Origin of the sequence: Pedococcus sp., from assembly GCF_036000045.1 — a bacterium.
GTDB lineage: Bacteria > Actinomycetota > Actinomycetes > Actinomycetales > Dermatophilaceae > Pedococcus.
Map to the genome: position 1 here is coordinate 1 of NZ_DASYGF010000016.1, position 54,773 is coordinate 54,773.

The following is a 54,773-nucleotide window of genomic DNA, read 5'->3' on the forward strand; positions in this document are numbered from 1 at the left end:
GCGCTCGGGCGATTTCTTGAGCGGTCACCGGCTCGGGTACTCTGCTCGGCGGTGGCGTGTCCGAGCGGCCTAAGGAGCACGCCTCGAAAGCGTGTGAGGGTGAAAGCCCTCCGTGGGTTCAAATCCCACCGCCACCGCCAATTCAGCCAGCCAATTCAGCTGCTGAGACGCCGGTCGGTCCCCCGTGGGCCGGCCGGCGTTCCGGCGTCTGGGGTGCGTCTTCGAACCTGTCTGTGACGGACTGATTCGTATGGCGCGCGCTCGGGGTGTCGCACAGGCGTGGTGGCGGATGGAGCTGGCACGTCCTGCGTGGGTGGCCTACCTGGGCGTCTTGGCAGTCATGCTCGTCCCAGTGGGGCGCTGGTCGGACGCGCACGGCCGCAAGCTGCTCTGTGTCTATGTCTATGGGTTCGGCCTCTTCACGCTGAACAGGCTCGTGGTGGTGCTGGACGAGCACACCGACCATCCCGAGCGCAGCACGGGCTCCTAGGGCCGCCGGACAGGTCGGGGCTACCAGCCCAGATGTACGGGGTGGGTTACCCCGTCCTGGGCAAACGCGCGACGGAAGGGAGACGCGATTCGGGAATGCCGGGGCCATCCCCTAGGGTTGAACCGTTCGGTATGCACCGCGTACCGCAGGTCGTCTGCTCCGCGCCCCAACTCTGGTTGGCGCCGTCAGCTCACAGATGTGAGTGGTTCAGCAACTTCGGCCACTCCCTACTGCTGATGAGAGTTTCTCTGTGTCCAACGCTTCTACCGCCGTTCCCTTCTCCGAGCTCGGAGTCCCCGCCAAGCTCGTGACCGCGCTCACCGAGCGTGGCCTCACGACCGCGTTCCCCATCCAGGCCGCCACGCTGCCCGACTCGCTGGCTGGTCGGGACGTCCTTGGCCGGGGCCGCACCGGCAGTGGCAAGACGGTCGCCTTCGCCCTCCCGACCCTGGCGACGCTCGCGAAGTCCGGTCGCCGTCGCAACCCCGGAGCGCCCCGTGCGCTCGTCCTCGTGCCGACCCGTGAGCTGGCCACCCAGGTCGCCGAGACCATGACACCTTTGGCGACCGCCCTCGAGCTGCGCACGATGGTGATCTTCGGCGGTGTCGGTCAGGGTCCGCAGGTGAACACGCTGCGCCGCGGTGTGGATGTCGTCATCGCCACGCCGGGGCGCCTCGAGGACCTCATCGGGCAGCGGCACGTGCGCCTCGACGAGGTCGAGGTCACGGTGCTCGACGAGGCCGACCACATGGCTGACCTCGGGTTCCTGCCCGCTGTGAAGCGACTGCTCGACGCCACACCGAAGAACGCCCAGCGCCTGCTGTTCTCCGCAACACTCGACAACGCGATCGACCAGCTGGTGCGTCGCTACCTGCACTCGCCGGTCACCCACTCGGTGGACAGTGCCGCGTCGCCCGTCCCCGCGATGACCCACCACGTGTTCCACGTCTCGCGCGACAACAAGCCTGCCGTCGTCCGCGAGCTGGTCGCCGGCCAGGGCCGCACGCTCGCGTTCACCCGGACCAAGCACGCGGCCAAGAAGCTGGCCAAGCAGCTCACGGCATCAGGCATCCCCGCCGTCGACCTGCACGGCAACCTGTCCCAGAGTGCACGTCAGCGCAACCTCGCCGCGTTCGGCGAGGGCACCACCCGGGTGCTGGTCGCCACGGACATCGCCGCTCGCGGGATCCACGTCGACGACGTCACCCTGGTGGTCCACGTCGACCCGCCAGCCGAGCACAAGGCCTACCTGCACCGCTCGGGGCGCACGGCTCGCGCGGGCGCCGAGGGCGTCGTCGTCACCGTCAGCACCCCCGACGAGCGTGGCGACACTCGAACCCTCATGCGCCAGGCCGGGATCCGGCCCACGGCGACCGATGTGGCTCCTGGTCATCCGGCCATTGCCGAGCTCACCGGCCCGGCCGCCGAGCTCGTGACTCCGGCACCCGTCGCTGAGCCCGTCGACCGCCCCCGCGGTGGGTCGGGATCGCGCGACGGGTCTGGATCACGCACTGGGTCCGGCTCGCGTGGCGGGTCCGGGCCGCGGGGTGCGGGCAGAGGCCAGTCCAGCGCCCGCGCGGGCGGCGGCGCCCGTGGCGGGTCTTCAGGCGGATCCAGGAACGGCGGGTCGCGGAGCTCCGGTGGCGGCAGCGCTGTGGTGTACCAGTCGAGCTCGTCCCGTTCGGGCGGACTCGCGGACTTCTCCTCCGGTCGTCGGGGGCGCTGAGCCTCGCGGCATACGGCAGCGGCTCAGCCCACTCGCGAAGAGTGGGAATCTGCAGCCTAGGCCTCGCGCGAGACGGCAGATTGCCACCCTTCGCGCGCCTACGGTGACAGGGGCCCGTCGTCCGCGACCTCCTCGGCCGAGATGACCTTGAGCACCGCGTTGATCAGGCCCAGGTGGGTGAACGCCTGCGGGAAGTTGCCGAGGTGCCGCCCGCTCGTCGCGTCGATCTCCTCGGCATAGAGGCCGAGCGGCGTGGCGAGGTTGAGCAGCCGTTCGCACAGGTGGCGCGCCCGGCGCTTCTCGCCCACGATGGCCAGGCATGAGACGAGCCAGAACGAGCAGATGGTGAACGTGCCCTCCTCGCCGGACAGACCGTCGTCGGTCTCCTCGACGCGGTAGCGCAGTACCAGGCCGTCCTTGGTCAGCTCGTCGGCGATCGCCATGACCGTCGCGTGCAGGCGGGGGTCGTCGGCAGGCAGGAAGCCCACGAGTGGCATCAGCAGGTTGGAGGCGTCCAGCGCTGTGGTGTCGTAGTGCTGGGTGAACACCCCGCGCTCGTCCACGCCTCGAGCGCAGATGTCAGCGTGGATCTCGTCGGCTGCCTGCTGCCAGCGGTCGGCCAGCTCCAACGCCTCGCGGACGCGGGCCAGCTTGGCGCCGCGGTCGGCCGCGACCCAGCACATGACCTTGGACGAGGTGAAGTGCTTGGGCTCGCCACGCACCTCCCAGATGCCGCGGTCGGGCTCCTGCCAGTGCTCGATGGCGGCCTCGACGAACCCCGACAGGATGGGCCAGAGCCGCTCGTCCAAGGTGTCGCGCGAGGTGGTGTGGATCCACACCGAGTCCAGGATCGCGCCCCACACGTCGTGCTGCTTCTGGTCGAACGCGCCGTTGCCGACACGCACCGGGCGGGCGCCTTCGTATCCGGTGAGGTGGTCGAGCACGCGCTCCGACAGGTCCTTCTCCCCGTCGAGCCCGTACATGATCTGCAGACCGTCCGAGGCCTCGGCCAGGTCGGCGATGAACCAGAAGAAGTCGCTGGCCTCCCAGTCGAAGCCGAGGGTGGCCAGCGCCCACAGCGCCAGCGTCGAGTCGCGGATCCACGTGAACCGGTAGTCCCAGTTGCGTTCACCCTTGGGCGTCTCCGGCAACGACGTCGTCGATGCGGCGACCAGCGCCCCGGTGGGGGCATAGGTCAGACCCTTGAGGGTCAGGGCGCTGCGCTCGAGGTGGGTCCGCCAGGGGTGGTCCGGGAAGTTGCCGCGCGCCAGCCAGTGCTGCCAGTGGTGGGCGGTCCAGACCTGGCGGCGATAGGCGTCCTCGAAGCTCTGTGGTGCCTCGTGCTCGGTCCATGACAGTGCGACGTAGTGGGTGTCGCCCTCCTTGACGAGGGTGCGGGCGGTGGCCTGCGGCCCCTCGATGCCGAGACGCAGGTCGGTGGTCAGGGTGACCTTGAGGTCGTCCTCGACGGCTTCCGCCGTAACGCAGTGGTATCCCGAGCCCTGGTAGCTCCATTGCACCTGACGCTGTCCGTAGTCGAAGACGGGTGTGCAGTTCAGCGTCAGCTGCACCTCGCCGTTGACGCAACGGATCGTCCGCAGCAGGACATGCTCCGCGTCGTAGTCGGTAGGTGCGCGCCGGTACCGGTAGGCCCGCTCCGACTCGTGGTGCCAGGGGCCGATGAGCAACGCGTCGCGGACGATGATCCAGCCACTCGGTGTGCCCCACGAGGTCTCGAGGATCATGGTGCCCGGCAGGTAGCGACGAGCCGTCGGCACCATCATGTCGGCCGGCCCGAGCCGGAACCCACCGGCGTCGCGGTCGAGCATGGCGCCGAAGACGCTGGGCGAGTCCATGCGCGGCAGGCACATCCACTCGACGTTGCCGCTAGGAGCGATGAGCGCCGTGACCTGGCAGTCGGAGATGAACGCGTAGTCGCCGATCCGCGGGAACGGTGACCGCACGATGCGCTGCTGTGGCGCCGCCTGGTTGTCGGCCCGCTGCTCCGCCGACTGGCTGGCTGCGTCGTGTGTGCTGTCGGTCGACGTCATGCGGCACCTCCTGGATGCACCTTCGCTTCTTCGAGAGTGCCGCAGATCCCGCCTCCGCGCTATCGCCTCCTCGGGCTACTCCCTGGGGCGTATGCCGGTGTGACCTTCGCGAGGGACGGCCGCCGATGGCTACGGTGCCTAGGCTGAGACGCATGCGCGAGGCCGAGCTGTACCCATCGATCCGATGGGGGCCGCCGTGGCAGGGAGGCCGGGAGGAATGGCGGCGCCACGGCCCCCCTCCGCCGGTGCGGCTGGTTGGTGTAGGCGTTCTCGCTCTCGTCCAAGTGGCCGGGACCTTCGGTGCCGCCCACGCACAGCCCCACAGCCGCCCGGTCGACGCGGTTGCTGTCACCCTGCTGCTCGCCGCACCGGTCAGCCTGCTCCTGGTCCGCCGCAGCCCGGTGGTGGCGCCGCTGCTCACGGGCGCGGCGACTGCCCTGTTCATCGCGTTGGGGTACCCGTTCGGACCGGTCTTCCTAGGCTTCGCGGTGGTCATGGTGGTCACGGTGCTGCGTGGCCTGCGACCGCTGGCGTGGGCCGTGGTTCTGGGGGTGGTCGTCGTCGCGACGCTCACCCGTTTCGTGGGCCATGGCTCGGTCGACTGGCAGGGCATCGGGGGGCTGCTGGCCTGGACCGGCATCGTGGTGGCGCTCGGGGAGCTGGTGCGCGTCCGCCGCGACCGGGCCGTCTCCTACCGGGAGGCAGCCCAGGAGCGCCGCCGCCGACAGGCCGGCGAGGAGCGGCTGCGGATCGCACAGGAGCTGCACGACGTGGTGGCTCACCACATGTCCCTGATCAACGTGCAAGCGGGCGTCGCCCTGCACCTGGCCGACCGTCGGCCGGAGACGGTGGAGCCCGCACTGCAGGCGATCAAGGACGCGAGCAAGGAAGCGCTGGGTGAGCTGCGTTCGCTCATCGACCTGTTGCGTGACGACGACAACCCCGCCCCACGCTCTCCCGCGCCCACGCTGGAAGCGGTCGGCGACATCGTCGAGCGCAGCGCACACGCGGGACTCGCGGTGACGAAAATCGTTGAAGGGCAACAGCGCCCGCTCCCTGCGGCGCTGGAGCTCGCGGCATACCGGATCGTCCAGGAAGCCATCACCAATGTCGTCCGGCATGCCCGCGCGTCCCGTGCCGAGGTGGTCATCAGCTATACCGCCGACACGCTCACCGTGCGCGTCGACGACGACGGAGTGGGCGGCGCTCGAGCCGGTCGGCTCGATGCCGGGAACGGGCTCCGCGGCATGCACGAACGCGCCGCCTCCCTCGGGGGCGCGCTCCAGGTGTCGGCGTCGCCCATGGGCGGCCTCCGCGTCGAGGCGACCCTCCCCGCCGAAGGGCTCCGATGATCCGCGTCGTCCTGGCTGACGACCAGGCCTTGCTGCGCGCGGGAATTCGCGCCCTGCTCGATGCCGAGGACGACATCGAGGTTGTCGGTGAGGCGGCGAGCGGCGGGGAGGCTGTGCGGGTCGTGAGCGAGTCGGTGCCCGACGTGGTCCTCATGGATATCCGTATGCCGGGTGGCGACGGCCTCGAGGCTACGCGCCTCATCGTGGCCGACCCGGCGCTCGCCGCCACGCGCGTGGTGGTGCTCACGACGTTCGACCTCGACGAGTACGTCTTCGAGGCGGTGCGGATCGGAGCGAGCGGGTTCCTCGTGAAGGACACCGAGCCCGCCGAGCTGCTGCGCGGTGTGCGGGCCGTGGCCTCGGGGGATGCCCTGCTCAGCCCGGGCGTCACCCGACGCCTGATCGGTGAGTTCGCAACGCGGTCACGTCCCACCGCGGCGCCGGCGGCGGGCCGCCTCGGCGTGCTCACCGAGCGTGAGCGAGAGGTGGTCGCGCTCGTCGGTGAGGGGCTGAGCAACGACGAGATCGCCAGCCGCCTCTTCCTCAGCCCCGCCACGGCCAAGACCCATGTCAGCCGAGCCATGGTCAAGATGCATCTGCGAGACCGGGCGCAGCTCGTGGTGCTGGCCTACGAGAGCGGCCTCGTGCGGCCCGGGTGGTCACAGGACTGAGGCCGTCGCAGTGCGTCGTCGCCACGGCCTACGACCTAGGGAGCAGTGCAGGTGCCCCCTGCCGGAGGATTCGCCGACACGGCCCGCGGCGAAGGATCGGAGCATCTGCACAACCCGAACCAAGGAGCCGTCATGACCGCCGCACTGGCAACTCACTCGCTCACGGCCGCCGCCGCCACCCAGGACCACTGGAACGGGCCAGGGGCATGGTGGCCGATCTTCCCGATCCTCTGGCTGCTGTTCCTCTTCGCGCTGTTCTCCTTCGGCTTTGCCGGCAGGCGCCGCTGGGGCCGGCTGCACGCCATGTCCGGCCAGCGGGCCGGCGAGGCCAGACTGGCGGAGAGGTACGCGGCAGGGGAGATCGACGAGCAGGAGTACGAGCGTCGCCTCGCCACCTTGCGGCGGTTGGGCAGCTCCTGACGCCGGCCGTTGTCAAATGCCTTGAGCAAGCAGAGAATTGTGGTGTCAGGCCCGCCATCGGATCGACGGACCGCTTCTCAAGAGAGGTGGCTGTTCACGCATGAAGCGATGGACTCATCCACAGGATTTCATTGCTCTGATCGTCGGCGTCTATGCACTCCTTTCCCCGTTGTGGACCACCACGACGAGCAAGGCCACCACCACCATGGTCGTGCTGGGCGCAGTGACCGCTGTCCTGTCCGTGATCGAGCTGGTCAGGCCGGACATGCTGTCGATCGAGGGCCTCACCGCCGCTATGGGCGTGCTCTTCTTCATCTCGCCATGGGTCATGAGCTTCACCGACCTGCGTGGCATGGCGTGGACGGCCTGGGCTGCCGGCGTCATCACGTTCGTCGTCGGCGCTGCGGACCTTCAGGTCACCCGCTCGCACCGAGGGGATGTGGTGGCCAGCCACTGACGCTTGGGACCGAGCCGGCGTGCGGCGGCGCTCAGGTGAAGCTGAGCAGGGCCTGCGCGTAGGCGCACTCGGTATCGGGGTCGCGGAACTCTCCGCGGCCCCGATCGTCATGCACCTCGAGGACCCAGTCCTCGCCGTCCTTGCGGAGGCTGTCGAACCGGTCGCCGATCAGGACGCGTAGCTGGTCCTCCCGAGGAAGCCACAGTGCGGTGTCGAGGGTGACCGAGTCGAGAGCCCATTCGGTCGTGCCGTTGAAGCCGATCAGGGGTTGGCCGTGGAACGTATGGACGTCGATCGTGAGATGGCTGATCCAGAAGACCTCGCCCGCGACGTTCGGCTGGTCGATGGTGAAACGGTCACCCGGCGCAGGCTCCCACAGGACGCCAGCTGCGCCCAGACGCCGTGCGAGCTCCATCGTGATCATGGCTCCAGCCTAGGTCGCCGGGGGGCGACCTGCCCCACCTCGTGATGCGCGCAGGCATGCCGGTGACCTTGCACGTGGCTGCGTTGTAGCCTGCACTCACCTAGGCCCTCTGTGGCGAGAATGGGGGACGGATGACGCAGCAGAACTTCCAGATGCAGGTGCCCGAGGCGCTGGTCGGGGGAGTGCTGGCCGACTTCGTCGGTGTTGGGCACAACGCCCAGTACTTCACCCTCGACTTTGCCGCCGTGTCGCGCACGGAGCAGCACGGCCCGGACACCGTCGACGTGTTCGCTCAGGTCGTCTCGCGCGTCAAGATCCTGCCGGCTCAGGTCTTCGAGATCATGAAGGCGCTGGAGCAGCAGCTGAGCCAATGGGAGGCCGAGACCGGGAGTCGCCCAGGCGGCCCAGAGGCTCCCGGACCACAGTGAGCCAGACACGCAACTGAGGGCGAGCCGTCACGGCATGGCCCGGCATGCAGCTCCATGCCAAGGCGTCCCGCTGGTCGAGAGCCGCGGACGGACCGACGGGGTCAGCACCCTGTGGGTCGGGTGGTTGTCTTGGCCGGCGGGACGGGCTTGGGCGGCGGCGCGAGGGCGGAGAACGCGTTGCCGAGGACCAGGTCCACGGAGTCGTCCAGCCTGGCGTCGGGCGCGGCCTTGGCACCCTTGACCAGGGCCAGCACGAGACGGCCTCGGCTCGCCCCGCTCCGGCCGAAGCGGACCTCGGCGGGCCCGGTCACCGTCTTCTGAAGGGGGTCGTTGGAGACTGTCGAGACAAGGAAGCCGCGCTTGCGAACCTGGGTGGCGGTGGCCGCCGCGAGGCCAGCCCGCTGCGTGGCGTTGTAGACGTTGACCGTCGTGGTGCCCGGGGTGGGCGCACTCGGCTGGCCGGTGCAGGTGGTCGTCGGCCCGGCCCCCGCGGCCTTCGGTGCGGAGGAGGACTCGAAGTACGAGTAGGCGTACCAGAACGCGGAGAACAGCAGGACGACGACGACCAGGAGGGTGATCGCGGCACGGCGTCGGCGGGCACGACGGGAGCTCGACGCACCCGCCTCGACCATGTAGCTCATCCGCGCACCTCCGCCCCGACCGACCGCCTCGTCTCCTGCCGCGCGGTCTCCTCAGGGCTCAGTCAAGCACGAGGACGCGGGCATGGAGGGTTGGTCGCTGCTGCAACGCCGCGCGAAGAGCCCGGTGGAGGCCGTCCTCGAGATAGAGGCTGCCGTTCCACTCGACGACGTGCGCGAACAGGTCCCCGTAGAACGTCGAGTCCTCGGCCAGGAGAAGCCCGAGATCGAGGTTGCGCTTGGTCGTGACCAGCTCGTCGAGCCGGACCATCCGCGGCGGGACGTCGGCCCAGTCTCGGGGAGTCTCCTTGCCGTGGTCCGGGTACGGCCGGCCCTCGCCTACCTTCTTGAAGATCACCCCGTCACTGTAGGGGTTGGCGAGGCGTATGCCGTGGGCGAGTGGCGGAGGATAGGGGATTCGAACCCCTGAGAGCTTTCACTCAACACGCTTTCCAAGCGTGCGCACTAGGCCACTATGCGAATCCTCCGCCGAGGAGGCTACCTGAGCACCGGCCCGGCCCTGAAATCGCACTGGCGTCAGACCCGGACGGGCGTCCGTTAGACTCGCTTTCGGCACCCCGCGTGGTGGTACCTCCCCGAACTCCCCCAGGGCAGGAATGCAGCAAGGGTAGGAGAGCTCTTCCAGGTACGCGGGGTGTCCCTGTGCCCGCCTCCACCTCCGGGCCCTCCCTCACGGAACCAGTCGCGGTGCTGCCTCTCGAGCCCCAGCCCTGGCGAACGACCGGCGCCTTTTACACCGCTGACCGCCTCAGAAGCAAGCGGCCATTCAGGATTCCTATAGCCGGTTGCTGTCGCACCCACGAAGGCCCCTAGGTTCCGGGAAAGGCGCGGAGGGGAATTGGCGCCCCGGTGGGACATCTGCTCCACCGACCATCGAGGGGATCGAGGGGATCGATATGCGCAGGAAGTTCGCATTGGCTTCGACGGCTTGTGTGGCTGCGACGGCTTTGGCGCTGGGGAGCGCCGGGTCCGCCCAGGCACTGGCCTGCTCGAGGTGGCAGTTCAGAGTGGGCGGCGGCAGCACCACGTACTACTACTACGGAGTCGACAGCCTGAGTGGGGGCATGGCAACGGCGACGACCGGCATCGGCGGGACCCCTTGTCTGCTCTACACCCGATCCGTCAGCACGGTGATCCAGCTCCCGAACGGCAGCCGGGCATCGCAGTCGTCGCTGTTGGGCACATGCACGTCCGGCATCAGCATCGTGGCCGGCAGCTACAACGTCTTCCAGATCAAGTCGACGCACACGCTGAACCTCTGGAACGGCCAGTCCTGGAGCTATGTCGACTAGGTGCGCCACGACGGGGGTGATGGCAGCCGTCATCGCGGCGGCTGCCATCACTCTTCCGGGCTGCTCGGCAGCGCCAGCGCCCTCGCCGGCGCCCGGCGTGAGCGGAGGAGCGGTCGACTACCAGGCTCCGAGTGCCCACCGGCTCGATGCGCAGAAGCTGGCCCGCATCGTCCAGGAGCTGCCCCCTTCGTCGCCCCAGCGCTCGCTCCTGCGGGACGGCACGGTGAGCCGCGCAGACCTCGACCTGTCGTGGACCCGGCTGAGGTCCTGCATCGAGGCCGGCGGGCTGACCGTCAAGGGACCGATCGTCAACCCGATCACCAGCACCGAGTACCTCTACACCTATAAGCGACAGGGCGGCGCCAGTCTGCCAACGACCACAGCACCAACGACCACGACATCCACCACCGAGGAGGGCGGCGGGGCGGACGACGCGATCGTCAAGGGCTGTGAGGAGAAGTTCTGGATCCCGTTGTCCTCGGTCTACTCCGCGAACACGCCACAGCATATGAACAGCAGGCTGGCAGGGTTCATGACGGAGTGCATGACGAGGGCGCACTACCCGGCGGCCGGGGCGGCGACGTTCGACCAGATCGTGCGCGACGCCTCCGGCACGGTGACCACTGCTCGCCTGCGTGAAGCCAACGACTGTCTCGACCGAGGCGTCCTCGCGCTCTTTCCGGACCTTCCGTATTTCCCCAGACCCTGACGAGACGAGGAGCCTGACATGAGTACCGACGTGGTGCGCCCCCAGGGCGCGGTCCCCGAGCACCAGCGATCGCACTGGTCGACCGTCGCCCTCGCGGCCGCGCTCCTGGTGTGGGTGGGCGGCGTGCTGCTCCATGTCCTCGGTGTGCTCGCGCCAGGGGTCGCGGTCGTCGGGCTCGTGGCTGGAGTGGCGGCGGCCGCGCGCGAGCGCAGGCCGATCTGGCGCGTGGCCGCGGTGGGCGCGACGCTGGCCAGCGCAGTGGCGCTCAGTCTCTACGCGCTCGTCCTCACCGGGACCGTGAGCTGGCCGCCGACGGGCTGACGGCCCCCCTGGGCCAACCTGTCGAGTGTCATGGGACGCGACTAGGGTTCCCGAGGTGAGCACCGCCCTGTACCGCCGCTACCGGCCCGAGTCCTTTGCCGATGTGATCGGCCAGGACCACGTGACCGAGCCGCTGATGCAAGCGCTGCGCACCGGCCGGGTCAACCATGCCTACCTGTTCTCCGGGCCTCGCGGTTGTGGCAAGACGACCAGCGCCCGCATCCTCGCTCGTTGTCTCAACTGCGAGCAGGGCCCGACGCCCACGCCCTGCGGCAGCTGTGACTCGTGTGTGGCGCTGGCCCGTGGTGGGCCGGGCTCGGTCGACGTCATCGAGATCGACGCCGCGAGCCACGGTGGCGTCGACGATGCCCGTGACCTGCGCGAACGCGCGTCCTATGGCCCGGCTCAGAGCCGGTTCAAGATCTACATCATCGATGAGGCGCATATGGTGACGCCGCAGGGCTTCAATGCTCTGCTCAAGATCGTCGAGGAGCCGCCCGAGCACGTGAAGTTCGTCTTCGCGACGACCGAGCCCGAGAAGGTCATCGGCACGATCCGCTCACGCACCCATCACTACCCGTTCAGGCTGGTGCCGCCGGGCCAGCTCAGCGACTACATGCAGCGGCTCTGCGACTCAGAGGGCGTGTCGGTGGCGCCCGGTGTCCTGTCGTTCGTCACGCGCGCCGGGGGTGGCTCGGTGCGGGACTCCCTCTCGGTGCTGGACCAGCTGATCGCGGGTTCGGGTGACGAGGGACTGACCTATGAGGGTGCGGCCGCGCTGCTGGGGTTCACCGACGGGGAGCTGCTCGACGCCATCGTCGACGCCTTCGCCGCCGGCGACGCTGCAGGCGTGTTCCACCAGATCGACCGGGTCATCGAGACCGGTCTCGACCCGCGTCGCTTCGTGGAGGACCTGCTCGAGCGCCTGCGTGACCTCATCGTCGTCGCGGCCGTGCCGGACGGCGCGTCCTCGGTGTTGCGCGGGGTGCCCGAGGACCAGCTCGAGAGGATGCGCCAGCAGTCGACCGCCTTCGGCTCGGGTGCGCTCTCGCGGGCGGCCGACATCGTCAACGCCGGGCTCACCGAGATGACCGGAGCAACGGCCCCGAGGCTGCAGCTCGAGCTCATCTGCGCGCGCGTCCTTCTCCCGGGTGCCTCCGGCGAGAGCGGTTATGCCGCGCGTCTCGACCGGCTCGAACGTCGCCTCGACGTCGAGGGGGTGCCGTCGGTGACGGCGCGGCGAGCGCCCGCACCGTCGCAGCCCGCACCTCCTGCGCAGGTCACGCCTGTACCAGCCACGCCCCAGACCGCCACGCCCGAGCCAGCCACGCCCCAGACCGCCACGCCCGAGCCAGCCACGCCCGAGCCCGCTACTGCGCCAGTCACTCCCGCGACCACACGATCCGCGCCGGCAGGGCCGCCGGCGCCCGAGCAGCAGGCCTCCGGTGCCGAGACCACCGAGCCGTCCCCTACCCCGGCTCCCGCCGCGACGCCTGCCGCCACCCCAGCAGCGGCGCCCCCTGAGCCCTCACGCACGACGGGCGGCATCGACACCGCAGCCATCCGCCGGGCCTGGCCCGACATCCTCGGCTGGATCTTCAAGCACAAGCGCACGACGTGGACCCTGCTGTCAGAGCACGCCACCGTCCACGAGTTCGACGGGTCGAAGGTCGTCCTGGGCATCTCGACCGTGGGCATCGCCAACACGTTCCGTCACGGGCCCCACGCCGACCTGGTGCGTCAGGCCCTGATCGACGTCCTGGGGGTCGACGCCCGAGTGGAGGGCATCCCGACCCCAGGCGCGCAGGCCCCCACTGCCCCAGCCCCTGGCGCTGCGGGCTCCACCCCCGACTGGTCGGCTCACGAGGAACCCTCAGCCGACGAGCAGGCGTCCGGCCCGGCTCCGTCCAACCGCCCGGCCGCCCAGGCGGACCGGTCTGCTCACTCGGCGCCGCCGTCATTCCGGGCGCCGGAGTCCGGCGCCGACGGGTGGGCCTCGGCCGCCTCCAGCCCCGACAGCGGTCCGTCATGGGCCGCCGCGCCCGGTGCCGAGGAGGCCGTCGCGCCGTCCGCCCGTCCGGCGGCGACCACCTCGGCGTCCACCACGTCGGCGACCACCATCTCGGGGTCGCCCCTCCAACGGGCCCGCGCCGAGGTGGCCGCTGAGGCTCCGGCTGGCTCGGCCGAGCTCCACGTCGCCGACGACAGTGTCGCCAGTGCGGACGACGAGGACATCGAGGCGCTCGGCGAGGTCGGACGTCCCGTCATCGAGCGCCTGCTCGGCGGCCGGGTGATCGACGAGGGCCCCTGAGGCGCGCCAGACGCCCGTGGGCCCCGCCGCGGTGACGAGGGCATAGGCTCACGATGTGTACGAAGGCGTGGTCCAGGACCTGATCGACGAGCTCGGGCGGTTGCCCGGGGTCGGCCCCAAGAGCGCCCAGCGCATCGCCTTCTATCTGCTGCAGGCCGACGCCGTGGACGTCCGACGGCTCGTGGACGCGCTGACCGAGGTCAAGGCGAAGGTGCGGTTCTGCGAGACGTGCGGCAACGTCGCCGAGGGCGTGCAGTGCAAGATCTGCGCTGACCCCCGGCGAGACCCCACCTCGATCTGCGTGGTCGAGGAGCCCAAGGATGTCGTCGCCATCGAGCGCACCCGCGAGTTCCGTGGTCGCTACCACGTGCTGGGTGGAGCGATCAGCCCGATCGACGGGGTGGGCCCGGACGACCTGCGCATCAAGGAGCTCATGACCCGGCTGGCCTCGGGCGAGATCACCGAGATCATCATCGCCACCGACCCCAACCTCGAGGGCGAGGCGACGGCCAGCTACCTGGCTCGCTTCCTGCGGCCCATGGGGCTTCGGGTCACCCGGCTGGCCTCGGGGCTGCCGGTGGGTGGAGACCTGGAGTATGCCGACGAGGTGACGCTCGGCCGGGCGTTCGAAGGTAGGAGACTGCTGGATGTCTGACGACCTGTGGATGCTCGGCGAGGAGTCCGCGAGGGACGCACGCGCCTACCTCGCCACGATGACCGAGGTGGCGTCCGGTACGGCGCCCAACGCTGCGATCCCGATGACCCTGCTTGCGCTCTCGCAGGTGCTCGTCATGGGAGCCCGGCTCGGAGCCATCCAGGACATCGTGCCCGCTGAGCGGTTCGAGGCCGACATCGTCGACCCGGAGCTCGACCCGTTGCGGACCGGGGTGGCCAACCTCTTCGAGGGCCTGGACGAGTATGCCGACCTCGTCGACCCCGTGACCTCCACCGAGCTGGCCACGGGGTCGCTGTCCAACGACGTCGCCGTCGTGGCCAGCGCTCTGGCCCATGGTCTACAGCACTTCGACGCTGGCCGCGTCTCGGAGGCCCTGTGGTGGTGGCAGTTCAGCTATCTGTCGGACTGGGGCGAGCGGGCGGCGTCGGCGCTGCGCGTGCTCCAGTCACTGCTCGGCCACATCCGCCTCGACGCCGACGAGGAGACCGTCGCGGACGCCGAGTTCGACGCGCTGCACCCCTGAGCTGCGTGTCCGGCATACGGCGGCCCGAAAGGGCGGGAGAACCCACCGTTAGACTGGCCGCTCCGCACCCCCTGCACCGTCCGGGAGTCTCACCGTGCCGATCGTCGTCCAGAAGTACGGCGGCTCTTCGCTGGCCGATGCCGCCAGCATCAAGCGTGTAGCCCGCCGTATCGTCGAGGCCAAGAAGGCCGGCAACGACGTCTGCGTCGCCGTCTCGGCCATGGGTGACAGTACCGACGAGCTCCTCGACCTCGCCAACGAGGTGAGCCCGCAGCCACCCCCGCGTGAGATGGACATGCTGCTCACCGCGGGGGAGCGCATCTCCATGGCGCTCGTCGCGATGGCCATCGCCGACCTGGGCTACACCGTTCGGTCGTTCACCGGGAGCCAGGCGGGGGTCATCACCGACTCGAGCCACGGCAAGGCCCGGATCATCGACGTCACCCCGGGGCGCGTCACCGACGCCCTCGACAAGGGGCACATCGTCATCGTGGCTGGCTTCCAAGGGGTCAGCCAGGACACCAAGGAGATCACGACGCTCGGCCGTGGGGGCACCGACACGACCGCCGTCGCGCTCGCCGCGGCCCTCGAAGCCGAGGTCTGCGAGATCTATACCGACGTCGACGGCGTGTTCACCGCCGACCCGCGCATCGTCCCCGCCGCGAAGAAGATCAGCCGCATCTCCAACGAGGAGATGCTGGAGCTGGCCGCGTCCGGCTCCAAGGTGCTCCACCTGCGCAGTGTCGAGTACGCCCGGCGGTTCAACATCCCCATCCACGTTCGCAGCTCCTTCTCAGCGAAGGAGGGCACCATCGTCACGGACACCACCGAAGGAGACACCGTGGAAGCCCCGATCATCGCCGGTGTCGCCCACGACCGCAGCGAGGCCAAGATCACCGTGGTCGGCGTGCCCGACCACCCCGGCAAGGCCGCCGAGATCTTCCAGACCTGCGCCGACGCCGAGATCAACATCGACATGATCGTCCAGAACGTCTCGGCCACCGACACGGGTCTGACCGACATCTCGTTCACCTGCCCGAAGACCGACGGGCAGACGGGCGTGCACGCCCTGAAGAAGGTGCAGGACTCCGTCGGCTTCGCGTCGATCCAGTACGACGACCAGATCGGCAAGCTGTCCCTGGTCGGTGCCGGCATGCGCTCGCATCCGGGAGTCTCGGCGACGTTCTTCAAGGCGCTCGCAGACACCGGGGTCAACATCGAGATGATCTCCACCTCCGAGATCCGTATCTCTGTCGTCACCAGGGCAGACGTCCTCGACGACGCGGTGCGGGCGGTGCACACGGCGTTCGGGCTGGACTCCGCCGAGGGCGAAGCCGTCGTCTACGGAGGCACCGGCCGTTGACCTCTCTCGCGTCGCGTGGTGGGCGCCCTACCCTGGCGCTCGTCGGCGCGACGGGTGCGGTCGGCCGTGTCACCCAGCAGGTGCTCGCCATGCGGGCCGACATCTGGGGCGAGATCCGCGTGGCGGCCGCTCACGAGGATGCCGGCACCGAGCTGTCCGTCTGTGGTCGTGACCTGGTCATCCAGGAGCTCACCGCCGACTTCTTCGACGGCGTCGACATCGCCATGCTGGACGTCCCCGCGGCCCTGGCGGCCGAGTGGGCTCCCGTAGCGGTCGCTCGGGGCGTGGTCGTCATCGATAACAGCTCGGCGTTGCGGGGCGACCCAGACATCCCGTTGGTGGTGCCCGAGGTCAATCCGGCGCAGATCCGCAACCGCCCCAAGGGCATCATCGCCAACCCGGGCGCCACGACGCTGACGATCATCGACGTGCTGGCCGTCCTCCATGCGGGCTGGGAGCTGACTGAGCTGGTCGTCGCCTCCTACCAGGCGGCGTCCGGGGCCGGCCGCGTCGGGATGGCCAGGCTCTACGACGAGCTCGAGGTGGTGGCCGGGCACCGAGAGCTGGGGAATCAGGCGGGCGACGTGCGCCGGCTCATCGAGCACGAGCTGGGCGAGCGCTCGCCGTTCCCCGCACCCCTGGCGCTCAACGTCGTGCCGTGGATCGGGTCGGCGGACGAGGGCGGATGGACCACCGAGGAGCTGAAGATCCGCAACGAGACCCGTAAGGTGCTCGGCCTCCCCGACCTGCGCGTGTCGGCGACGTGCGTCCGCGTTCCAGTGGTGACCGCACACTCGGTGGCCGTCCACGCGACGTTCGCCCGGCGGATCGACGTCCACCAGGCTCGTCAGGCGTTGGTCGAGGCGCCGGCAGTGGTCGTGCTGGACGATCCCGAGACCCTGGAGTTCCCCACCCCGTCCGATGCGGTGGGATCCGACCCGCGGTTCGCCGGCCGGCTGCGCCAGGCGCTGGACTTCCCTAACACCCTCGACTTCTTCATCTGTGGAGACAACCTGCGCAAGGGGGCGGCCCTCAACATGGTGCAGGTGGCCGAGCTCGTCGCAGGAGACCTGGCGGGCTGAGACGATGGCCGTCATGAGATCATGACGGGGCGGGGTCACGACGGGGGACGGGCCCTTGTGGGGGCAATGGGGCCATGGGGTTGATCACGACACGGTGACAATCGCCGTCGCCGCGTGTCGTGAAGGGTGCGACTGATGTGACTGGTGTGACGATTGTGACTAACAGGAACCGGTATCCAGGGGGAGCCAGATGAGCGACGAAGAACTCACCGCGACGGAGAAGTGGCGCACCCACCGCCTCCGCCAGATAGTTCTGTTCGTCACCATCCCAGGAGTGCTCCTCGGCACGGCCAGCCTGACGGCTGCCTACTCGGCCGGCTGGATGTCCCCGCCCCCACCGCCACGGGCCTGCGCTCCCCAGATCGTCCCTGCCCCGGCTCGCGCGTCCTTCGTCGCCAACGTCATGAACGCGACCGGCAAGGAAGGCATGGCGGGCGAGGTCGCCGCCGGACTGGCCAAGCGAGGGTTCTCGATCGGCAGCATCAGCAACGCCCCCGAGTCCTGGTACGTCACCGAGAGTGCCGTGATCCACCATGGCCCGACAGGCCTCGACCAGGCCCTCCTGGTTGCTACCCAGATCCCTGGCGCCAAGCTCTTCGACGATGGCCGGGCCGGCAAGAGCGTCGACGTGGTCGTCGGCATCGGCTACACCTCCATGGTGCCGATTCCCGCGCGGCTCAAGCCGATTCCCTCCGAGGTCCGCGTCAACGTCTACAACACGACCTACAAGACCGGCCTGGCCAAGGTCGTCGCCGACCAGCTCAAGGCCCGCGGCTTCGTCATCAAGGACGTCTCCAACGATCCTCTGCGCACGCTGCAGATGGGCACGGCCATCATCCGCTACGGCGCCGAAGGCGACCTGGCTGCGGCCCTGCTGCAGGAGCACGTGCCGGGCGCCCAGCTGGTCAAGGACGGCCGCGCGGGCAAGGGGGTGGACCTCGTCCTGGGCAACGCGTACACGGCGTTGACCGACCCGGCGAACATTCCGCCGCTGCCGCCGCGGACCAAGCCCGTGACCCCGACCGTGGCCCGGCCCTGCCAGTGAGCTGAGCCGGCTGGCGTTCGCAGGCCCGGCCGTCCGGCCCCTCGGGCGCACGGCGGCCCCAACTGGCTCGCCCAGGGGTCAAGAGGGCACAGTGGTGCCCCGATGACTGTTCGCCATGCTCGTGCCCTGCCGTTGCTGAGTGCCCTGACGGTCGCCCTCGCGGTGTCGGCCTGCGCGGCGTCCGGCCCGGTCCGCTCGACGGGCCACGACCGGTCGGTCGCCCCTTCCGGCTCGTCCTCAGGACCGGGCCCGAGCCCGACCACCGCGGCCACCCGCACCACCACGAGGCCTCCCATCCAGACCAACAGAGCGACCACCCCGCCCAGCCACAGCCCCAGCGTGAGCCCGGGAACGGGCGTCACCCCGCCGGCCGGCACCCTGCCTGCCGTCGCGCTCGCCGGTGCGGAGCCCTCGGTGCGCTTCCCCCGCAACGACCCGGCAGTGGGTGCGGGCGCCAACCCCGTCGTCTCCGCCGTGCCGGACGCGCTCTGGAGCCGGATGGTGGGGTACTCGTGGACCCCAGGCTGCCCCGTGGGCCGCTCGCAGCTGCGTCTGGTCAGCGTGAACTTCTGGGGCTTCGACGGCCGCCGGTCCCGTGGGGGCGTGGTCGTGAGCTCGACGATCGCCACAGTGGCAGCCCAGGCCTTCGCAGGGCTCTACGGGCAGCAGTTCCGCATCAGGCAGATGCGGCCGATGGACTCGAGCTGGGGCCGGAACCCCAAGGGGCCCGGGGCGGACGACTACGCAGCGATGTCCGCTGACAACACCTCCGCGTTCAACTGCCGCTATGTCGGTGGCCAGGAGGCCAGTCGGGTCTACAGCAAACATGCCTACGGAACGGCGGTCGATGTGAACGACTTCGAGAACCCCTATGTCGCCGACGACGGGACGGTGTACCCGCAGCGGTACTTCCTCGTGCGGCGGGGTCCGGCGCCGGGGGTGTTCTCGTCGAGCTCCAGCTCCGCGGTCCGCGCCTTCACCGCCCAGGGGATGCACTGGGGCGGGTTGTGGGCCAAGCCCGACTACCAGCACTTCGAGCGATGAGCACCGCCCACCGCAGGTATGCCGCCGCGCCGGCCGTCCTGCTCACCACCGTTGCGCTCCTGCTCACCGCCTGCTCCCACCGCCCCGCGGCGACCGCCGCATCCAGCGGGAGCGGCCCCAGCACGAGCACCACAAGCAGCCCGACGACCGCCCCCACGCCCACCACAGCACGCACCACGGCCCACACGACGGCAGGGCCGACCGCGCATCGCGTGACGGCGCCGACGAGGCCCGGGCGTCCCACCACCACACCCTCCCCGCGGCCCGCGCCGACCCCGGTCCGGGCCGCTCCCGCTCCGGCTGCACCCCCACGCGCCACCTGCGCAGTCCCCGGCGGCCTCACGGCATACCAGGTGGTGCTCGTGAAGGGGATCGGCTCCCAGGCCGTCGTCCGGGCCTGCCACCGCTCCGGGTCCGGATACGTCCTGGACCTCGGGCCCTACTACGGCCACGTGGGCATCAACGGCGTCAGCTGGTCCAAGCGGGAGGGCGACCTCAGGACGCCGGCCGGCACCTTCCCCCTGCGTGGCGGGTTCGGCGTCTACGGGAACCCGGGGTTGGCACGCAGCTGGTTCGTCGTCGACTCGCACGACGTCTGGGTGGACGACAGCGGCTCGAGCCTCTACAACACCCACCAACGCACCCCGGCCGATGGGCGCTGGAGCTCGGCCGAGAGCCTCCTCAAGAGCCCGGCGTACACATACGCGCAGGTCATCGGTTACAACGAGGCCCGTACACCGGGCTTGGGGTCGGCGATCTTCTTCCACGTCGACACCGGCGGAGGCACGGCGGGCTGCGTGTCGCTGCCGAGTGGGGCGCTGCGCGCCGTCATGCGGTGGGAGGGGCCCAGCGCGGTGATGTCGATCAGCTGACTGCGACGAGGCGCGATACGGCGGTCTGATCGCGGTGGCCGCAACGACCCAGAGTTGGCAGAGTGGGCCCATGACCGTGCGCACCGTCGCCATGCTGACCGCCGGGGGCCTTGCCCCATGCCTGTCCGCAGCCGTTGGGGGCCTCATCGAGCGGTACACCGAGGTCGCGCCGGACCTGCGGATCATCGCCTACCGCGACGGCTACGCCGGGCTCCTGACGGGCGACTCCGTCGAGGTGGACGAGCGGGTGCGGGCCGCGGCGCACCTGCTGCAACGGTTCGGTGGGAGTCCGATCGGCAACAGCAGGGTCAAGCTCACCAACGTCGAGGACTGCGTGAAGCGGGGCCTGGTGAAGCCAGGCCAGGACCCCCTCCACGTCGCCGCTGACCAGCTCGCCCGAGATGGCGTCGACGTCCTGCACACCATCGGCGGCGACGACACCAACGGCACCGCCGCCGACCTGGCGGCCTACCTGCGCACGAGCGGCCACGACCTCACCGTCGTCGGCCTCCCCAAGACGATCGACAACGACATCGTGCCCATCCGCCAGTCCCTCGGGGCCTGGACGGCCGCCGAGCAGGGCGCCATCTTCGCCCGCAACATCCTCGCGGAGCACTCGTCCAACCCGCGCATGCTCGTCGTCCACGAGGTGATGGGGCGCAACTGCGGCTGGCTGACGGCCGCCACGGCCACGGCGTATCACCAGTGGGTCCGGAGCCAGGAGTTCGCCGGCTGGCTCGAGAACTCGCGCCAAGCCTGGGACGTGCATGGGGTGTTCATCCCCGAGCGGCCTTTCGACATCGCCCAGGAGGCCAAGCGGCTGCGTGCGGTCATGGACGAGTCCGACGGGGTGAACCTGTTCATCTCCGAGGGGGCCGGCATCTCCGAGATCGTCGCGTCGATGGAGCAGGCCGGCCACGAGGTGCCGCGCGACCCCTTCGGCCACGTGCAGCTCGACAAGGTCAACCCCGGCGCGTGGTTCGCCAAGCAGTTCGCCGCGGAGCTGGGCGCCGACAAGGTGCTCGTCCAGAAGAGCGGGTACTTCGCGCGGTCCGCCGCGGCCAACGACGCCGACCTCGAGCTCATCCGGGACTGCGCGACGTATGCCGTGGACGCGGCACTGCGGGGCGAGTCCGGAGTCGTGGGCCACGACGAGGAGCGTGGTGACGACCTGCGGGTGATCGAGTTCGAGCGGATCAAGGGCGGCAAGTCCTTCGACCCCAGCACGCCCTGGTTCACCGAGCTGCTTGCCGACCTCGGCCAGGCGTAGCAAGGTCGGGGCCATGACTTCATCGACCCCCTCCGCCACCCCCGCGGGCAAGCCTTCCGGCACCGCAGCCAGCACCGCGGCATACCGCCAGGCTCGTGACACGCTCGTCGCTCTCGCCGGGCAGCATGACCGGGCCCTCGCCGAGTTCCGCTGGCCCGACGTGGGGGAGCGGTTCAGCTGGGCGATCGACTGGTTCGACGCCATCGCGCGCGGCAACGACCGCACCGCCCTGTGGATCGTCGAGGAGGACGGCTTCGAGCGCCGGGTGAGCTTCGACGCGATGGCGACGCGCTCGGACCAGGTCGCGGTCTGGCTGTCCGAGCTGGGCGTCGGCCGCGGCGATCATGTGCTGCTGATGCTGGGCAACCAGGTGGAGCTGTGGGAGACGATGCTCGCGGTGGCCAAGCTGGGTGCGGTCATCATGCCGACGACGGCAGCCCTGGGTCCGGACGACCTGCGCGACCGCATCGACCGCGGTGGCGCGCGGGTGGTGGTGGCCAACCAGGGCGATGCGGCCAAGTTCGAGGAGGTGCCGGGCGACTACCTGCGCATCTGCGTCGGAGAGGTCGAGGGCTGGGCGAGCTACGCCGACGCCGAGCGTGCGCAGCCGCACGCCTTCGACACGGTGACCGCTGCGTCGGACCCGCTGCTGGTCTATTTCACGTCGGGGACCACGAGCAAGCCCAAGCTGGTCGAGCACACCCAGACGTCGTACCCGGTGGGACATCTGTCGACGATGTACTGGATCGGCGTGCGGCCGGGTGACGTCCATCTGGCGATCAGCTCGCCCGGCTGGGCCAAGCACGCGTGGTCGTGCTTCTTCGCCCCGTGGATCGCCGAGGCGACGATCTTCGTCTACAACTACGCGAGGTTCGACGCGGCGGCCCTGTTGGAGCAGCTTCGCCAGGCGCGGGTCACGACGTTCTGTGCTCCGCCGACGGTCTGGCGCATGCTCATCCAGGCCGACCTGAGCGGCGGCCCCGGTCAGCTGCGCGAGCTGCTGGCGGCGGGTGAGCCGCTCAACCCCGAGGTGATCACGCAGGTCGAGCACGCCTGGGGACTGACCATCCGCGACGGCTACGGCCAGACCGAGACCACCCTGCAGATCGGCAACATCGCCGGTGAGCCGCTCAAGCCCGGCTCGATGGGCCGGCCGATGCCGGGCGTGCCCGTGGCACTGGTGGACCCGCTCAGCGGCGAGCCGGCCGAGGAGGGCGAGATCGTGCTCGACCTCTCCCAACACCCGGTCAACCTCATGACGGGCTATCTCGGTGACCCCGAGCGCCAGGCCGAGGCGATGGCGGGCGGCTACTACCACACGGGCGACGTGGCGCAGCGAGACGCGGACGGCTACATCACCTACATCGGGCGCACCGATGACGTGTTCAAGGCCAGCGACTACAAGGTGTCGCCGTTCGAGCTGGAGAGCGTGCTCATCGAGCATCCCGCCGTGGCCGAGGCGGCTGTCGTCCCGGCGCCGGATGCCACGCGCCTGGCCGTGCCGAAGGCCTATGTCGCCCTGGCGCCCGGGTGGGAGCCCGATGCCGACACCGCCAAAGCGATCCTGGGGTATGCCCGCGCTCACCTGGCGCCGTATCTGCGGGTGCGCCGGATCGAGTTCTATGAGCTGCCGAAGACCGTCTCGGGCAAGATCCGGCGGGTGGAGCTGCGGGACCGCGAGCAGCGTGCGTTCGACGGTGGGGCGTCGCTGTCCGAGGAGTTCCGCGACGACCAGTTCCCGGAGCTCAAGGGCTGACCTGACAACCCTCGCATTCGCGACGTACCCTCTCAAAACCGTTGTGGATGAACGCGAATGGCTCCACTCGACTGGCGTTGGGCCCTATCGGGCCCGTTGGCCTCCCGGTACCGTGTGATGCGGGGGCCCGTCCGGGAACCCCGGGTACTCGAGCGGGCCGGGGATGCCAGTGCGGAGCTATCCATACGCCTTTCACGTCGCTCTCGACGGCAACGGGCTGAACGGCCTCGAGGGCAGGGCCGGCGTGTGCCTCTTCCGCTACGACCCGGTCAGCGGTGACCACGCCTACAAGATCGCCTACTTCCCCGGCGCCTCCGGTGGCCATGCCCCGAGTGCCGACCCCAGCCGGCGCGTCGGCTTCCTCGGCAACACCGGTCAGCACCTGCTGTTCTACGACCTGGCCACCCTCGAGGAGGCGGACCGGATCTCGACCCTGCGCTTCGAGGTTCCGGACACCACGATCAAGGGCAGCACCCACCTGGTCTGGCTCGACGACACGCAGTTCGTCACCTCGATCGGCGAGCACCTGTGGAAGTTCGACCTCAACCGGCTCACCAAGGCCGAACAGGTCGCTCCCCACGGACTGAAGATCCCGCATGCGATGAAGCGCACTGCATCTGGGCGCTACATCGTGTACGGCGGCATGGACCATCCCACCCGGGGGGAGGCCCGCGAGGTCGGCATCCTCGACACGGTGACCGGAGACGTCCGCCGGGTGGAGCTGCCCACGACCTGCTGGCACCTCGTCTGCCACCCCGTCCTCGACGTCTTCTACGCGATCTCGTTCCGCGTCACGCCGGCCGACCGCACCGACTGGGAGCACTGGGGCATGGCGTGGCTGCGCCAGTACGCCTTCGAGATCGACGCCGAGGAGGGTCGGGTGCTGCGGCACTGGACCGCCGACCGCGACGTGCCGGCGCACATCAACTCGGACGTGACCATCTCGGACTCCGAGCTCATCTTCTGCACGGGCGGTAGCCACACCGTCGTGTTCGTCGACCTGCTGACCCTGAGCAGGCACCGCCTCATCGACGAGCACCCGGGTGCGCTCGAGAGCTGGGCGCTGACGCGTCAGTCGGCCACCACCCTGACCGAGTCGTTCATGCGGGCCGGGTTCTTCGGCAACAGCAACGCCTTCGCCGAGTCCTTGCGGGTGAGCCGGGGCGCCCTGCTCGATGGCATCTACGCGTGCCAGCTCTCCGCCGACCAGACGCTGCTGTTCACGGCGAACCGAGGCCAGAACCACATCACCGTCTACGACTACCCCTCGCTGGAGATCCGCGACCGGGTCGTCATGCCGGAGCTGCAGGAGCTCGACCCCGGTCTGCCCGCGTGGGGCGACCCGCGGCTCGGCTTCCACCACTCCTACCTCGTCAGCCCCACCCTCTGACCGTCCAGCCACACCGTCCAGACCAGGAGCACCCTGATGGCCGACTACTCGATCGACACCACCATCTTCGGCGGCAGCCCGCTGCACGGTGACGTGACCGCGGACGTGACCTCGACCCTGACCGGGCTCGACGACATGAAGCTCACTCTGGCCGGGGGTGAGACGGCGACTCTGGCCGGCGGCCTCACGACCACGCTGGCCGGGGAGAACACCGTCCACAGCGACGCCACCATCACCCTTCAGCCCGTCACCACCACGTCCACAGTGAACACGACGTCGAGCGTCGACACGACCTCGAGCGTCGACCTCAAGCCAGTGGCGGTCGACACCTGCGTGCGGCTCGAGCTGGCGCCTCCGCCCGCGACGGAGGTCACGACGCCGTACGAGCAGCAGTGGGCCTGGTCCGTCCTGGGGTTCGAGCTGTTCGCCATCACCGTGCGCGGCTGCACGAGCACCCACGTCAGGCCCGAGCACCACGGGCCCGTCCTGGTCGACCGGTGACGCGGCCATGCCCGCCAGCCGACGGTCGAGGAACAGGACCGCGCAGAACGCAGAGGCCACCCGACCGTGAAGCGTGACCCCGCCGTTCTGGTGCTGACCGGCCCTCCCGGCCAGCTGCGCACCACGGTCACCGTCGAGAACACCGCCGACCGCCAGCTGGCCGTGCGTGCGGCGGCGCTGCACGGCCTCGGCGAGGTCGCGGTGCCCACAGGGGTGGGTGCCGTGATCCCGGCGGGTGCGACGGTGGCCGTGCCCGTGTCGTTCTCGGTCGACCCGGCCACTTCGCCCGGTGAGTATGCCGCAGAGCTGGAGGTGGGTGGGGTACGCCGGGCGGCGGTGGTGCGGGTGGAGTCGCACCTCGCCATGCGGGTGAGCCCGCGTCGGGTCCTCGCCGGCCCGGGGCGCCAGGACATCGAGCTCGAGGTCACCAACGAGGGCAACGTCGACGTCACCGTGGCGGCGCTGTCTCGTGCTCGCACCGACGACGGCGGCCCCGACCCGGGCCCCGACGTCTCCCTGGTCCTGGACGAGGCCGTGGTCGCGACGGCCGCCTCCACCGTGAGCGTCACCGGGCACGTGGAGGTGCCTGACCTGGACCCGACCCGGCGGCATACCGCTCGCATCCCCGTCGGCCTCGCCGACCTCGACGTCATCATCCTTCCCCGCACCGCATCGGAGTCACCGTCATGAGCACCGCAACCCCCATGTCAACGCCCACCTCGGCCACCGAGTACCTCGCGACGCTGCGCGACGGATGGACCCAGGCCATGCAGCAGTGGGTGGACCAGTCCGGCTCCGCCTGGGACCAGTGGTCGCGCTGGGCCCAGGACTGGGCCGGCGCCGTGCCACAGCCGCCGGGATGGGGGGCGGCTGCCGCGCCGCGAGGCAAGCCGGGCCGCCCCGGCTCCCGACCCGGCCACGACCACCACCACGACCCCCACGACCACCAGCACGACCGCTGCGACCACGACCATGACCACTGCGGCCCCCGTCGCCACGACTGCGACTGCGGTTGCGACTGCCGCTGTGGACGCGAGGCGCGCGAGGGGTGTCGTGACACGTGTGGCTGCTGCGTGCCCGAGGCGGATGTCGTCGTCCATGCACGAGCGGGGGAGGTGCGGGTCGTGCCGTTCCGGCTGTCCAACCGGTGGCGTCGCGAGCGTGAGGTGACGCTGGCCGTCGGCCCCTGGCAGGTGTGCGGCGGTCGGGCGCTGGAGGTCCGTGGCGTCCTCGAGGCCGAGAAGCTGGTGCTCGCCCCCTGTGAGGACCGAGTGGTCCGGCTCATGGTCTCGGTGGGCGGCGGGGACGTGGCGAACACCGGCGGCACGGGCGACCAGGCCGGCGACAACTCCCAAGCCTCCGCTACGGACGTGGACGAGTCCGTGAGCGCTTATGCCGATGTGCGCTTCGAGGGGTGCGGCCGACCGCTTCGCGTCGCGGTCGTCGTGAGTCCCGGCAGGTGCGACGCCGTGGACATCTGTTGTGACTGCGGCTGCTGCTGAGGAGGCGGGAATGAGTGAGCAGACCTCGAGCTCTGAGGAGACCTTGGCCCGGATCACCGAGCTGGCGCGGCAGGCGCTGCAGGCGCAAGCCAGCTTCGCGCGACAGTCGCTTGAGCTCGGACGGGCGACCCTCGCGGGTGACGTCGACCGGACGACCACCGGCCGCGCCTACGTCGATGCCGTCAGCCGTGAAGGCGCACGGTACTGGCGTGAGGTCGGGGCGCTGGGCCTCGACTACGCGGGTGAGCTGATGGCGCTCAGCAGCCGCACGGCCGCCCGCATCATCAGTGACACCTCTGCAGCAGGCGCACGCGCCGGCGCTCGCCGGGACCAGCCGCGTCGTCGCGGCGCCGCCGCTGACGGCAGCCCGGAGGGTGGCCGAGCGGTCGATGATCTCGACGGGAGACATGTGCCCGTGACTCTGCGGGGCGCGGCCGGCCAGACCGCCCGCGCGTCGGTCACGGTGGCCAACCAGCATCCTCGCGCCCGCAGGGTCGTGCTCCGTCCGAGTGAGCTGCGGGACCTGGGCGGCACGGTCATCGCCCTGACGCTCACAGTGGACCCCGACCAGGTCACGCTGCCCGCGGGGGAGGAGCAGCAGGTGGTCCTGGAGACCGAGCTCACCGCCGAGCTCGTGCAGCCTGGTGAGCGGTACGTCGGCACGGTCGAGGTCAGCGGGGGCGACGAGGCGACGCTGGACGTGACCGTGGAGGTCGGGTCCTGACCGTGGCCGCACCGAGGGGTTCGGACGCCGGCTCGCCTGGCAGTGGCCCAGGCACGAGCGGCCTGGCGGCCCGCACCTCCGGATGCAGCCGCAGTCCTTCTCGCACCCAGCGTGGCAGGTCCGGGCTCACCGCCAGCCACGCCAGCGAGGCGGCGACGGCGGCGCGCGCCGGCCGCCCGGCATACCCGAGCTCGTGGGCCTTGGCCGAGGTGTACCAGTAGTACCTGCCCACGGTCTGCGCCTCGTCCCGCGTCGACAGGGGCTCGGTGCCGGTCACGCGTGCCCAGAGCTCGGTCGCTGCCGACACCGTCCACGCACTGCCCGCGGGCATCTCGGCGAAGGGGCCGGGCAGCCCGGCGAGCTCGGCGACCAGGGTGTGCAGCATGCGCCAGGTGACGTCGTCGCCGCCGAGCAGGTAGCGCTCGCCCGCGATGCCACGCTCCAGAAGCGTGACGTGGCCGGCTCCGACGTCTCGGGCGTCAACGACGTTGCAGCCGCCGGGATAGGTGCTCCGCGTGGGGTCCAGGAGATAGCGCAGGACGATGGCGTTGCTGGGGGCCAGCCGGGTGAAGGGCCCCCCGAGGATGACGGTGGGCAAGGCCAGCACCACCGGTATGCCGCGCCGTCCCCCCGTCTCCAGGGCTACCTCCTCCTGGCTCACCTTGCTCGCGTAGTAGGCGGGTGCCGGCTCGGCGCCGAGGTGGTCGGTCTCGTCGCGCGCGCGCGGGATGCTGCTCGACCCGCAGGTGACGGACGAGGACGTGACGACGGCTCGCGCCAGCCCCGCGTCGGCTGCGGCCTCGAGCACGGCCTGGGTGCCGTCGACGTTGACCTGCTCGACCTCGGCGGCCCGGGCGCCCCCGAAGGCATAGACGGCGGCGCAGTGGACGAGGGCGTCGCAGCCGGTCAGGGCGACGGCGAGTCGGCGGCGGTCGGTGAGGGGTGCGGTGACCCGTTCGACGGTGTCCTCGCCAATGCGTAGGGTGCCGACCGCAGGACCGTCGCGGGTCACCGCGCGGACCTCGTGACCTGCCTGCAGGGCCGCGCGCGCGACCTGGCCGCCGACCATGCCGGTGGCGCCGGTGACCGCCACTCTCACCGCGCCCCCCTGGCGTGCCGGAAGCCCTGTGGGTCGACGACGGTCTCCAGCCGTTGGCCCGGGCCGTCAGCCGTGCCGAGCCAGTCGCGGGCGAGACCGAGCATCAGGTCCAGCGACTGGGTCGCCAGCGGTCCGGTGGGATCAGGTGGTGGGCGGCCGATCCGGAACTCCCGACCCTCGAAGCAGGCCTCCAGGTTGTCGAAGGTCGTCGTGAAGAACCGGCGATAGGCGTCCTCCAGCAACGGGTGCCGCAGCTCCGGTACCGCTGTGAGGTCGACCCCGGCCCACGCGGGCGGCAGGGTGAACAGCTGCCGTCCCCGCACCGTGGCACGCGTACCTCCCGAGGCTCCGGCGCCAAGCCTGGTGAAGGTCAGGCTGCCGTCGTCGTAGGTCGCTGAGCCGTTGGGGCTGTGAGTCGTTCGCCAGGTCAGGCGATGCCGGTCCGCATCGCGCTCGACGAGCTCGATCTTGCAGACGTCGATCGGCCGACCTCCCCAGACGGCCAGGTAGTTCGGCTGCGGGAGATAGAGGTTGCGTTCGGCCTGGCGGGTCGAGCCGGGCGAGCTCGGCTCCCCATCGGCCGACACCGTGACGCGACGACCGCCGAGATAGTCGGCCATCAGGCTGATCCCCGCAGCCACGTCCACCCGCGCGACGAACTGGTCGAAGTCGGCAGCAAGGTCGCGGGACATCTCGAAGACGGTCGCTCCGTCGACGAGCCGCCACCGCATCCCGTCGGCGTTGGCGGATACGCCGTCGAGGAGTTCCTCGAACGGAGCCAAGAACTCGGGCAGCGCGTCGTACTCCTTGGGGGAGTAGGACATCGGGTCGAACCCCAGCGACACCTCGCGTCGGTCCACCCTGCTCTTGTCGAGCCCGGTCGACCAGGCCTGCACGCCCTCGTGCGAGGCCGCGGCCACGCCCAGCAGTGCGGTGAGCCCGGCCTGCCCCATCGCATCGTCCGCTGCGGCCACCAGGGGGGTGACGACCGCGCGGATCGCCCCGAGCACCGCGTCGCCGGCCTCGGCGCCCTCGTCCGGGCCGCCGGTCGCCGCGCTCAGGACCCGCTCCCAACGAGGGTCCGCCGCGAGGTGCCGGGCAGCCGAGCCGGCGAGCGGGTGGGCATGACGCGCGCCCTTCATGGGCGTCAGCACGCCGTCTATGCCGCCGCGCGGCGACCGCAGGCGTTCCACAGCCCGTTCGACGAGCCGCGACGCGGCCCGGTCCTGTCCGAGCAACGCGGCCAGGGCGGTGTCGGCAGCCAGGGCGTCCGTGGCCGCCACGAGGTCACCGCAGTCCAGGAGGTCGGGCAGCCGCGCTCCGTCTGCGCCGACGCTCGGCCGCAGCGCGTCGACCACGACGAGTGTGGGCGGCAGGTGGGCCAGCAGGTCCGTCGCCATGTCAGCGGCTTCGGCGCCGGCCACCTCGGGTGCGGCGCCCAGCAGCGTGGTCAGGCACCCGGCATACCCGTCGACGAGGTCGGTCACCGCGCGCGCCACGACCACCCTCGTGGCCGCTCGCGCCCAGGCTGCCGAGACCGGCCGGCCGTTCAGGACGCTGGTCTCCGGCACGGGCGCCGCGACAGTCTCGGACCCGAGGTCGAGCAGCTCGTACGCGCGCCCGCGACCTGTTCGCCCACGTATGCCGGCCAGCTGGGCCAGGGTGTGCACCGAGCGCTGCCCGCGGTCGCGGTCGAACGTGTGCAGCGACCAGCCGACGGCCACCTCGTCACAGCCCCCCTCGACGAGCAGGTCCACCACCTCGTGGACCACCGCTGCGCTCACGGGCGTGGGCTGCGAGAGGTGGGCCAGCACGACGGCCGAGCCGGTCAGCCGGGGTCCCAGGCGCGTCACCGCCTGGGCCAGGGCCGCAACGCCCCCACCCCTGACCACGACGCAGGCCAGCGGTTCCCGGCTCCGGACACCCTCAGGGGCCACCCGTCCATGAAAGCAGCGGACCCTGGCCAGCGGTAGGGGCCGGTGCGATAGTGGCGGGGTGGCCGATGACATGGACATCCAGCAGCGCATCCAGAGGCTGATCGATGAGGAGCACGGGCTGCGCTCGCAGCTCACGGACGGCGAGATCAGCGTGAGCGAGGAGCACGAGCGCCTGCGCAGGGTCGAGGTCGAGCTGGACCAGTGCTGGGACCTCCTGCGCCAGCGGCGGGCCCGCCGCGAGTTCGGCGAGAACCCCGACGAGGCCCAGGTGCGCGACGCCCGGGTCGTCGAGGGGTACACCGGCTGAGCTGAGCTGTTCCCGCCGCCCCTCTTGTGGCGGGCCCCCTTGGCGCGCGGCGGTCAGCTTCGGCCTGCACCAGTGCGCATCAGCGTGGGATGGGCCTGTCGGCTGCGGTCCTGGGCTACCCTCGAAGGAAGCCGGGTACTGACGAAGGGGGTGCGCCCCATGCGCACGGATCTCGTTCACCTGCACGTCGACCTGCCACGCCACGACTCGCGGTGGTGGATCGGCCACACAGCCCTCGCCGTGGTGCTGGTCGCTGTGTTGCTCTACGCCGCGGCCGTGCTGCTCGTCCTCGCGGGGACCATGCTGCTCTAGGCCCTCACCAGCCCCGGTCGACCCACTCCTGCAGCTGCGGTGCCTCCCGCGAGATGACCGTGGAGTCACCGTGGCCGGGCAGCACGATGGTGTCCGGCGGCAAGGTGAAGAGCCGGTCGCGGATGGAGTCGATGATCGTCGCGAAGTCGCTGTGGTCGTTCCGCGTGGCCCCGGGGCCGCCGGGGAACAGCGTGTCGCCGGTGAACACCGCGGCGAGCGCGGGTGCGTGGAAGCAGCACGAGCCGGGCGTGTGTCCAGGGGTGTGTAGCACCGTCAGCTCGACATCTCCGACCGTGAGCGTCGCCCCGTCGGCCAGGTCCTCGTCGGGCGTCACGGGGTAGTGGTCGTCCCAGAGGAACCTGTCGGCCGGATGCAGGTATGCCGGGGCGCGCGTGCCGTCGCACACCTCGCCGACCGCATCGATGTGGTCGAAATGACCGTGGGTGACCAGGACGGCCTTGACCCTGCGACCGCGGGCGATCGCCTTGACGATGGCGCGGCCGTCATGGCCGGCGTCGATGACCACGCATTCGTCGTCGTCGCCGACGACCCAGGTGTTGTTCTCCAGGGTGAGGTCGCCGTGGGCTCGGGGCACGGTGCCCGCGGTCACGACGCGCTCGACGCGGACGCCGGCAGGGGAGGGCGAGGGGTGCGGCATACGACCATCCTCTCGCATGGTCGGTGCGAGGCCCTACGATCGCCCGGTGGCGACCTCCCGGCGGCGACATCCCAGTTGGTGGGTGGCAGCGGCCGTGGTAGGCGTCGTGCTCGCCGGGGGCGGCGGGTTCGCAGCGCTCCGGCTGCGTGCGCCGTTGCCGGCGGTCGTCATGAGCCCGGTGGCGTCGGCTGAGGTCCAGCTGCCTGGCAAGCCGGTGGCGCTTCCCTGGCCGACCCACGGTCAGGCAGCCATGGTGGTCGAGGGTGTCGGCACGGCCGGGGTCCATGGTCAGTCGGGGCCCGTCCCGATCGGCAGCGTCGCCAAGGTGATGACGGCCCTGGTGATCCTGCGCGACCACCCCCTGGCGGGCAACGCGCCTGGACCGTCGCTGACCGTGACTCCCGCCGACGAACGGGCGTTTGCTGCGGCGCTCGGCACCGGCGACTCGATGGTTCCGGTCGTCGCCGGAGAGCGGATCACCGAGCGGCAGGCGCTCGAGGCGCTGATGGTGCCCTCCGCCGACAACGTCGCGGACATGCTGGCGCAGTGGGACGCGGGGAGTGTCCCGGCGTTCGTGGCCAAGATGGACCGGCAGGCGCGCGCCTGGGGCGCGACGCACACCCACTACGCCGACGCGAGCGGCCTGAGCCCCCAGACGACCAGCACCGCCTCGGACCAGGTACTGGTCGGCGAACGGGCCCTCCGTGCGCCCGTCCTGGCGGCGGTGATGGCCGAGAAGACGGCGACGCTTCCGGTGGCCGGCGTCGTGTCCAACTACAACTCTCTGCTCGGCTCCGACGGTGTCATCGGCATCAAGACGGGGTCGACGCGGGCGGCCGGGGGCAGCCTGCTGTTTGCCGCCACGAGGCGAGTGGGCGCCCGGCCCGTGACCGTCGTCGGTGCCGTGCTGGGTCAGGCGGTGGGCACGGCCCCCTTGTCAGCTCTGCAGGTGGCGCTCGACGGCTCACGAGCCCTGGTCCGAGCCGTGACCGGCTCCCTGCGGGCGCAACAGGTGGTGGTGCCCGGGGCCGTCGTGTCGGCGGGCGTCGCCCCGTGGGGTCCGCGCACGACGGCGCGAGTCTCGAACGCGGTCACGGTGCTGGGCTTCCCCGGGGCGGTCGTCCAGGTCACGTCGCTCGGCTGCGATGTGAGCGTGCCGGCGCCCGCCGGTGAGCCGTGCGGTGGCGTCGCGGTGACGTGGGGTGATCGCCTCAGCGGGCGGTCGTCGGCGACCGTGGGCGCGACCCTCGACCGCGGCATACCTCGGCCGTCGTGGAGACAGCGCCTCCTGCAAGGTGAGTAGGACGGTGGTGCGCCGCTCCCTGTCCGCGGGCCCGCGTGGGTAGCCTCGGCCCCATGCCGACGTCCAGCCTCGACCCCGCGATGTTCGACGCGCCACTGCACGCCCAGCTCGAGTCGTTCGTGGACGACCACCGAGAGGCGCTGCTCCACTGCCTCGACGGCCTGAGTGAGGAGGAGGCGCGCCGAAGGCTGGTGCCCTCGAAGACGACGTTGTTGGGACTGGTGAAGCACGCGACCTTCGTGGAGCGGGTGTGGTTCGACGAGGCCGTCACTCGTCGCTCCCGCCAGGAGATCGGTCTGCCTGCGAGTCCCGACGAGTCGTTCGACCTGTCTGCCGAGGAGACGATCTCGTCAGTGCTTGAGGGGTACCGAGCCGCGTGCGAGGCGTCGCGAGCGGCGGGGGCCGGGCTGGGGCTGGACGACGTCGTGAGCGGCAACCGTCGCGGACCGCTGCCGATGCGATGGATCTATCTGCACCTGCTGCGCGAGCTGGCCCAGCATTGCGGGCACGCCGACATCCTCAGGGAGCAGGTCATGGCCGAGCGGCTCTCTGGAGATACGCCGACGCCATCGTCCTGAGGTCGCTCGGGAGGGAGGCGTTCGCCAGGCAGGAGGCTTGAGCCGGGGATGATGCATCAGCCTGCCCCGGCCTCAGCTGGCACGGCGGGACTCCAGCAGTGGCGGGGCGGTGGAGTCGTAGCTGTGGCCTGTCGGCGTCGTCAGACGCACGCGGTGAGGTGAGCCCGGTGAGAGGCCGTCTGCAAGCACCTCGGCACGCCATCCTGGCGACTCCTTCGCCTGGTTGCAGGCGACGCATAGGCCCTGTCCGTTCGTCGAGCTGGTCGGACCGCCACGGCCGGCTGGGAGCACGTGGTCGCTGTGCCGGACGGGTGCGTCGCACCAGGGAGTGCGGCAGATCTTGTCGCGAAGTGCGAGGAACCGGGCGAGCCCCGCCGGGAAGTGGCGTCGGCGGCTCTCCAGCGCGACCAGCTGGGTGCAGTCGGCCGTGGCGAACATCGTGCGAACCGAGACCGGGGCACCTCCGGCGAGGCTGGTCGCGATCAGCGACCGCGCGGTGTCAGCGCTGATCGGCCCGAAGCCGGCGACCTCTGCGGCCTCGTCCCCGAGGCCGGCGATCGTCTGGACTGGCACGACGACCTGGAGCTCCATGGCGGGCGCCTCGGCCGTGGCCTGCCCGGTCACCCGCTCGACGAGCGTGTCGGCCATGATCTGACCGCGCCCTCGGGCGTCCCCAGCGGCGATGCGCTCGCGCGCATGGCGGTCCAAAGCGGCATATGCGGCCACGCCTTGGGCGACCGGAAGCAAGCCGGTCAGCACCGTCATGGTGTCGGGTGCTGGTCGGAGTGAGACGCGGCGGTCCAGGGCGGCCCAAGCGGCGCGCCGCGCGACCGAGTCGGCGTCGAGCGTGGCTGCAAGCCCGCGAGCGGCACGGACCAGCCGCAGGTCAGACATGCTCGGCAGCTCGGCGTCGAGCCGCTCGTCGACCTCGCCTCGGTGCTCGACGGTCAGCATCGCCGTCTCTCGACACATCAGCGTGGCTCGCCACTCGCTGATCCGGCCCGCCTCCAGGTGAGCCATGGTGCGTGGCATCTCGCGCACCAGGGCCCTGGCCAGGCCGAGGTATCGGGAACCGCGGTGTGGAGACTCGCGCCGAGCCAAGGCGAGCTGGGCGCCGACGCCGCGCCCCTGCTCGCGTGCGGGCACCCCCTGGGCTGCCTGCAGCCTGCGCTGGGAGTCGTCGAAGGCCACGGACAGGCGAGCTTGGAGGGCCGCGGCCGCTGCCTTCAGCTCCTCCAGTGCGCTGATGAGGTCGATCCGCTCGCGATCGACCATTGCGGTCGAGCACTGCGCCAGCGCGACCGTGGCGGATCGCACCTCGGCCGCCGACATCCCCCCGGAATCGAACATGTGTCCAGCTTACTGTGAGGGTCGGACAGCCGGTCCGTGCTGGCTCGCCGGGGGTGGAACAGCTGGTGGAGGTGCTGTCGTGAACCGGGGCATCAGTCCCCGAGAAGGCCGAAGGCCACGAGCTCAGCCTCGCTCATGAGGCGCGAGCGGATGAGGAACCGGACGCCCTCCGGAGACTCGACGGAGAAGCCGCTGCCCCTGCCCTTGACCACATCGACCGTGAGATGGGTGTGCTTCCAGTACTCATACTGCGCCACCGACATCCAGAACTCGACCGGCACAGCCAGCCCGTCCACCGCGAGGTCGGCGAGCAGCACGTCGGCGTCGCCGGTGATGAACTCGCCTGCGGGGTAACACATCGGGGAGCTGCCGTCGCAGCAGCCGCCGGACTGGTGGAACATCAGGGGGCCGTGCTTCGCGGTGAGGCGGCGGAGCAGGTCCGCCGCCTCACCGGTGAAGTCGACCCGGGTCTGCGGGTCAGTCGTCATCGGTCTAGAAGAACCCGAGGGCGTCGGGAGAGTAGGACACGAGCAGGTTCTTGGTCTGCTGGTAGTGGTCCAGCATCATCTTGTGGTTCTCGCGGCCGATACCTGACTGCTTGTACCCACCGAAAGCCGCATGCGCCGGGTACTGGTGGTAGCAGTTCGTCCAGACTCGGCCGGCCTTGATGGCGCGGCCCACGCGGTAGGCGCGCGAGCCGTCCCGGGTCCACACCCCGGCGCCGAGGCCGTAGAGCGTGTCATTGGCGATGTCCAGCGCGTTCGCCTCGTCGGAGAAGCCGGTCAGGGACACCACGGGTCCGAAGATCTCCTCCTGGAAGATGCGCATCGAGTTCGTGCCCTCGAACACCGTCGGCGTGACGTAGTACCCCTCGGCGAGGTCGCCGTCGAGCACGTTGCGCTCACCGCCGGTCAGGACCTTCGCCCCCTCCTGCCGGCCGATGTCGAAGTAGGAGAGGATCTTCTCCAGCTGGTCGTTGCTGGCCTGGGCCCCGATCATGGTGTCGGTGTCGAGCGGGTTGCCCTGCTTCACCTTCTCCACGCGCTGGATCGCGTCGCCGACGAAGTCGCTGTAGATCGACTGCTGTACGAGGGCACGTGACGGACACGTGCAGACCTCGCCCTGGTTCAGGGCGAACATGGTGAAGCCCTCGAGCGCCTTGTCGTAGAACGCGTCGCTCGACGTGGCCACGTCGTCGAAGAAGATGTTGGGGCTCTTGCCGCCGAGCTCGAGGGTCACGGGGATGATGTTCTGGCTGGCGTACTGCATGATGAGGCGCCCGGTCGTGGTCTCGCCGGTGAAGGCCACCTTGGCCACACGGTTCGATGAGGCGAGCGGCTTGCCCGCCTCGACACCGAACCCGTTGACCACGTTGAGGACCCCTGCCGGCAGCAGGTCGCCGATGAGCTCCATGACCTTGAGGATCGACCAGGGAGTCTGTTCCGCAGGCTTCAGGACGACTGCGTTGCCGGCCGCAAGGGCGGGGGCGAGCTTCCAGGTGGCCATAAGGATCGGAAAGTTCCACGGGATGATCTGCGCGACGACTCCGAGGGGCTCGTGGAAGTGGTACGCCACGGTGTCCTGGTCGATCTCGCTGCTGGACCCCTCCTGCCCCCGCAGCACGCCCGCGAAGTAGCGGAAGTGGTCGACGGCGAGCGGGAGGTCGGCGGCCAGGGACTCGCGCACCGGCTTGCCGTTGTCCCATGTCTCGGCGACGGCCAGCATCTCGAGGTTCTCCTCGAGTCGGTCAGCAATGCGGTTGAGGATGAGGGACCGCTCGCCCAGCGAGGTCCTGCCCCAGGCCGGCGCGGCGGCATGGGCCGCGTCCAGGGCCGCCTCGATGTCTTCAGCCGTGCCGCGGCCGACCTCGGTGAACGCTCGGCCGGTGACCGGTGAGATGTTCTCGAAGTACTCGCCCTTCTTCGGCTCGACCCAGTTGCCGCCGATGAAGTGCCCGTAGCGCGGCTGGACCGTGACCTTCGAGCCCTCGGTTCCGGGGGGTGCGTAGACCGTCATCGCTGTTCTCCCAACGTCATTGGTGGTGCCCCAGATGGGGATGGGACGACGTTAGGCAGCGCAACGTTGCGACCACGTTGCACGGGCGGAGGTCAGATGCCGTGCTCGCGGTCCAGGCGGGCGATCTGGCCGAGCACCAAAGGGCGCAGCGGCGAGGATGGGCCGAGGCAGGCCAGCTGCGTGGTCCACATCTCGTAGTCGTCCTCACCCCACGCCGACCGGGTCCACGTCGACATCAGGTCTGCCTCGCCACTGCCGATGACAGCCCGGCGCAGCAAGCCGCTCAAGCCGTCGCGCAGTCGCGTCACGCCCGGGGCGGTCGACCCGGGAAGGAGTGGGCCTCGGTAGGTCCGCAGTGCTGCACCAGGTGCACCGGCTGCCAGCTGGGCCTCGACGGCCAGCCAGTCTCCGGCGACCTCGCAGGTCAACCGGTATGGGCGGGACGCCAACAGCTCGTCACCCAGCAGTGACCGCAACCGGTTGAGCTCGGCTCGCAGCGTCGACGCTGAGACGTTCTCCTCGTACAGCAGCACGGCGAGCTCGTCCCCCGACAGGCCGCGGGGCGCGGACGCGAGCAACAGCAGGATCTCGCTGTGTCGCGGGCTGAGCCGCAGGGTGTGCGGCGCGCCTCGCCCGTCGTCGATCGACAGCAGCGCGTCGGTGCGCCCCAGGGCCTGGATCTGCACGCGTAGTCGTGAGCTCGACGGGGTGGGTTGGGTCTCATACGCGCGCGTCACGAGCTCGCGAGCGAGCTCCGCCTCGGCCATCCGTGCCGCGGCACGCACCATCGCCATGGTCTGGGGGACGACGATCTCGTCGCCGCCGGTGAGATCGAGCACCCCGAGCACGGCATGCGTCGCTGGGTCGTGGATCGGTGCTGCGGCACAGCTCCAGCGCTTCACCGACGAGCGGAAGTGCTCGGAGCCGATGACGCTGACGGGCTCCCCGAGGGCCAGGGCCATGCCCGGCGCGTTGGTGCCGGCCATCCGCTCGTCCCAGTTGCTGCCCTCGACGAACCCGATGAGCTCGGCCCCGCGCAGGACGCTCGGCGTGCCGCACACCCAGAGGAGCTGGCCCGCGGAGTCGGCGACGGCCATGATCGCGTCGCACTCGCGCGCGGCTCGACCGAGAACGTCGTCGAGCAGCGGGAAGACCTGGGCCAGCGGGTGGGCCACCCGATGATCCCGCAGGGACTGGCCGTCGATCGTGATGGGCGCCTCGACCTGGTCCGCGACGACTCCCGCGGCTGCGGAGCGCAGCCACGAGTCCGCGACCTGCGCGCGCACCGTCGAGCTCGGCTCCATGTCGGCAGTGTGCCAGGGAAGTCTGTGCCGCCGGGGTGTCGTCGAATGTCGCGTGGGACGCAGAACACGGGCCTTCACCGGTGGATGCCCGATGAAGGCCCGTGTGAGAGCTGCCTCAGGTTTGGCTGAGTGCGTAGGCCGGCGGGCTGGGCACCCCAAGCTGTGCGTCGGGCGGAACACGCTTCAGGTGGGCGAAGCCGAGCGCTGACAGAAGGAGCATCACCGCGGCGCCGATGAAGGCACCGAGCGCGGCGAACCCCGCGATGACGCCCATCGTGCCGAAGGCATAGGCGTTCAGCAGCAGACCGCGCAGGGTCTCACCCTTGAACATCGTCGCGACCGTTGCCGCCAGCTTGGTGTCCGTGGGTGCGGCCTGTGCTTTGGCGCTGAGCTGAGCATAGGTCAGGCCGCCGCCGATCTCCTTGAGGTGAACCGCGATGAAGTGGTCGGCATAGGCCTCGGCCTGTGCGCCGGTGAGGAGCTGCTGGCCCGCGTACTGGTTCAGGTACGGGCCGATCTCCGGGCTGGCTGTCGCGGGTCCCTTGGGCGGGAAGAAGATCTGCTGCTCGCTGAGCTGGGTATGTACCTGGTCGCCGATGAAGGTGCTTGCCCAGGTGAGTAGGCCACCGGCGCAGAGCAGGATGACGGCCAGCACGAGCCCACCGCTGGTGAGCAGGGCATCGAATGTCTTGCGCTTCATTGTTCTCTACCTTCCGCGGGACCCTTGGCCGCCGGTTGTTTCGAGTGCTGCCCAGTCGAGGGCGTCGCGACCACCGCCGAAATCCGGTGGCAATGTTGATGATTGCTGGCTGTGTCGTGCTGCCACTAGGGACCAAGGGCCCGACCGAGGCCTGTAGCCGTGTGAGGACGGTCACTTGAGGTGCGCTGCTTCCTGCCGGCCCGTGGGAACTTCTGGCACTGCTCCGCGCCACTGGGGCTTCCTAGCGTGGGAGCGACGGTGGAGCTTCCCCACGCAGGCGCGGCATCGCCACAGCAGGAGGGCCTGAAGCGCTGTATACCCGAGCTTGCCCACGCTGAGGCGCTCGTATGTGGCGCGCACCAGCGCGCGGGTGTCCGCGCAGAACGAGGCGGCCGCTTCGCTGGTTCACTCTCACCAGGGGACAAGGCGAGCTGGACTCCTGCGTTGGGAACTGGCAACACGCGGCAGGACCAACGGCACTACATCGCGCGAGCGGTCGGACGAATGCTGGGCAAAGGCGGCACACATCGGGTGTTCAACGCCACTGGGACACGTTTCGAGGAAGGTCAGCGTCGTGAAAGCATATGTGGGACAACGGATCGTCCTCGCCTCAGCAACGCTGGACGAACCGCTGCGTGACGGTGAGATCCTCGAGGTCCACGGCGCCGACGGCACGCCGCCGTACCTCATCCGGTGGAGTGACGGACACGTCGGTCTGTTCTTCCCGGGCCCGGGCTCGGTCCTGCGCATCGGCGAGGACCACACAGGTACGCCAGAGCCCGGTGCGACAGCAGGCCCGGCGATGGTGCCCGAGCCGAGTCCGTCGTCGGCCTCGCGCGACGAAGGACGCCACGTTCACGACTGGCAGGTTCGCGTCAGGCTCTTCGAGTCCACCGACGACACGCACGCAGAGGCAGTCCTGCTGGCCGACTCTCCACATCACCTCGTGGCTCGCGGTCAGAGCACACGTGGACCCCACGACCGGCCGGTGCCCGAGATCGGGGACGAGGTGGCCGTCGCTCGCGCGCTGCGGCATCTCGCGGACGAGCTGGTCGCCACCGCCCAGGGTGATATCGAAGCGCTCACCGGAGAGCACGACGTCGTCGTGCGGCCGACCTAGCTGCCGTGAGGCCGATGTTCATTCCCTCATCGACGCCGACGTCCCCTACAAGGCGCGCCGGAACACAGTGGACTTCCTCGACGTGCCTTTGCTTGAGCTTCTTCACCGTCGCCGCGCAAGGCGTGGCCGCAGGCCTCTGACCTGCGTAAACGTGGTGGTCGGGGTGACAGGATTTGAACCTGCGGCCTCTTCGTCCCGAACGAAGCGCGCTACCAAGCTGCGCCACACCCCGTGGCAATCGCCGCCCGCGTCAGTCCAACGAGGGCAGCGACAGTGAAGGATAGCCCACCGGCACGCACCCCTCCCAATCGGTATGCCGTGTGCTCACCGACCGGCCGAGCGGCAAGGCGGACACGCCTCAGCTGGTCCCCGGCACCAGCGTCAGCAACGTCGCCTCGGGGCGGCACGCGAACCGCACCGGCGCATACGGGGAGGTGCCGAGCCCGGCCGAGACGTGCAGCCACGCGGCACTCTCCGGCGCCTCGGACGAGCGCGCTGACCGGAGTCCCGCGCCGGGCCACCAGCGCGACAGTCCCTTGGCCCGGTCGGTCGGCAGGTCGCAGTTCGTCACCAGCGCCCCGTAGAACGGCAGCGCCAGCTGCCCGCCATGGGTGTGGCCCGCGATGATCAGCCGCGCACCGTCCCTAGCCATCGGGTCGAGCACCCGCTGGTACGGCGCGTGGGTCACCCCGACCGTCACCGCGGCCGAGGGGGAGGCGGGAGCCGCGACGGCGGCATACCGGTCGAGGTGCACGTGCGCGTCGTCGGTGCCCACGAGCTCGACCACCTCGCCGGCCACCTTGAGCTCAGCGCGGGCGTTGTCGAGGTCGACCCACCCGCCGTCGACCATGCCCGCGCGCAGGTCCTCGGTCGGTAGGGCGATGCGTCCCGGCGGCGCCTGCGCATGCCGGCGGGTCAGGTAGCGAGCCGGGTTCTTGGGGATCGGCGCGTAGTAGTCGTTCGACCCCATGACGAAGACCCCAGGGAACTCGAACAGCGGCTCCATCGCATGCAGCGCAGCCGGCACGGCGTCGTGGGCCGACAGGTTGTCGCCGGTGTTGACGACGAGGTCGGGCGACAGCGCGGCCAGCCGGCGCACCCACTCGATCTTGCGCGACTGCCGGGGCACGAGGTGGAGGTCCGAGATCTGCAGGACCCGCAGCGGGGTGGCCCCGCGCGGCAGCACGGGCACCGTGAACCGGCGAAGGGTGAAGGCGTTGCGTTCGACCAGACCTGAGTACCCGATGCCGGCCGCGCCGAGCGCCACCACCCCAGCCACGGACCTGAGCACGGTGTTCACCCGCCCATCCTTGCAAATCGCTGTTGCGCCCGCCTGAGAGGATGCGTCCATGAGCGACTCGAGCCTCAAGGCCACCATCCAGCACGACCTCACCACGGCGATGCGCGAGCGCGACCAGGTGCGGTCGGGCACGCTGCGGATGGTGCTCACCGCCATCACCACCGAGGAGGTGGCCGGCAAGGAGTCGCGCGAGCTGACCGACGACGACGTGCTCAAGGTCCTGGCCAAGGAGGCGAAGAAGCGCAAGGAGGCGGCGACCGCGTATGCCGATGCCTCACGTCCCGAGCTCGCCGACCGTGAGCTCGCCGAGCTCGCGATCCTGGACGCCTACCTGCCCGCGCAGCTGTCGGACGCCGAGCTGGAGACGATCGTCGCGGAGGCGATCGCCACCACCGGTGCGACCGGCATGGCCCAGATGGGGCAGGTCATGAAGGCCACCCAGGGCGCGGTCGCGGGGCGGGCCGACGGCGGCCGGGTGGCCGCCGTCGTGAAGGCCGCACTCGCCAAGAGCTAGCGGCAGCCGACCGGTCGCCCCGCCACGGTTAGTGCTTGCCCCTCTTTCCCTTCCCGCTGGACGTCGTCGACGGCGTCGGGGCGGGCTTGGTCGTCGTCGGGGTCGCCGTCGGCGTGGGCTTCGGAGCCGGCGCGGGCGGGGGTGGCACGTAACCGGTGGAGAGCACCAGCCCGACCGATGACCCGCGCAGCGCCGTTCCGCCGGGAGTGGTGTAGACCACCGTTCCCTGAGGCAGGCTGCTGTTGGTCTGCCCGGTGACCTGGGCTGAGAACCCGGCTGCGGACAATGCCGCCGTGGCCTGAGCGACGCTCATCCCGCTGACATAGGGGATGGCGACCATGTCACCGCTGGCGATCTTGCTGCTCGGCGGGTCGAACTGGCGCACGGCCATGCCCTGCGACGCCTGGGCCATGATGTCGTGCCAGACGGGAGCGGAGATGGTGCCACCGAAGACCTCGCCGTAGTACTGGCCGGCCAGGGTGACGTTCTTCATCCGGAACTGGTGGTACGGCGTGCCGACCCAGACCGCCGTGGCGAGCTGCGGCGTGAAGCCGACGAACCATGACTGGTAGTGGTTGTCCGTCGTACCCGTCTTGCCGGCCACCGGACGGTCGCTCAGCGCGGCGGCCGCTCCGGTGCCGTCCGGCTTGACCGGGTTGGTCAACAGCTCGGTCGCGCCCTTGGCGATGTCAGGGTCGATGACCTGACGGCACGCCGGCGGGGTCAGCTTGATCGGCTTGTGGCCCTCCGTGGTGGTGATCGACAGGATCGGGTCCGGGGGGCAGTACTTGCCGTTGGCGGCGAGCGTGGCGTAGGAGGAGGCCAACGTCAGCGGGGTGACCGTCCCGGCGCCCAGCGTGACGGCGGCCGGCCCACAGGGGATCTGCTGACCATCACCGGAGTGCAGGCCCATCGTCGTCATCGTCTTGCGGACGTTCGGGGTCCCGAGCTTGAGGACCAACGAGGCGAACGCGGTGTTGACCGAGTGGGCCGTGGCATACGCGAAGGGGAGCGGCTGACCGCCGGTGATGCCCGGGTCGTTCTTGACAGGCCACGCGACCTGGGAGTGGCAGGCGCCCTGCTCGGCGACGCTGTAGATGGCAGGGTGCGTCGGGGTCGCGTACTTCGAGTCGATCATCGCGTTGATCGGGGTGCCGTTCTCGAGCGCCGTGACGATCGCGTACATCTTGGCGGTCGAGCCGAACTGGAAGCCGTTCTCACCGCCATAGTTGCGGTCGACGTTCCAGTTCACCTGGGTCAGACCGTGGGTCTCGCTGCCGGCGCCCGTGGTGTACGTGGTGTTCTGGGCCATCGCGAGCACCTTGCCGGTGCCAGGCTCCACGATGCTGGTGGCGGCGCCGATGCCCTCGCTGTTGCCGATCGGAACGCGCGCGGTGAGGTGCTGGATCGCGGCCTTCTGGATGTCCGGGTTGAGCGTGGTCTGGATGGTCAGGCCACCCTGGGTGATGTTCCTGATGCGCTCGGGCTCGGTCTTACCCAGCGCGGGAAGCTGCTTGAGGTAGTCGATGACGTAGTTGCAGAAGTACGGCTGGCTCGAGGCGGCGCAGTTGCTGACCGGGCGCTTGAGGTGCAGCGACTTGGCCACCGGGATGGCCTTCGCGGCCGCCGTCTCCTTGGCGGTGATGATGCCGAGGGTGTTCATGCGGTCCAGGACCACATCGCGCCGGGCCTGCGCCTTCTGGGGGAACTGGGCGGGGTCGGTGGTGCTCGGGTTCTGGACCAGGCCCGCCAGCAGGGCTGCCTGCGGGAGGTTGAGCTGCTTGGCGGGGATGCCGAAGTAGTGCTCCGACGCCGCCTCGATGCCATAGGCGAGGTCGCCGTAGTACGCGAGGTTGAAGTAGCCCAGGAGGATCTGGTCCTTGGTCATCTGCTTCTCGAGGGTGACCGCGTACTTCAGCTCCTGGAGCTTGCGCGAGTAGCTGCGCGCGACGGCGGCCTTCGCCGCCTCCTGGTCGTTGTTGCGGAGGGCGTTCTCCTGGAGGGTGAGCTTGACGAACTGCTGGGTGAGCGTCGAGGCGCCCTGCACCCCGCCACCCTGGGCGTTGGACACGAGCGCCCGGGCAATGCCGCGGGGGTCGACGCCGCCGTGCTGGTAGAACCGGCTGTCCTCGATCGCGACCTGCGCCTTCTGCATGATGGGCGAGACGTCGCTGAGGTTGTTGAGGATGATGCGGTTCTCCTCCTGCGGCGTCGCGATCACGTTGCCCTTGGCGTCGAGAATCTTCGACTGCTGCGACAGCGGCGAGCTCGTGAACTCACCCGGCAGGTTGTCGAACGCCTGGACCCCTGAGGTCGCCACGTTGCCGGTCGCACCGACGGCGGGGATCAGCAGACCCGCCGAGAGCAGGCCCATGACGACAGCCGTGGCGACGAAAGCCGCGAGCAGGCTGACGACATTCCCGAAGTTGGTGACCCGTCCATCCATGACGACAGGGTAACCGCCGAACGTGGGACGACCGTGCTCCGCCGCTGCCTGCGGAGTGGGTGGCGAGCCGGGGAGCCGCCCGCCGCAGGGAGCGAGCTGCGGGTGACCATCTGACTCGCAGGGCTAGTCAGGTTGGGGTGAACACTGGCTCCAAATGACTAGTCCATTTGGCCAACACAGAACTACACGAATGGGCCATGTCGATGAAGTGCCTTGATTTTCTATCGTTTTCAGTGTCGATACGGACATATGGAACAGGTTGACGCGCCTGAATCAGAAGTATCTGGAGGGACCACCATGACCATCGCGCCATCTCGGAGCGCCCAGCAGGGGGCGATCGTGTGGACTGAGGACTGGGCGCCCCTCGGCGCCTGCGCGAAGGCCGATCCCGACGCCTTGTTCGTCCAGGGGGCCGCGCAGCAGACCGCGAAGATGATGTGCCAGCGGTGTCCCGTGATCGCCGAGTGCCTCGCGGACGCCCTCGACAACCGCACCGAGTTCGGCGTCTGGGGTGGCATGACCGAGCGCGAGCGCCGCGCCCTGCTCAAGCGCCGGCCGAACATCCCCTCCTGGGCGGCGCTGTTCGCCCAGGCCCGGGCGACCTCGCCGGCCGAGATCGCCTGACCCCACGACCCCCGTTCGAGGGGGTCCTCAGCGGCCCGACGTCAGCGCCGCAGCAATAGCGCGCAGCCCCGTGAGGTCGTGGATGTCCTCGGCTGCCGCCGGGACCTCGACCAGCGGTATGCCGGTGTGCCCGGCGGTGAACCGGCTCACCAACCCCTCCTGACGGGCCGCGGCCTGGGCCAGTGCCGCGTGCAGGCGCAGCAGCCCTTCGGTGGTGGCCGCCGACGTGGTGGGCGCGTCGCCCTCGGCCAGCTGCTCGGCCGCCGCCCACGCTCGCGACGCACTCAGGGATGGGGCGGCGACGCGCTGGATGCGGTTGACGACCAGACCGGCCAACGGCATACCCTCCTCGTCCAGCCGACCGGCGAAGAACGACGCCTCACGCAGCGCGTCCCGCTCGGGAGCCGCGACCACGACGAAAGCGGTCTGGGGGTCCTTGAGCAGCGCATAGGTGACGTCGGCGCGCTCGCGGAAGCCGCCGAACATCGTGTCCAGGGCGGCCACGAAGGTCTGGACGTCCCTGAGCAGGTCCCCGCCCAGGACCTTGGCGAGGGTGCCGCTGACCATGCTCACCCCGACGCTGAACACCTTGAATCCCGCGCGGCCGCCGGCCTTGGCCGGCGCGGCCAGGAGCCGGATGAACCGGCCGTCGAGGAACGAGCCCAGGCGCTTGGGCGCGTCCAGGAAGTCCAGCGCCGACCGCGACGGAGGCGTGTCGACCACCACGAGGTCCCAGCGGCCGGTGCGGTCGGCCTCGGCCCGCAGCTGCCCCAGCTTCTCCATGGCCATGTACTCCTGCGTGCCCGCGAACGAGCTGGAGACCGCCTGGTAGAAGGGGTTGGCGAGGATCTGGGCGGCCTTGTCGGGAGTCGCGTGCAGCTCGACGACCTCGTCGAAGGTCCGCTTCATGTCGAGCATCATGGCGTCGAGAGACCCGCCGGCCGACTCGTCGATCCCCTTGACCGGCCGTGGTGTGTTGTCCAGCTCGCTCAGGCCCAGGGACTGGGCCAACCGGCGGGCCGGGTCGATGGTGAGGACCACGACGCGGCGCCCGTGCTCCGCGGCCCATACCCCGAGCGCGGCTGCGGTGGTGGTCTTGCCCACCCCGCCGGCACCACAGCAGACGACGATGCGCGTCTGGTCGTCGGTGAGCAGGGCGGCGAGGTCAAGCGTGGGGGTCTTGGTCGCCATCAGACCATCCCCTGCTCGGCGACCTCGTCGGCCAGCACGGCAATGCCGCCCGCGTCGGTGCCCTCGGCCAGCAGTGGCAGGCGGACCATGCGTCTGCCGAGCTCGACGAGGACCGCGTCCTGCTCCCGCTCCAGCGCCACCCGGTCGGCGTGCTCACGACCCTCCGCCAGCAGTCCGGTGACCAGGGCGTCCGTCGCCTTCAGCCCGGCGGCAGCGAGGTCGGCACGCACGGAGGACTTGAAGGCGGCCGAGGTGCGGCCCCCGACGGCGCGCAGCGCGCTCCCTGACAGCAGGGGTGCCCGGACCTGGTTGACGACCACCGCCCCGACCGGCAGTGAGGCGTCCCGCAGGTCGGCCAGCGCGTCGATGGTCTCCTGCACAGGCATCTCCTCCAGCAGGGTGACGACGTGGACCGCGGTCGTGTGGCTGCGCAGCATCCGGGTGATCGACTCGGCCTGGCCGTGGATGGGGCCCATCCGCGCGATGTCGGCGACCTCGGCGTTGACGTTGAGGAACCGGACCACCCGGCCGGTCGGCGGCGCGTCGAGGATCACGACGTCGTAGCTCGGCAGGCCGGACCGCCCTGCGCGCCGCCCCGCTGCCTCGTAGATCTTGCCGATGAGGAGCACGTCGCGCAGCCCGGGTGCGATGGTCGTGGCGAAGTCGACGGCGCCGAAGCGCTCCAGCACCGACCCGGCCCGACCGAGCTTGTAGAACTTCTGGAGGTACTCCAGCAGCGACTCCTTGGGGTCCACGGACAGACCCCACAGCTCGCCGCCCGAGCGGTCGTGCAGGATCCGCGTCTCGGTGTGGCCCAGCGGCGCGACGTCGAACGTCTGCGAGATCCCCTGGCGCCCCTCGACCTCGGCGAGCAGGACCCGCCTGCCACGCCGCGTCAGCGCCAGTGCCATGGCGGCTGCGACGGTGGTCTTGCCGGTGCCGCCCTTGCCGGTGACGACGTGGAGCCGCACCTTCGCCATCGCCCGGTGGTCGTCGGTGGTGGCCTCAGGCATGCCGACAGACTAGGAGGCGAGCAGGTCGACCGCAGCGAGCACCCGCGCGAACGCCGCGTTCTCGGGGTCGATGAGCCCGTAGTGGCCGCCGCCGGGCACGTCGACCAGGCGCACGTTCGGGCCGTGGTGGGCCGCGGCATACCGCTCACTGAGCTCGAACGGCACCACGTCGTCGTCCCGCGCGTGCAGCACGACCACCGCTATGCCGGGCAGCAGCCGCGCGGGGTCGGCCGCGGCATAGGCGCGGGGTGCCTGGGCGGGCGTGCCGCCGAGGAGGGCGTCGATCGCGCCGCCGCCCACGCCGGTCGCCTGGCCATGGGCCAGGTCGAGAACGCCCGCGAGACTGACCACGCCACGCAGACCGTGGGACCAGGGCTGGGCCGCGGCCCAGGCCACGAGCTGGCCGCCCGCGGAGTGGCCCACGAGCACGAGGGGCCGGGCCGGTCCGGGGCCGCCCGCTGGTCCGCCCGTGCCGGCGGCGAGGTCCGGGTCGCGGCGGATCGCGGCCACAGCCGCCTCGAGGTCATCGGCGGGTCCGGGCCAGTCGCCACCCTGCATGCCGGGCCGGCGGTACTCGACCACGGCGGTGGGGTAGCCGGCGTCGGCGAACGCCTGGGCCTGCCGTCCGGCGTGGCCGCGGTCGTACTCCTTGCGCCAGAACCCCCCATGCACGACGACGACCCCGAGCCGGCGGACCGGCCCGGTGGCTGGGTGGGGGAGGCGCAGGTCGTACACCTGAGCGGGGTCGGGGCCGTAGGCGGTCGTGCGCGTCGGAGCGGCGGCCCGTTCGTCGAGCACTGCCGCAGGGTCTCTGTCCTCGAGGTGGGCCATGACGCCATCGTGCCAGCGGTGGCTAGGCTGCACGCATGCGCAAGTTCGAGTACGCGACGGTGCCTCTCATCGTCCACGCCACCAAGCAGATCCTCGACCAGTGGGGAGAGGACGGCTGGGAGCTCGTGCAAGTCCTCACCGGTCCCGACGGGTCCGGGCTGGTCGCCTACCTGAAACGAGAGAAGGCCTGATGTCCGCCGTCGAAGATCGCCTCGCCGAGCTGGGACTGACCGTCCCCGATGTCGCCAAGCCGGTCGCTGCCTATGTCCCTGCGATCCAGGACGGCCGCCGGATCTACACCTCGGGCCAGCTCCCGATGGTCTCGGGGCAGCTGGCCCAGACCGGCAAGGTGGGCGACGGTCACGGCCTGGTACCGGCCTCCGACGCGGCCAAGCTCGCGGAGATCTGCGCGCTCAACGCCATCGCCGCGGTGAAGTCGATCGTCGGCGACCTCGACAAGGTCACCCAGGTCGTCAAGGTCGTGGGCTTCGTGGCGTCCGACCCGAGCTTCACCGGCCAGCCGTCCGTCATCAACGGCGCGAGCGAGCTGCTCGGCAAGGCCTTCGGTGACGCCGGCATCCACGCCCGCTCGGCCGTGGGTGTCGCCGTGCTGCCGATGGACGCCCCCGTCGAGGTCGAGATCGTCGTCGCCCTCGCCGACGAGTGAGCCCGACCGGGTGACCGACCGGGTGACCGGCGAGGCGACCGGCGAGGCGACCCGCGACGTGACCCCCGAGGGGGTCCGCGAGTTCCCGATCAGCGACGCGCCGGCGCTGCGTGAGCGCGCCGACGCGTGGCTGGAGGCCTCCGCCGCAGACGCGCGGGAGCCGGTGGCCCCCAAGGCCGCCGCGACGGTGATGTTCGTGCGCGACGGCCCGTCGGCTGTCGAGGTCTTCATGCTGCGGCGCGTGGCCACCATGGCCTTCGCCCCGCGCATGATGGTCTTCCCCGGCGGGGGAGTCGACGCGCGCGACGCCGACCCCTCCCTGCCATGGGCGGGCCCGACGCCCGCCGAGTGGGCAGAGCGGCTGCAGGTCGAGGAGGCGACGGCGCGAGAGCTCGTCGCTGCGGCCGTGCGTGAGGTCTTCGAGGAGAGCGGCGTGCTGCTCGCGGGGCCGTCGGCGGATGAGGTCGTCGCCGACGTCAGCGGTGAGCACTGGCAGGAGCAGCGCCGGCGCCTGCTGCAGCGGGAGGCCTCGCTGTCCGAGGTGCTGAGGGCGCACGATCTCGTGCTGCGCTCCGACCTGCTGGGGTACCGCGCGCACTGGATCACTCCGGAGTTCGAGGCGCGCCGCTACGACACCCGGTTCTTCAGCGCGGCGGTGCCGGCCGGCCAGCGGGTCGACGACCAGACTACGGAGGCCGACCTCGCCGGGTGGGTTCGGCCCGCCGACCTGCTCGCGGCCTGGCGCGCCGGCCAGGCACTCATGCTTCCGCCCACCGTGGTGTGCGTCGAGGAGGTCGCCGCGGCGCAGTCGGCCGCGGCCTTCATCGCCGAGCGGCCCCATGTCGCGCCCGTCCAGCCCGAGCTGGTCCAGACTCCCGACGGGTTGACGCTGCGAGCGCGTCTGCCCCGCTGAGCCGCGGACATCCATGACCCGTGCCTCAGCCCCGACACCCCCACCCGAGCCGTCTGCTGCCGTGGGGGACTGGCACGGGGGTCCGTACTCGCCTCGAGCGGTGTGCGTCCTGTGTCCCAACCCGGGGCCGATGACTCTGGACGGCACCAACACGTGGGTACTCCTCGAGCCGGGTGGCACCCAAGCCGTGGTCATCGACCCGGGACCGCTCGATGAGCTGCACCTCCGCGCTGTCCTGGCCACCGTCGAGGCGCGCGGTGCGAGGGTGGCGCAGACGCTGCTCACCCACGCACACGCGGACCATGCCGAGGGTGCGGGCCGGTTCGCCGAGCTGACCGGTGCCCCGACACGCGCCCTCGGCCGTGGCCACGACGACCTCGCCGATGATGACGAGGTCCGCGTGGACGGCCTCGAGCTGCGGGTCGTCGCCACGCCCGGACACACTGCAGACTCCCTGTCCTTCGCGCTGCCGGCCGACCACGCCCTGCTCACCGGTGACACCGTGCTCGGCCGCGGCACCACGGTGGTGGCACACCCCGACGGTGAGCTCGCGGCATACCTCGACAGCCTGGAGCGGATCGCGCACCTGACCGGCGACGGAGCGGTGACCGCCATCCTGCCCGGCCACGGGCCGGTGGTGCCGGACGCCGCCGCGATGGTGGCCTTCTACCGCAACCACCGTGCGGAACGGCTCGAGCAGGTGCGCCAGGCGGTCGCCGACGGCGCCTCAGGCGTGCAGCAGGTCGTCGAGCGCGTGTATGCCGACGTGCCCCGCGAGGTGTGGCCGGCCGCAGCCCTGTCGGTGGCGGCCCAGCTCGACTATCTGCGCGCGGGAACCCAGCGCTGAGTCGAGGACAACCCACGGGGAGTCCCGGCGCGTTCACCTCGAAATCGCGGGAGGGCGGGCCTCGCGTCAGCGGGCGCGGCGCCTGAGGCGCTCGACGTCGAGCAGCAGGACGGCCCGCGCCTCCAGACGAAGCCACCCACGGGTCGCGAAGTCGGCGAGCGCCTTGTTGACCGTCTCGCGGGAGGCGCCGACCAGCTGGGCGAGCTCCTCCTGGGTGAGGTCGTGGGCGACGAGCATGCCGTCCTCCACCGGTCGGCCGAACCGCGCCGAGAGGTCGAGAAGTGCCTTGGCGACTCGGCCGGGGACGTCGGTGAAGACGAGGTCGGCGAGGTTCTCGTTGGTGCGACGCAGCCGCTGTGCGAGCGCGGCGAGGAGCACCTTGGCCACGCCCGGGCGACCGTTGAGCAGCGTGTTGAGGTCCTCGTTGCCGACGCCGAGCAGCTGGGTCTCGGCCACCGCGGTGGCGGTCATCGTGCGCGGGCCGGGGTCGAAGAGGCTCAGCTCGCCGAACATCTCGCCGGGGCCGAGGATCGCCACGAGGTTCTCGCGGCCGTCCGCGGAGCGACGGCCCAGCTTGATCTTGCCCTCGCGGATGACATAGAGGCGGTCACCCTGGTCGCCCTCGTGGAACAGCACGTCGCCGCGCTCGAGCCGGGTCTGCGTCATCGAGCCCAGGAGTGTCGCCGATGCCTCGTCGTCGAGAGCAGCGAACAGCGGGGCCCTTTTCACCACGTCGTGATCCACGGGCGACAGTGTGCCACGTCGGATGTCCCACTCGCCCCGTAGTCTGTGCAGGTGTCCGGAGTGTCCCCCGCAGCCGTCTCGCAGGAGTCCCCCGTCGCGCTGACCAGGCGGGCGCGCCGCATGTACCGCACCCTCCTCGAGCGGTACCCCTACGCCCACTGCGAGCTCGACTTCGCCAACCCGCTGCAGCTGCTGGTCGCGACGATCCTGTCGGCTCAGACCACCGACGTGATGGTCAACAAGGTGACGCCCGCGCTGTTCGAGCGCTATCCCGACGCCGCCGCGCTCGCCGGCGCCGACCGTGAGGCTCTCGAGACGCTGCTCAAGCCGACGGGCTTCTTCCGGGCCAAGACCAACTCGGTGATGCGGCTCGGCGCCGAGCTCGTCGAGCGGTTCGGCGGTGAGGTGCCTCCTCGGCTCAAGGACCTCGTCACGCTGCCGGGAGTGGGTCGCAAGACCGCCAACGTGGTGCTGGGCAACGCGTTCGGCATCCCGGGGATCACCGTCGACACCCACTTCGGCCGGCTCGCGCGCCGCTTCGGCTGGACGGACGAGGAGGACCCCGTCAAGGTCGAGGAGGCCGTCGGGCGACTGTTCCCCCGCAAGGACTGGACCATGCTGTCGCACGTCCTGATCTTCCACGGGCGCCGGACGTGCCACGCCAAGAAGCCGGCCTGCGGTGCCTGCCCCGTGGCGAGACTGTGCCCGTCGTTCGGCATCGGTGAGACCGACCCGGTCAAGGCGGCGGCGCTGCTGAAGTTCGAGCTGGCCCCCGCTGCGTCCGGCCGCGACTTCCCGTATGCCGTGGGGCCGGGGCCGCTGTGACGGCGGCGGCGAGGCAGGCGGGCGCGGTCCGCCCCACGTGGCTGGACCAGGCGCTGTCGGGTATCCGCTCGAGCGTGGCGGCGGACCAGGGCTACTTCGCACAGTTCGCTCCGCCCCCCGAGGGTGGTCGGCGGTCGGCCGTGCTCATGCTGTTCGGTCCGCTCGATGGCGGCGGCGAGCACGTCGTGCTGACCGAGCGCGCCCACACGCTGCGCTCCCAGCCGGGCGACATCTCCTTCCCCGGCGGCAAGCGGGAGCCTTCGGACGCCAGCGACGCCCACGCCGCACTGCGCGAGACGCAGGAGGAGGTCGGCATCGACCCCGCCGCCATCGACGTGGTGGGCGAGCTGCCGGACATCTACCTGGGGCCACGTCAGCTCGTCGTCACGCCCGTGTTGGGGTGGTGGGCCGAGCCGGGTCACCTCGACGGCATCGACGCCCGCGAGGTGCATCGGGCGGTCCAGGCGCCGTTGTCGCATCTGCTGGACCCGTCGGCCCGCTTCACCGTGACCCATCCCAGCGGCTACCGCGGGCCGGGTTTCGAGGTGGATGGGCTGTTCGTCTGGGGCTTCACCGCGGGGTTGCTTTCAGCTGTGCTCGATTTCGGCGGTTTGACCGTTCCGTGGGACCGTAGCGTGGAACGTCCGCTCCCCGAGCGCTACACGCCTGGTGGCCGACGGGACGCGTTGACCCAGACTGCGACGGAAGGCCGGGCCTGATGTTTCTCGGACTCACGGTGCTCGACTACGTGCTCATCGTGCTGTTCATCAGCTATGCCTTCACCGGCTACCGCCAGGGGCTGCTGGTCAGCGTGCTGTCGCTCGCGGGGTTCCTGGGTGGGGGTGCCCTGGCGATGTGGCTCGTGCCGCTGGCCATCACGCAGTGGGCCCAGCTGGGCTCGACGCCCCTGATCCGCACGGTGGTCCTCATCGCCGGTGTCTTCATCCTCGCCTCCATCGGCCAGGCCGTGGCCGTCTCTCTCGGCGGGCGGATGCGCTCGACCCTGCGGGTCAAGCCGGCCCAGGTGTTCGACTCTGTGTTGGGCGCGGTCGCCGTCGTGCTGTCTGCCGCCGTGCTCATGTGGTTCATCGCCGGAGCGCTGCGCGGTGGCGCGCCCGCGCCCATCGCCCGGGCGATCGGCGAGTCCCGGGTGCTGCGCACGATCGACTCGGTGGTTCCGCCGCAGACGTCCCGGCTGTTCGCAGGCTTCCGCGACGTGCTCGACCGCGAGGGTTTCCCGCGGGTGTTCGACGGGCTCCAGGCCGAGCGCATCACGCCCGTCGCCCCTCCCGACCCGGCCGTGGTCGAGACGCCAGGGGTGCGCGCTGCGGCGGGCTCGATCGTCAAGATCACGGGCATCGCCGACTCCTGCAACCGCGGCCAGGAGGGCAGCGGCTGGGTGGTGGCCCGCGACCGGGTCGTCACGAACGCCCACGTCGTGGCGGGCATGCACACGGCGACCTTGCGCATCCACGGCACCGGCCGCTCCTACACGGGTCGCGTCGTGATCTTCGACCCCAAGCGCGACCTGGCCGTCATCGACGTGCCAGGGCTCCCGGCCGACCCCCTGCGGGAGGGGCCCGACCTGGCTCGGGGTGCCACGGGCGTGGTCGCCGGCTTCCCGCTCGACGGGCCCTACCGCCTCGATGCCGCCCGGGTTCGTGACATCGTCGACGCCCGCGGTTCCGACATCTACGGTCAGCCCGGCGCGAGCCGGGAGGTCTACTCCCTCTACGCCACGGTGCAGCCGGGCAACTCCGGCGGTCCGCTGCTGTCCCCCGACGGCCGAGTGGTCGGCGTGATCTTCGCGAAGTCGCTCGACGACGCGAGCACTGGCTATGCGCTGACCACCACCGAGGTCCAGCCCGTGCTGCAGGCCGCCGCGTCGGCGTCGACCCCTGTCAGCACCGGTTCCTGCGTCGCCGGCTGATCAGTCCGGCAGGCCGGCGAGCCAGTCGAGCAGGTGCGCCGTGACCACGTCCGGCGCCTCCTCGGGCAGGAAGTGCCCCGCGTCGGGCACGAGGCGGCGCTCGAACCGCCCCCTCACGGCCTCGACCGGCTGCAGGGCCGTTCTCGGCAGCACCACCGGGTCGTGCGCTCCGTGCAGCTGGAGCACAGGGACGGTGATGGGCGTGCGCATGGACGCGGCGAAGCGCCACCCGTCCGGCCGCAGCTGGCTGCGCACCACCCACCGGTAGTACTCGGCGGCTGAGTGGGCCACGAACGGCAGTGCCATGGCCTCGGCATACAGGCGGGCCTCCTGCGGCGAGGGCCAGATGCCTTCAGGGGAGGCCCACTCGCGCAGCAGCCGCTGGACGTAGCCACCGTTCACCGTCATCTGCCGCTCGGGCACGAAGGGGCGCTGCAGCCCCGCGAGATAGCCGCTCGCCTTGAGCTGGGCCGGCTGGGTGAGCGAGGCCTTGCGGAACACGAGCGGGTGCGGCATCGAGACGGAGGCGACGGCTCGGGTCACGGTCGGCTGCAGCGTGGGCATGGCCCAGGCGATCCATCCGCCCCATCCGTGCCCGACGACGGCGGCGCGTGAGCCGCCCAGCGACCGCAGGACCGAGGCGACGTCGGTCGCGGAGGTCCGGGTGTCGTAGCCCCGGGGCGGCTTGTCGGACGCGCCGTAGCCCCGCAGGTCCAGGGCGCAGGCGCGGTACCCCGCCTCGGCCAGCGCGCTGAGCTGGTGCCGCCAGGCCCACCAGAACTGGGGGAACCCGTGCAGCAGGAGCACGAGCGGACCCTCGCCCTGCTCGGCGACGTGGAACCTCGCGCCGTTGGCGGCGACGAACCGGTGCTCCCACGGCCCGTCGACGAGGACCAGCGAGGCGTCAAGGCTCATGAGCTCGTATGCCGTGGGCCCGGGCGGGTCGCCCTCGGCTCAGGAACCGGACTTCAGGGTCGTGATGGTCGCCTGGGCGTTCTTGATCGTGCGCTCGGGTTTGCCCTTCATCGCCTTCATGCTGGCGCGTCCCACGAGCGCCAGGATGGCGGCGACGACGAACAGCAACCCGGTCGTGATGAGGTAACCGGCCCAGACCGGCAGCCAGATGGCGATCACGTAGGCGATGGTGTGGAAGAGGAAGATCAGGCCGAGAAGGCCGACGAACCC

59 protein-coding genes, 3 tRNA genes and 1 other RNA gene (1 of these 63 running past the window's edge) are annotated in these 54,773 nt (G+C 70.6%); 41 read left to right on the forward strand and 22 right to left on the reverse strand.

What is annotated here, in order from left to right:
* The first annotated feature begins 50 nt into the window (after window positions 1-50).
* From VGN50_RS02185 to VGN50_RS02195, 3 genes are all read left to right on the forward strand, one after another.
* A tRNA-Ser gene (locus VGN50_RS02185) sits at window positions 51-140 on the forward strand.
* Between the two features lie 110 nt (window positions 141-250).
* Window positions 251-490, forward strand: a complete 240-nt coding sequence (locus tag VGN50_RS02190; protein WP_327442999.1) for a hypothetical protein — start codon at window positions 251-253, stop codon at window positions 488-490.
* A 250-nt stretch (window positions 491-740) separates the two neighbouring features.
* Window positions 741-2,216, forward strand: coding sequence for a DEAD/DEAH box helicase (locus VGN50_RS02195; RefSeq protein WP_327443000.1), 1,476 nt, complete (start codon window positions 741-743; stop codon window positions 2,214-2,216).
* 98 nt (window positions 2,217-2,314) lie between these two features.
* Here the strand turns inward: VGN50_RS02195 and VGN50_RS02200 are convergent, their stop codons facing one another.
* Window positions 2,315-4,267 (reverse strand): glycoside hydrolase family 15 protein, encoded by a 1,953-nt coding sequence (locus VGN50_RS02200; protein ID WP_327443001.1) that lies wholly within the window; start codon window positions 4,265-4,267, stop codon window positions 2,315-2,317.
* A gap of 284 nt (window positions 4,268-4,551) precedes the next feature.
* Between VGN50_RS02200 and VGN50_RS02205 the strand changes: the two genes are divergently transcribed.
* From VGN50_RS02205 to VGN50_RS02220, 4 genes are all read left to right on the forward strand, one after another.
* Window positions 4,552-5,619, forward strand: coding sequence for a sensor histidine kinase (locus tag VGN50_RS02205; protein WP_327443002.1), 1,068 nt, complete (start codon window positions 4,552-4,554; stop codon window positions 5,617-5,619).
* The gene (locus tag VGN50_RS02210) at window positions 5,616-6,290 is read left to right on the forward strand and encodes a response regulator transcription factor (RefSeq protein ID WP_327443003.1); all 675 of its coding nucleotides are present in this window, start codon (window positions 5,616-5,618) and stop codon (window positions 6,288-6,290) included. The genes VGN50_RS02205 and VGN50_RS02210 overlap by 4 nt, the downstream gene beginning before the upstream one ends.
* A 132-nt stretch (window positions 6,291-6,422) precedes the next feature.
* Window positions 6,423-6,710, forward strand: a complete 288-nt coding sequence (locus VGN50_RS02215) for an SHOCT domain-containing protein (RefSeq protein ID WP_327443004.1) — start codon at window positions 6,423-6,425, stop codon at window positions 6,708-6,710.
* 100 nt (window positions 6,711-6,810) lie between these two features.
* On the forward strand, window positions 6,811-7,167 hold the full coding sequence (locus VGN50_RS02220; RefSeq protein ID WP_327443005.1) for an SPW repeat protein: 357 nt from the start codon (window positions 6,811-6,813) through the stop codon (window positions 7,165-7,167).
* A 31-nt stretch (window positions 7,168-7,198) separates the two neighbouring features.
* Here VGN50_RS02220 and VGN50_RS02225 read toward each other — a convergent pair whose 3' ends face one another.
* Window positions 7,199-7,591 (reverse strand): hypothetical protein, encoded by a 393-nt coding sequence (locus VGN50_RS02225; protein ID WP_327443006.1) that lies wholly within the window; start codon window positions 7,589-7,591, stop codon window positions 7,199-7,201.
* Between the two features lie 131 nt (window positions 7,592-7,722).
* On the opposite strand from VGN50_RS02225, the gene VGN50_RS02230 reads away from it, so the two are divergent.
* A complete protein-coding gene (locus VGN50_RS02230; protein WP_327443007.1) occupies window positions 7,723-8,019 on the forward strand; it encodes a DUF3467 domain-containing protein in 297 nt (98 codons plus the stop codon).
* Window positions 8,020-8,120: 101 nt separating this feature from the next.
* Here the strand turns inward: VGN50_RS02230 and VGN50_RS02235 are convergent, their stop codons facing one another.
* The 3 genes from VGN50_RS02235 to VGN50_RS02245 all read right to left on the reverse strand — a co-directional run bounded on the left by VGN50_RS02235 (window position 8,121) and on the right by VGN50_RS02245 (window position 9,145).
* Window positions 8,121-8,660: a LytR C-terminal domain-containing protein gene (locus VGN50_RS02235; protein ID WP_327443008.1), complete on the reverse strand. Its 540-nt coding sequence runs from the start codon at window positions 8,658-8,660 to the stop codon at window positions 8,121-8,123.
* A gap of 58 nt (window positions 8,661-8,718) precedes the next feature.
* Window positions 8,719-9,015, reverse strand: a complete 297-nt coding sequence (locus tag VGN50_RS02240) for a type II toxin-antitoxin system VapB family antitoxin (protein WP_327443009.1) — start codon at window positions 9,013-9,015, stop codon at window positions 8,719-8,721.
* A gap of 42 nt (window positions 9,016-9,057) precedes the next feature.
* Window positions 9,058-9,145, reverse strand: a tRNA-Ser gene (locus VGN50_RS02245).
* 81 nt (window positions 9,146-9,226) lie between these two features.
* Between VGN50_RS02245 and ffs the strand changes: the two genes are divergently transcribed.
* From ffs to VGN50_RS02340, 19 genes are all read left to right on the forward strand, one after another.
* Window positions 9,227-9,323, forward strand: an RNA gene (gene ffs, locus VGN50_RS02250) — signal recognition particle sRNA small type.
* A gap of 287 nt (window positions 9,324-9,610) precedes the next feature.
* Window positions 9,611-9,970 (forward strand): hypothetical protein, encoded by a 360-nt coding sequence (locus VGN50_RS02255; RefSeq protein WP_327443010.1) that lies wholly within the window; start codon window positions 9,611-9,613, stop codon window positions 9,968-9,970.
* A 19-nt stretch (window positions 9,971-9,989) separates the two neighbouring features.
* Window positions 9,990-10,679 carry a hypothetical protein gene (locus VGN50_RS02260; protein ID WP_327443011.1) on the forward strand — a complete coding sequence of 230 codons (690 nt, stop codon included), beginning with the start codon at window positions 9,990-9,992 and terminating at the stop codon, window positions 10,677-10,679.
* An 18-nt stretch (window positions 10,680-10,697) separates the two neighbouring features.
* A complete protein-coding gene (locus VGN50_RS02265; RefSeq protein WP_327443012.1) occupies window positions 10,698-11,000 on the forward strand; it encodes a hypothetical protein in 303 nt (100 codons plus the stop codon).
* A gap of 55 nt (window positions 11,001-11,055) precedes the next feature.
* Window positions 11,056-13,311 (forward strand): DNA polymerase III subunit gamma and tau, encoded by a 2,256-nt coding sequence (locus tag VGN50_RS02270; RefSeq protein ID WP_327443013.1) that lies wholly within the window; start codon window positions 11,056-11,058, stop codon window positions 13,309-13,311.
* Between the two features lie 55 nt (window positions 13,312-13,366).
* The gene (gene recR, locus VGN50_RS02275) at window positions 13,367-13,966 is read left to right on the forward strand and encodes a recombination mediator RecR (RefSeq protein ID WP_327443014.1); all 600 of its coding nucleotides are present in this window, start codon (window positions 13,367-13,369) and stop codon (window positions 13,964-13,966) included.
* Window positions 13,959-14,510 carry a DUF5063 domain-containing protein gene (locus VGN50_RS02280; protein WP_327443015.1) on the forward strand — a complete coding sequence of 184 codons (552 nt, stop codon included), beginning with the start codon at window positions 13,959-13,961 and terminating at the stop codon, window positions 14,508-14,510. The genes recR and VGN50_RS02280 overlap by 8 nt, the downstream gene beginning before the upstream one ends.
* 94 nt (window positions 14,511-14,604) lie before the next feature.
* A complete protein-coding gene (locus VGN50_RS02285) occupies window positions 14,605-15,873 on the forward strand; it encodes an aspartate kinase (protein WP_327443016.1) in 1,269 nt (422 codons plus the stop codon).
* Window positions 15,870-16,955 carry an aspartate-semialdehyde dehydrogenase gene (locus tag VGN50_RS02290; protein WP_327443017.1) on the forward strand — a complete coding sequence of 362 codons (1,086 nt, stop codon included), beginning with the start codon at window positions 15,870-15,872 and terminating at the stop codon, window positions 16,953-16,955. The genes VGN50_RS02285 and VGN50_RS02290 overlap by 4 nt, the downstream gene beginning before the upstream one ends.
* Before the next feature lie 190 nt (window positions 16,956-17,145).
* Window positions 17,146-18,000, forward strand: a complete 855-nt coding sequence (locus VGN50_RS02295) for a LytR C-terminal domain-containing protein (RefSeq protein ID WP_327443018.1) — start codon at window positions 17,146-17,148, stop codon at window positions 17,998-18,000.
* A 102-nt stretch (window positions 18,001-18,102) separates the two neighbouring features.
* The gene (locus tag VGN50_RS02300; RefSeq protein ID WP_327443019.1) at window positions 18,103-19,044 is read left to right on the forward strand and encodes a M15 family metallopeptidase; all 942 of its coding nucleotides are present in this window, start codon (window positions 18,103-18,105) and stop codon (window positions 19,042-19,044) included.
* Window positions 19,041-19,916 (forward strand): hypothetical protein, encoded by an 876-nt coding sequence (locus tag VGN50_RS02305; protein WP_327443020.1) that lies wholly within the window; start codon window positions 19,041-19,043, stop codon window positions 19,914-19,916. Before VGN50_RS02300 ends, VGN50_RS02305 begins: the two co-directional genes overlap by 4 nt.
* A gap of 70 nt (window positions 19,917-19,986) precedes the next feature.
* Window positions 19,987-21,186, forward strand: coding sequence for a pyrophosphate--fructose-6-phosphate 1-phosphotransferase (locus VGN50_RS02310; RefSeq protein WP_327443021.1), 1,200 nt, complete (start codon window positions 19,987-19,989; stop codon window positions 21,184-21,186).
* A 13-nt stretch (window positions 21,187-21,199) separates the two neighbouring features.
* A complete protein-coding gene (locus tag VGN50_RS02315) occupies window positions 21,200-22,942 on the forward strand; it encodes an AMP-binding protein (RefSeq protein WP_327443022.1) in 1,743 nt (580 codons plus the stop codon).
* Between the two features lie 169 nt (window positions 22,943-23,111).
* A complete protein-coding gene (locus VGN50_RS02320; RefSeq protein ID WP_327443023.1) occupies window positions 23,112-24,332 on the forward strand; it encodes a hypothetical protein in 1,221 nt (406 codons plus the stop codon).
* 36 nt (window positions 24,333-24,368) lie between these two features.
* Entirely contained in the window at window positions 24,369-24,833 is a 465-nt protein-coding gene (locus tag VGN50_RS02325) for a hypothetical protein (protein WP_327443024.1), read from the forward strand.
* Window positions 24,834-24,899: 66 nt separating this feature from the next.
* On the forward strand, window positions 24,900-25,523 hold the full coding sequence (locus VGN50_RS02330) for a hypothetical protein (protein WP_327443025.1): 624 nt from the start codon (window positions 24,900-24,902) through the stop codon (window positions 25,521-25,523).
* The gene (locus tag VGN50_RS02335) at window positions 25,520-26,335 is read left to right on the forward strand and encodes a hypothetical protein (protein ID WP_327443026.1); all 816 of its coding nucleotides are present in this window, start codon (window positions 25,520-25,522) and stop codon (window positions 26,333-26,335) included. The genes VGN50_RS02330 and VGN50_RS02335 overlap by 4 nt, the downstream gene beginning before the upstream one ends.
* Before the next feature lie 10 nt (window positions 26,336-26,345).
* Window positions 26,346-27,059: a hypothetical protein gene (locus tag VGN50_RS02340; RefSeq protein ID WP_327443027.1), complete on the forward strand. Its 714-nt coding sequence runs from the start codon at window positions 26,346-26,348 to the stop codon at window positions 27,057-27,059.
* Here VGN50_RS02340 and VGN50_RS02345 read toward each other — a convergent pair.
* Together VGN50_RS02345 and VGN50_RS02350 are read right to left on the reverse strand one after the other, a co-directional pair.
* Entirely contained in the window at window positions 27,007-28,158 is a 1,152-nt protein-coding gene (locus tag VGN50_RS02345; RefSeq protein WP_327443028.1) for an NAD-dependent epimerase/dehydratase family protein, read from the reverse strand. The genes VGN50_RS02340 and VGN50_RS02345 overlap by 53 nt on opposite strands.
* Complete coding sequence (locus tag VGN50_RS02350) at window positions 28,155-30,095, reverse strand: DUF362 domain-containing protein (protein WP_327443029.1); 1,941 nt, start codon at window positions 30,093-30,095, stop codon at window positions 28,155-28,157. The genes VGN50_RS02345 and VGN50_RS02350 overlap by 4 nt, the downstream gene beginning before the upstream one ends.
* Before the next feature lie 58 nt (window positions 30,096-30,153).
* Here VGN50_RS02350 and VGN50_RS02355 point away from each other — a divergent pair, with 58 nt between their 5' ends.
* Complete coding sequence (locus tag VGN50_RS02355) at window positions 30,154-30,402, forward strand: DUF2630 family protein (RefSeq protein ID WP_327443030.1); 249 nt, start codon at window positions 30,154-30,156, stop codon at window positions 30,400-30,402.
* 159 nt (window positions 30,403-30,561) lie between these two features.
* On the forward strand, window positions 30,562-30,714 hold the full coding sequence (locus VGN50_RS02360; protein WP_327443031.1) for a hypothetical protein: 153 nt from the start codon (window positions 30,562-30,564) through the stop codon (window positions 30,712-30,714).
* A gap of 4 nt (window positions 30,715-30,718) precedes the next feature.
* Here the strand turns inward: VGN50_RS02360 and VGN50_RS02365 are convergent, their stop codons facing one another.
* Complete coding sequence (locus VGN50_RS02365) at window positions 30,719-31,372, reverse strand: MBL fold metallo-hydrolase (RefSeq protein WP_327443032.1); 654 nt, start codon at window positions 31,370-31,372, stop codon at window positions 30,719-30,721.
* Window positions 31,373-31,454: 82 nt separating this feature from the next.
* On the opposite strand from VGN50_RS02365, the gene VGN50_RS02370 reads away from it, so the two are divergent.
* Both VGN50_RS02370 and VGN50_RS02375 read left to right on the forward strand, forming a co-directional pair.
* Complete coding sequence (locus VGN50_RS02370; RefSeq protein ID WP_327443033.1) at window positions 31,455-32,675, forward strand: hypothetical protein; 1,221 nt, start codon at window positions 31,455-31,457, stop codon at window positions 32,673-32,675.
* A gap of 53 nt (window positions 32,676-32,728) precedes the next feature.
* The gene (locus VGN50_RS02375) at window positions 32,729-33,253 is read left to right on the forward strand and encodes a DinB family protein (RefSeq protein WP_327443034.1); all 525 of its coding nucleotides are present in this window, start codon (window positions 32,729-32,731) and stop codon (window positions 33,251-33,253) included.
* Between the two features lie 72 nt (window positions 33,254-33,325).
* On the opposite strand, the gene VGN50_RS02380 is transcribed toward VGN50_RS02375, so the two are convergent.
* From VGN50_RS02380 to VGN50_RS02400, 5 genes are all read right to left on the reverse strand, one after another.
* Window positions 33,326-34,603, reverse strand: coding sequence for an HNH endonuclease (locus tag VGN50_RS02380; RefSeq protein WP_327443035.1), 1,278 nt, complete (start codon window positions 34,601-34,603; stop codon window positions 33,326-33,328).
* 92 nt (window positions 34,604-34,695) lie between these two features.
* Window positions 34,696-35,091: a DUF779 domain-containing protein gene (locus VGN50_RS02385; RefSeq protein WP_327443036.1), complete on the reverse strand. Its 396-nt coding sequence runs from the start codon at window positions 35,089-35,091 to the stop codon at window positions 34,696-34,698.
* Between the two features lie 4 nt (window positions 35,092-35,095).
* Entirely contained in the window at window positions 35,096-36,619 is a 1,524-nt protein-coding gene (locus VGN50_RS02390) for an aldehyde dehydrogenase family protein (RefSeq protein ID WP_327443037.1), read from the reverse strand.
* A gap of 92 nt (window positions 36,620-36,711) precedes the next feature.
* Complete coding sequence (locus VGN50_RS02395; protein ID WP_327443038.1) at window positions 36,712-37,923, reverse strand: GAF domain-containing protein; 1,212 nt, start codon at window positions 37,921-37,923, stop codon at window positions 36,712-36,714.
* Window positions 37,924-38,038: 115 nt separating this feature from the next.
* Window positions 38,039-38,623 carry a hypothetical protein gene (locus tag VGN50_RS02400; protein ID WP_327443039.1) on the reverse strand — a complete coding sequence of 195 codons (585 nt, stop codon included), beginning with the start codon at window positions 38,621-38,623 and terminating at the stop codon, window positions 38,039-38,041.
* A 574-nt stretch (window positions 38,624-39,197) separates the two neighbouring features.
* On the opposite strand from VGN50_RS02400, the gene VGN50_RS02405 reads away from it, so the two are divergent.
* On the forward strand, window positions 39,198-39,743 hold the full coding sequence (locus VGN50_RS02405) for a dsRBD fold-containing protein (protein ID WP_327443040.1): 546 nt from the start codon (window positions 39,198-39,200) through the stop codon (window positions 39,741-39,743).
* A gap of 155 nt (window positions 39,744-39,898) precedes the next feature.
* Here VGN50_RS02405 and VGN50_RS02410 read toward each other — a convergent pair.
* Together VGN50_RS02410 and VGN50_RS02415 are read right to left on the reverse strand one after the other, a co-directional pair.
* Window positions 39,899-39,975, reverse strand: a tRNA-Pro gene (locus tag VGN50_RS02410).
* A 126-nt stretch (window positions 39,976-40,101) separates the two neighbouring features.
* Window positions 40,102-41,043, reverse strand: a complete 942-nt coding sequence (locus VGN50_RS02415) for a metallophosphoesterase (RefSeq protein WP_327443041.1) — start codon at window positions 41,041-41,043, stop codon at window positions 40,102-40,104.
* A 49-nt stretch (window positions 41,044-41,092) separates the two neighbouring features.
* Here VGN50_RS02415 and VGN50_RS02420 point away from each other — a divergent pair, with 49 nt between their 5' ends.
* Window positions 41,093-41,557 carry a GatB/YqeY domain-containing protein gene (locus VGN50_RS02420; protein ID WP_327443042.1) on the forward strand — a complete coding sequence of 155 codons (465 nt, stop codon included), beginning with the start codon at window positions 41,093-41,095 and terminating at the stop codon, window positions 41,555-41,557.
* A 28-nt stretch (window positions 41,558-41,585) separates the two neighbouring features.
* Here the strand turns inward: VGN50_RS02420 and VGN50_RS02425 are convergent, their stop codons facing one another.
* Window positions 41,586-44,003, reverse strand: coding sequence for a transglycosylase domain-containing protein (locus VGN50_RS02425; protein WP_327443043.1), 2,418 nt, complete (start codon window positions 44,001-44,003; stop codon window positions 41,586-41,588).
* Window positions 44,004-44,339: 336 nt separating this feature from the next.
* On the opposite strand from VGN50_RS02425, the gene VGN50_RS02430 reads away from it, so the two are divergent.
* Window positions 44,340-44,627 carry a WhiB family transcriptional regulator gene (locus VGN50_RS02430; RefSeq protein WP_414694534.1) on the forward strand — a complete coding sequence of 96 codons (288 nt, stop codon included), beginning with the start codon at window positions 44,340-44,342 and terminating at the stop codon, window positions 44,625-44,627.
* A gap of 27 nt (window positions 44,628-44,654) precedes the next feature.
* On the opposite strand, the gene VGN50_RS02435 is transcribed toward VGN50_RS02430, so the two are convergent.
* Genes VGN50_RS02435 through VGN50_RS02445 form a run of 3 tightly spaced genes read right to left on the reverse strand, consistent with a single transcriptional unit; the run spans window position 44,655 to window position 47,662 of the window.
* On the reverse strand, window positions 44,655-45,818 hold the full coding sequence (locus VGN50_RS02435; protein WP_327443045.1) for an ArsA family ATPase: 1,164 nt from the start codon (window positions 45,816-45,818) through the stop codon (window positions 44,655-44,657).
* The gene (locus VGN50_RS02440) at window positions 45,818-46,831 is read right to left on the reverse strand and encodes an ArsA-related P-loop ATPase (RefSeq protein ID WP_327443046.1); all 1,014 of its coding nucleotides are present in this window, start codon (window positions 46,829-46,831) and stop codon (window positions 45,818-45,820) included. Before VGN50_RS02440 ends, VGN50_RS02435 begins: the two co-directional genes overlap by 1 nt.
* A gap of 9 nt (window positions 46,832-46,840) precedes the next feature.
* Window positions 46,841-47,662 (reverse strand): alpha/beta hydrolase, encoded by an 822-nt coding sequence (locus VGN50_RS02445; protein ID WP_327443047.1) that lies wholly within the window; start codon window positions 47,660-47,662, stop codon window positions 46,841-46,843.
* Window positions 47,663-47,697: 35 nt separating this feature from the next.
* Here VGN50_RS02445 and VGN50_RS02450 point away from each other — a divergent pair, with 35 nt between their 5' ends.
* The 4 genes from VGN50_RS02450 to VGN50_RS02465 all read left to right on the forward strand — a co-directional run bounded on the left by VGN50_RS02450 (window position 47,698) and on the right by VGN50_RS02465 (window position 50,089).
* The gene (locus VGN50_RS02450; RefSeq protein WP_154684690.1) at window positions 47,698-47,853 is read left to right on the forward strand and encodes a DUF4177 domain-containing protein; all 156 of its coding nucleotides are present in this window, start codon (window positions 47,698-47,700) and stop codon (window positions 47,851-47,853) included.
* Window positions 47,853-48,329: a RidA family protein gene (locus VGN50_RS02455; RefSeq protein ID WP_327443048.1), complete on the forward strand. Its 477-nt coding sequence runs from the start codon at window positions 47,853-47,855 to the stop codon at window positions 48,327-48,329. The genes VGN50_RS02450 and VGN50_RS02455 overlap by 1 nt, the downstream gene beginning before the upstream one ends.
* Window positions 48,330-48,339: 10 nt before the next feature.
* Window positions 48,340-49,242 (forward strand): NUDIX hydrolase, encoded by a 903-nt coding sequence (locus VGN50_RS02460; RefSeq protein ID WP_327443049.1) that lies wholly within the window; start codon window positions 48,340-48,342, stop codon window positions 49,240-49,242.
* Between the two features lie 130 nt (window positions 49,243-49,372).
* The gene (locus tag VGN50_RS02465) at window positions 49,373-50,089 is read left to right on the forward strand and encodes an MBL fold metallo-hydrolase (RefSeq protein WP_327443050.1); all 717 of its coding nucleotides are present in this window, start codon (window positions 49,373-49,375) and stop codon (window positions 50,087-50,089) included.
* 66 nt (window positions 50,090-50,155) lie between these two features.
* Here the strand turns inward: VGN50_RS02465 and VGN50_RS02470 are convergent, their stop codons facing one another.
* Window positions 50,156-50,833 (reverse strand): Crp/Fnr family transcriptional regulator, encoded by a 678-nt coding sequence (locus VGN50_RS02470; RefSeq protein WP_327443051.1) that lies wholly within the window; start codon window positions 50,831-50,833, stop codon window positions 50,156-50,158.
* A 120-nt stretch (window positions 50,834-50,953) separates the two neighbouring features.
* Here VGN50_RS02470 and nth point away from each other — a divergent pair, with 120 nt between their 5' ends.
* From nth to VGN50_RS02485, 3 genes are all read left to right on the forward strand, one after another.
* On the forward strand, window positions 50,954-51,658 hold the full coding sequence (gene nth, locus VGN50_RS02475) for an endonuclease III (RefSeq protein WP_327443182.1): 705 nt from the start codon (window positions 50,954-50,956) through the stop codon (window positions 51,656-51,658).
* 74 nt (window positions 51,659-51,732) lie between these two features.
* The gene (locus tag VGN50_RS02480) at window positions 51,733-52,377 is read left to right on the forward strand and encodes a CoA pyrophosphatase (RefSeq protein ID WP_327443052.1); all 645 of its coding nucleotides are present in this window, start codon (window positions 51,733-51,735) and stop codon (window positions 52,375-52,377) included.
* Entirely contained in the window at window positions 52,377-53,588 is a 1,212-nt protein-coding gene (locus VGN50_RS02485; protein ID WP_327443053.1) for a MarP family serine protease, read from the forward strand. The genes VGN50_RS02480 and VGN50_RS02485 overlap by 1 nt, the downstream gene beginning before the upstream one ends.
* Here the strand turns inward: VGN50_RS02485 and VGN50_RS02490 are convergent, their stop codons facing one another.
* Both VGN50_RS02490 and VGN50_RS02495 read right to left on the reverse strand, forming a co-directional pair.
* Window positions 53,589-54,503, reverse strand: coding sequence for an alpha/beta hydrolase (locus tag VGN50_RS02490; RefSeq protein WP_327443054.1), 915 nt, complete (start codon window positions 54,501-54,503; stop codon window positions 53,589-53,591).
* Between the two features lie 39 nt (window positions 54,504-54,542).
* On the reverse strand, window positions 54,543-54,773 hold the 3' portion of the coding sequence (locus VGN50_RS02495; protein ID WP_327443055.1) for a phage holin family protein. The gene runs 165 nt beyond the window's last position; only the last 231 of its 396 coding nucleotides appear in the window; its start codon lies beyond the right edge, outside the window; the stop codon is at window positions 54,543-54,545.

Bases quoted from the DNA above. Each gene is read 5' to 3' on its own strand.
- VGN50_RS02190 (WP_327442999.1), top strand. From the start codon at position 251: ATGGCGCGCGCTCGGGGTGTCGCACAGGCGTGGTGGCGGATGGAGCTG.
- VGN50_RS02200 (WP_327443001.1), bottom strand. From the start codon at position 4,267: ATGACGTCGACCGACAGCACACACGACGCAGCCAGCCAGTCGGCGGAG.
- VGN50_RS02340 (WP_327443027.1), top strand. From the start codon at position 26,346: ATGAGTGAGCAGACCTCGAGCTCTGAGGAGACCTTGGCCCGGATCACC.
- VGN50_RS02225 (WP_327443006.1), bottom strand. From the start codon at position 7,591: ATGATCACGATGGAGCTCGCACGGCGTCTGGGCGCAGCTGGCGTCCTG.
- VGN50_RS02315 (WP_327443022.1), top strand. From the start codon at position 21,200: ATGACTTCATCGACCCCCTCCGCCACCCCCGCGGGCAAGCCTTCCGGC.
- VGN50_RS02325 (WP_327443024.1), top strand. From the start codon at position 24,369: ATGGCCGACTACTCGATCGACACCACCATCTTCGGCGGCAGCCCGCTG.
- VGN50_RS02465 (WP_327443050.1), top strand. From the start codon at position 49,373: ATGACTCTGGACGGCACCAACACGTGGGTACTCCTCGAGCCGGGTGGC.
- VGN50_RS02385 (WP_327443036.1), bottom strand. From the start codon at position 35,091: ATGACGACTGACCCGCAGACCCGGGTCGACTTCACCGGTGAGGCGGCG.
- VGN50_RS02235 (WP_327443008.1), bottom strand. From the start codon at position 8,660: ATGAGCTACATGGTCGAGGCGGGTGCGTCGAGCTCCCGTCGTGCCCGC.
- VGN50_RS02280 (WP_327443015.1), top strand. From the start codon at position 13,959: ATGTCTGACGACCTGTGGATGCTCGGCGAGGAGTCCGCGAGGGACGCA.
- VGN50_RS02300 (WP_327443019.1), top strand. From the start codon at position 18,103: ATGACTGTTCGCCATGCTCGTGCCCTGCCGTTGCTGAGTGCCCTGACG.
- VGN50_RS02445 (WP_327443047.1), bottom strand. From the start codon at position 47,662: ATGGCCCACCTCGAGGACAGAGACCCTGCGGCAGTGCTCGACGAACGG.
- nth (WP_327443182.1), top strand. From the start codon at position 50,954: ATGTACCGCACCCTCCTCGAGCGGTACCCCTACGCCCACTGCGAGCTC.
- VGN50_RS02375 (WP_327443034.1), top strand. From the start codon at position 32,729: ATGCCGACGTCCAGCCTCGACCCCGCGATGTTCGACGCGCCACTGCAC.
- VGN50_RS02435 (WP_327443045.1), bottom strand. From the start codon at position 45,818: ATGGCGACCAAGACCCCCACGCTTGACCTCGCCGCCCTGCTCACCGAC.
- VGN50_RS02440 (WP_327443046.1), bottom strand. From the start codon at position 46,831: ATGCCTGAGGCCACCACCGACGACCACCGGGCGATGGCGAAGGTGCGG.
- VGN50_RS02455 (WP_327443048.1), top strand. From the start codon at position 47,853: ATGTCCGCCGTCGAAGATCGCCTCGCCGAGCTGGGACTGACCGTCCCC.
- VGN50_RS02260 (WP_327443011.1), top strand. From the start codon at position 9,990: ATGGCAGCCGTCATCGCGGCGGCTGCCATCACTCTTCCGGGCTGCTCG.
- VGN50_RS02335 (WP_327443026.1), top strand. From the start codon at position 25,520: ATGAGCACCGCAACCCCCATGTCAACGCCCACCTCGGCCACCGAGTAC.
- VGN50_RS02265 (WP_327443012.1), top strand. From the start codon at position 10,698: ATGAGTACCGACGTGGTGCGCCCCCAGGGCGCGGTCCCCGAGCACCAG.
- VGN50_RS02365 (WP_327443032.1), bottom strand. From the start codon at position 31,372: ATGCCGCACCCCTCGCCCTCCCCTGCCGGCGTCCGCGTCGAGCGCGTC.
- VGN50_RS02490 (WP_327443054.1), bottom strand. From the start codon at position 54,503: ATGAGCCTTGACGCCTCGCTGGTCCTCGTCGACGGGCCGTGGGAGCAC.
- VGN50_RS02450 (WP_154684690.1), top strand. From the start codon at position 47,698: ATGCGCAAGTTCGAGTACGCGACGGTGCCTCTCATCGTCCACGCCACC.
- VGN50_RS02295 (WP_327443018.1), top strand. From the start codon at position 17,146: ATGAGCGACGAAGAACTCACCGCGACGGAGAAGTGGCGCACCCACCGC.
- VGN50_RS02425 (WP_327443043.1), bottom strand. From the start codon at position 44,003: ATGGATGGACGGGTCACCAACTTCGGGAATGTCGTCAGCCTGCTCGCG.
- VGN50_RS02230 (WP_327443007.1), top strand. From the start codon at position 7,723: ATGACGCAGCAGAACTTCCAGATGCAGGTGCCCGAGGCGCTGGTCGGG.
- VGN50_RS02310 (WP_327443021.1), top strand. From the start codon at position 19,987: ATGACCGTGCGCACCGTCGCCATGCTGACCGCCGGGGGCCTTGCCCCA.
- VGN50_RS02380 (WP_327443035.1), bottom strand. From the start codon at position 34,603: ATGTTCGATTCCGGGGGGATGTCGGCGGCCGAGGTGCGATCCGCCACG.
- VGN50_RS02485 (WP_327443053.1), top strand. From the start codon at position 52,377: ATGTTTCTCGGACTCACGGTGCTCGACTACGTGCTCATCGTGCTGTTC.
- VGN50_RS02215 (WP_327443004.1), top strand. From the start codon at position 6,423: ATGACCGCCGCACTGGCAACTCACTCGCTCACGGCCGCCGCCGCCACC.
- VGN50_RS02210 (WP_327443003.1), top strand. From the start codon at position 5,616: ATGATCCGCGTCGTCCTGGCTGACGACCAGGCCTTGCTGCGCGCGGGA.
- VGN50_RS02220 (WP_327443005.1), top strand. From the start codon at position 6,811: ATGAAGCGATGGACTCATCCACAGGATTTCATTGCTCTGATCGTCGGC.
- VGN50_RS02395 (WP_327443038.1), bottom strand. From the start codon at position 37,923: ATGGAGCCGAGCTCGACGGTGCGCGCGCAGGTCGCGGACTCGTGGCTG.
- VGN50_RS02390 (WP_327443037.1), bottom strand. From the start codon at position 36,619: ATGACGGTCTACGCACCCCCCGGAACCGAGGGCTCGAAGGTCACGGTC.
- VGN50_RS02305 (WP_327443020.1), top strand. From the start codon at position 19,041: ATGAGCACCGCCCACCGCAGGTATGCCGCCGCGCCGGCCGTCCTGCTC.
- VGN50_RS02420 (WP_327443042.1), top strand. From the start codon at position 41,093: ATGAGCGACTCGAGCCTCAAGGCCACCATCCAGCACGACCTCACCACG.
- VGN50_RS02400 (WP_327443039.1), bottom strand. From the start codon at position 38,623: ATGAAGCGCAAGACATTCGATGCCCTGCTCACCAGCGGTGGGCTCGTG.
- VGN50_RS02360 (WP_327443031.1), top strand. From the start codon at position 30,562: ATGCGCACGGATCTCGTTCACCTGCACGTCGACCTGCCACGCCACGAC.